Source organism: Mangrovicoccus ximenensis (genome assembly GCF_003056725.1).
In the GTDB taxonomy this organism is placed as follows: Bacteria; Pseudomonadota; Alphaproteobacteria; order Rhodobacterales; family Rhodobacteraceae; genus Mangrovicoccus; species Mangrovicoccus ximenensis.
Genome location: NZ_QBKZ01000015.1, coordinates 57672 through 112417, shown reverse-complemented (window position 1 = coordinate 112417; position 54746 = coordinate 57672). Strand labels below are relative to the sequence as shown.

The window sequence follows — 54746 nt, the reverse complement described above, 5'->3', positions numbered from 1 at the left end:
TGCGGTGCTGGTCGGCCATGCCACCGGCGCCTCGGTGCACAGCCTCTCGGCGGACTCGGCCGGATCGGGCGACCGCTTCCTGCTGAACCGGCTGGGACGCAACGCGCTGGCCAGCGCCGAGGGCGACGTCAATGACGCCACGATGCGCGTGCTGATGGAAATGGCGCGCGAACAGTCTCTCCAGGCCAGCGACGCGCTGGCCGCCGATCTGGTGGAGAGGATCGGCGCGGCTGGGATCGCCCTCTACAAGACGCCGCAGAAGCATTCGAATTTCGTCGTCCTGCGCGCCGCCGACGTGCCGTCGGTTCTGGTGGAGCTCGGCTACCTCTCCGAACCCGAGGACCGTGCGCGGCTGGTGGACCCCGAATGGCGCGCCGCGATGGCGAGGGCGCTGGCCGAAGGCGTCGCGGACTGGGCCGGGGCGCAATAGCCGCGAATCGTTCCACGTTAGGACGGCATTAGGCCTCGTCGTCCAGTCTCGGGGGGGCGCATGCGGCCGGGACGGGCGGTCGGGCGCGGCGTCCCGGGACCGGACGGGCGGCAGGCGGGGCGGCGGGACCCTGCCGACGGCAGGGAACCTGTGCGCTTCTGCCGGATTGTGATTTTGACCCCGGACGGGCTTGCGATTATAAGACCGCAACCCAAGGACAAGGATATCCCGGTGCTGCGCGCCTTTTTCAGCTTCTTCGGAGCGATTTTCAGCTTTCTCACGATCGGGGCCGTTCTCGGCTTCCTGATCATCGGTGCCGTGTTCTGGATGTACGGACGCGACCTGCCGAACCACGAGCAGCTGGCGCAATACGCGCCGCCGACCATCAGCCGGGTCTATTCCTCCGAGGGCGCGCTGATCGACGAATTCGCCGAGGAGCGGCGGCTGTTCGCGCCGTCCTCGGAGATCCCCGACCTGGTGAAGCTCGCGGCCAACATCCCCGAGATGTTCGAGGCGCATTTCGGCATTCCCATGGCGGGCGCGGTGCTGAACACGATCAACACCCGGCTCGATGCCGAGGCGATCGCCTTCATCCTCAACCACGGCGAAGCCAAGGCGGTGATCGTCGATCCGGAATTCTCCGAGGTGGTCGGCCGCGCGGTGCGGATGACCGGGCACTATGCCGACATCCTGGTGGTCGACATCGAGGACGCGACCTATGAGGGCGGCAGCCGGATCGGCAGCCTGACCTATGCGGAGTTGCTCGACGAGGGCGATCCCGATTTCGCCTGGCAGCTTCCCGCGGATGAATGGGACGCGATCAGCCTGAACTACACCTCGGGCACCACCGGCGATCCGAAGGGCGTGGTCTACCACCATCGCGGCGCGCATCTGAACGCCATGTCGAACATCGTCACCTGGGGCATGGCGCAGCATTCGCGCTATCTCTGGACGCTGCCGATGTTCCATTGCAACGGCTGGTGCTTCCCCTGGACGATCGCGGCGAATGCCGGGGTCTGCGTCTGTCTCCGTGCGGTGCGCGCCGACAAGATCTACCAGCTGATCCGCGACGAGAAGGTGACGCATTTCTGCGGCGCGCCGATCGTGCTGAACCTGCTGGCCAACGCCCCCGACGAACTGAAGGATTTCAGCCACGAGGTGAAGGTTATGACAGCCGGGGCCAGCCCGCCCGCCGCCGTGATCGAGAAGATGGAGGCGATGGGCGTCGAGGTCACCCACGTCTACGGCCTGACCGAGACCTATGGTCCTTCGGTGGTCTGCGCCTGGAAGGGCGACGAATGGGACGGGCTCGGCCCCGAGGCCAAGGCCAAGCTCAAGGCGCGGCAGGGCGTGCGCAACGTTGCGCTCGACGGGCTGATGGTCGCCGATCCCGACACGCTGGAGCCGGTCCCCTCGGACGGCCAGACGCTGGGCGAGATCTTCATGCGCGGCAACAACGTGATGAAGGGCTACCTGAAGAACCCGTCCTCGACCGCGAAAAGCTTCAAGGGCGGATGGTTCGCCTCGGGCGATCTCGGCGTGATGCATCCCGACGGCTATGTCGAGCTGAAGGACCGCTCCAAGGACATCATCATCTCGGGCGGCGAGAACATCTCCTCCGTCGAGGTCGAGGACGTGCTCTACAAGCACCCGATGATCCTCGAGGCGGCGGTGGTAGCGAAGCCGGACGAGAAATGGGGCGAGACGCCCTGCGCCTTCGTCACGCTGAAGCCGGGCNGCCAGCCTGACNCGCCGAAGAGGTCATCGCCTTCTGCCGGGACCACATGGCGCATTTCAAGGCGCCGCGCTCGGTCGTCTTCACCGAGCTGCCCAAGACCTCGACCGGCAAGATCCAGAAATTCGTGCTGCGCGACCAGGCGCGGGACAAGGCCAAGGCCTGAACCCGGCCGGGCGGCCCCCGGGCCGCCTCCCTGCAACGGCAAGAACGGATTTTCCATGAGCGACAACCATATTCTCGTCACCGACGGGCTGTCGAAGGATTTCCTCGGCTTCACCGCGGTCGACAATGTCACCCTGAAGGTGAAGACCGGCGACATCCACGCCCTGATCGGCCCGAACGGCGCGGGCAAGACCACGGTCTTCAACCTCCTGACCAAGGTCCACCAGCCGACCCGCGGGTCCATGACCTATGACGGCCGCGACATCACCCGCGCGAAACCGGCGCAGATCGCCCGCATGGGCATGGTGCGCAGCTTCCAGATCTCGGCGGTCTTCCCGCACATGACCGCGCTGGAAAACGTCCGGGTGTCGCTGCAGCGCGAGCTGGGCACGTCCTTCCATTTCTGGCGCTCGGAGAAATCTCTCAAGGTGCTCGACGAGCGGGCGATGGAGCTGCTGACCATGGTCGGGCTCGAACGCTATGCCGGAACCGAGGTCCACGAGATGGCCTATGGGCGCAAGCGCGCCTTGGAGATCGCCACGACCCTGGCGCAGGATCCGAAGCTGATGCTGCTCGACGAGCCGACCCAGGGCATGGGCCGCGAGGACGTGCAGCGCATCACCGAGCTGATCCGCGAGGTCGCGAAATCGCGCACCGTGCTGATGGTCGAGCACAACCTGGGCGTCGTCTCGGCGCTCTGCGACCGGATCACCGTGCTCCAGCGCGGCGCGATCCTGACCGAAGGCACCTATGAAGAAGTGTCCTCGGATCCGCGGGTCAAGGAAGCCTACATGGGGAGGGCGGCATGAACGCGGTCGCGGGCCATAACCACGAGATCGGCGGCGCCCATGCCGCCGAGCGGATCGCCGAGATCCACATCTCCGACCTGCATGCCTTCTATGGCGAGAGCCACGCGCTGCACGGCATCGACCTGACCGTACACCAAGGCGAGCTGGTCACGCTGCTGGGCCGCAACGGCGCCGGGCGGACGACGACGCTGCGCTCGATCGTCGGGCTGATCGGCAAGCGCACCGGCTCGATCCGGCTCAAGGGCGAGGAGATCATCAACCGTCCGCCCCATGCCATCGCCCATATGGGCGTCGGCTACTGCCCCGAGGAACGCGGCATCTTCGCCTCGCTCTCGGTCGAGGAGAACCTGCTCTTGCCCCCGGTCGTGGCGGGCGGCGGCATGTCGGTGGAGGAACTCTACGAGATGTTCCCCAACCTCGCCGAGCGCCGCCGCAGCCCCGGCACGCGGCTCTCGGGCGGCGAACAGCAGATGCTGGCCATGGCGCGGATCCTGCGCACCGGCGCCAATATCCTGCTGTTGGACGAGATCACCGAAGGCCTCGCCCCGGTGATCGTCGACAAGCTTGCCGACGTGCTGACCGTGCTCAAGGCGCGCGGCTACACGATCGTGCTGGTGGAGCAGAATTTCCGCTTCGCCGCGCCGCTCGCCGACCGGCATTTCATCATGGATCACGGCCATATCGCCGAGACCGTGGCGGCCGACGAGCTGGAGACGAAGGCGCATGTCTTCGAGGAATACCTGAGCGTCTGACCGGCGCTGCGAGAACGTCACTGGGAGGAGACACATGAAAACTTTGAAAATGCTTGCGCTTGGCGCATCGAGCCTGGCCATGGCCAGCGCGGCCTCTGCCGAAATTTCCGACGGCGTGGTCAAGATCGGCCTGCTGACCGACATGTCGGGCACCTATTCCGACCTCGCCGGTCCGGGCGCCGTGGCGGCGGCCGAGATGGCGATCGAGGACATGGGCGGCACCGTCGCCGGCGTGCCGGTCGAGCTGCTGACCGCCGACCACCAGAACAAGGCCGACATCGCCGCCAACAAGGCGCGCGAATGGGGCGAGAACGAGCAGGTCGATGCCTTTGCCGAGCTGGTGACCACCTCGGTCGCGCTGGCGGTCTACGAGATCGCCAAGCAGCAGAACAAGGTCACGCTGGTCTCGGGCGCGGCCTCCTCGCCCTTGACCAACGACGCCTGCATTCCCTCGGGCATCCACTACACCTACAACACCCGCGCGCTCGCCAACGGCACCGGCGCGGCGGTCGTCGCCGAGGGCGGCGACACCTGGTACTTCCTGACCGCCGACTATGCCTTCGGCCAGTCGCTGGAAGCCGATGTGACCAAGGTGGTCGAGGCTGCGGGCGGCCAGGTCCTGGGCTCGATCCGCCATCCCTTCCCGGCCTCGGACTTCTCCTCCTTCGTGCTGCAGGCGCAGGCCTCGGGCGCCAAGGTGATCGGGCTGGCCAATGCCGGCGCCGACACGACCAACGCGATCAAGGCGGCCAACGAATTCGGCCTCGTCGCCGCGGGCCAGTCGCTGGCGGCGCTCCTGATGTTCATCACCGACGTGCACGCGCTGGGGCTGGAGACCGCGCAGGGGATCCAGCTGACCACCGGCTTCTACTGGGACATGGATGACGAGACCCGCGCCTGGTCCGAGAAGTTCATGGAGCGCACCGGCAACATGCCTTCGATGGTGCAGGCCGGCGTCTATTCCTCGGTCACGCACTACCTGAAGGGCATCGAGGCGACCGGCTCGGACGATACCGACACGGTCATGGCCTGGATGCGCGAGACCCCGATCGACGACTTCTTCGCCAAGGGCGGCCGGATCCGCTCGGACGGGCGCATGGTGCATGACATGTACCTCGCGCGGGTGAAATCGCCGTCGGAATCGGAAGGCCCGTGGGATTACTACGACATCGTCCGCACCATCCCGGGCGAGGAAGCCTACGGCACGCTCGAGGAAAGTACCTGCCCGACCAAATGAGCCCGCCCGTCCCTCCGCAGGGTGCGGGGGGACGTCCTTGACCGTCACGGGATGATGCCATGCTGACAGACCTTCTGGGCTTTCCGCCGCAGGTGCTTTTCGGGCAGCTGCTTCTGGGCCTGATCAACGGAGCCTTCTACGCCGTCCTGTCGCTGGGCCTGGCGGTGATCTTCGGACTCCTCAACATCGTGAACTTCGCCCATGGGGCGCTCTACATGCTCGGCGCCTTCGCGGCCTGGGCGCTGGCGCATTTCCTCGGGCTGAACTACTGGGTGGCGCTCTTCGTGGCCCCCGTGCTGGTCGGCGGCTTCGGCATGCTGATCGAGCGTTTCCTGCTGCGCCGCCTCGCCGGGGTCGACCATCTCTACGGGCTCCTGCTGACCTTCGGCCTGGCGCTGGTGATCGAGGGCGTCTTCATCAAGCTCTTCGGCGCCTCCGGCCAGCCCTATCCGACGCCGGCCGCGCTGCAGGGCGGGGTGAATCTCGGCTTCATGTTCCTGCCCTGGTACCGCGGCTGGGTGGTCGTCGCCTCGCTGATCGCCTGCGGCGTGACTTGGTACCTCTTCGAGATGACCAAGATCGGCGCCTACCTGCGCGCCGGGACCGAGAATCCGAAGCTGCTGCAGGCTTTCGGCGTGAACGTGCCGCTCCTGACCACGCTGGCCTATGGCTACGGCGTCGGGCTGGCCGCCTTCGCCGGCGTGCTGGCCGCGCCGATCACCCAGGTCTCGCCGCTGATGGGCTCGAACCTCATCATCGTCGTTTTCGCCGTGGTGGTGATCGGCGGCATGGGCTCGATCATGGGCGCGGTGGTCACCGGGCTTGCCATGGGGCTGATCGAGGGGCTGACCAAGGTGTTCTGGCCCGAGGCTTCGGCCACCGTGATCTTCTTCGTCATGGCCATCGTGCTGGTTCTGAGACCTGCCGGCCTGTTCGGCCGGACCGCGTGAGGAGGACGCCATGACCACGAAACTCGGATATGCCGCCGCGCTGGCGCTTCTGCTGATCGCACCGTTCTTCCTCTACCCGGTGCTCCTGATGAAGTTCCTGTGCTTCGCGCTCTTCGCCTGCGCCTTCAACCTGATCCTCGGCTTCGGCGGGCTGCTGAGCTTCGGCCATGCCGCCTTCTTCGGCGGCGCGGCCTACATCACCGGCCATGCGATCAAGGTCTGGGGCCTGCCGACGGAGCTGGGCCTGATCGTCGGCGCCGCCGCTGCGGGCATCATGGGGCTCGGGGCAGGGATGCTCGCCATCCGCCGCCAGGGCATCTATTTCGCCATGATCACCCTGGCGCTGGCGCAGATGGCCTATTTCCTGTTCATCTCCGCGCCCTTCACCGGCGGCGAGAACGGGCTGCAGGGCGTTCCGCGCGGCACGCTCCTCGGCATCGTCGACCTGCAGGACAACATGGCGATGTACTATTTCACCCTCGCGATCTTCGTCGCGGCCTTCTGGCTGATCGCGCGCACCGTGCATTCGCCCTTCGGCCAGGTTCTGCGCGCGATCCGCGACAACGAGCCCCGCGCGGTCAGCCTCGGCTACGATGTCGAGCGCTACAAGCTGCAGGCCTTCGTCCTGTCGGCGACGCTTGCGGGCCTGGCCGGCGCGCTGAAGACCGTGGTCTTCCAGCTCGCCTCGCTGACCGATGCGCATTGGCACATGTCGGGCGAGGTGGTGCTGATGACGCTTCTGGGCGGGGTGGGCACCATCGCGGGTCCGGCCGTCGGCGCCGGCGTGATCGTCGCATTGCAGAATCTGCTGGCCTCCGGTCCGCTCTCGGCATGGGTCCCGGTGGTTCTGGGGGTGATCTTCGTGATCTGCGTGCTCAGCTTCCGCCGCGGCGTGATCGGCGAGCTGCGGGCGTTGCTCCAGAAATCGTTCTGACCCGGTCCCGAGTGAAAGGATCCTCCCATGACCTACTCAGCCCCCCTCCGCGACATGCAGTTCATCCTCGAGGAGCTCTGCGGTCTCGATGCGCTCGCGGCCCTGCCCGGGCTCGAGGATGCCACGCCTGACACGGTGGCGGCGATCCTCGAGGAGGCGGGCAAGTTCGCGGGCGAGGTGCTGGCGCCGCTGAACCGCTCGGGCGATCTCGAAGGCCTCAAGTTTGCCGACGGCAAGCTGACCACGCCGGCGGGCTGGAAGGAGGCCTATGGCCAGCTGGTCGAGATGGGCTGGAACAGCCCCTCGGCCAGCCCCGAACATGGCGGGATGGGCCTGCCGCAGGCGGTGAATACCTGCATCCAGGAGATGTTCCAGGGCGCCAACATGTCCTTCCAGCTCTGCCCGATGCTGACCCAGGGCGCGATCGAGGCGCTCGAAGGCTATGCCTCCGACGCGCTGAAGGAAGCCTATCTGCCGAAGCTGGTCTCGGGCGAGTGGACCGGGACGATGAACCTGACCGAGCCGCAGGCCGGCAGCGATTTGGCCGCGATCCGCTCGAAGGCCGAGCCCGAGGGCGACCACTTCCGGATCTCGGGGCAGAAGATCTTCATCACCTACGGCACCCATGACCTGACCGACAACATCATCCATCTTGTGCTGGCCCGGCTGCCTGATGCGCCTGCCGGGGTGAAGGGGATTTCCCTGTTCCTCGTGCCGCAATTCATGCCCGACGGGACCGAGAACGACGTGCGCTGCGTCTCGATCGAGCACAAGCTCGGCATCCACGCCTCGCCGACCTGCACGCTGGCTTTCGGCGACAAGGGCGGCGCGACCGGCTGGCTGATCGGCGAGCCGAACAAGGGCCTGCAATACATGTTCGCCATGATGAACAACGCCCGCCTGAACGTTGGCGTGCAGGGCATCGGCGTGGCGGAACATGCGTATCAATGGGCGCTGGCCTATGCGCAGGAACGCCGCCAGGGCACGCCGTCGGGCGGGCAGGCGGGCGATCCGATCCTCGGCCATGGCGACGTGCGCCGCATGGTCGGCGCGATGCGCGCCAAGACGCTGGCGGCCCGCGCTCTGGCCTGCCTCGCGGCGGCCTCGCTCGACCATGCCGCGCGCAACCCTGACCCGGAGGCGAAGGCCTATCACCAGCGCCGCGTCGACCTGATGATCCCGGTCGTGAAGGGCTGGGGCACCGAAATGGCGGTGGATGTCGCCAATATGGGCGTGCAGGTCCATGGCGGCATGGGCTTCGTCGAGGAGACCGGCGCGGCGCAGTTCTACCGCGACGCGCGGATCACCACGATCTACGAGGGCACAACCGGCATCCAGGCGCTGGACCTCGTGGGCCGCAAGATCACCCGCGACGGCGGCGCGGCGGCGGGCGAGATCGTCGCGCAGATGCGCGCCGATGCCGAGGCGGTGCGCGGCACCCAGGGCAACCAGACCGACTGGACCGCCATGGCGGAGATGATCGAAACGGGGGCAGAGATCGTCTCCGAGCTGGTCGACTGGCTGCTGGCGATGAAGGACGAACCCGCGCTGCAGAACGCGGCGGCGGTCAACGTGCTCCATGCCTTCGGCGTGGCGCTCGGCGGCTGGCAGATGGGCTATGGCGCGCATCGTGCAGCGCTGAAATCCGGCATGGACGAGGGCGAAACGCTGGGCCGGATCCGTCTGGCGGAGTTTTTCCGCGGCCAGATCTTCCCCGAGGCGATGGCCCGTCGCGACGCGGTGACCGGTGGTTCCGAGGCCGTGGCCGCGCTGCCGGAGGACTGTTTCGCCTGAGACGCGGGCAGGAGAGGGACACCCTCTCCCGCACCCTCTCCCGCACCCTCACCCGCGCCCGGAATTCGGAGCGCGCTCCCTCTCCCCTCGGGGGAGAGGGCCGGGGTGAGGGGGTCAGGCCGGAACGCCGGTTCCGGGAATGTCGATCTCCACGAGCGCGCCGCGCTTGGTCACCACCTGCGCCGAAACGCGGCAGCCCCGGTCGGCGGCCTCCGCGGCGCTTGCGCCGCTTGCCAGCGCCGTCAGGAAGCCCGCATTGAAGCTGTCGCCCGCAGCGGTCGTGTCGGTGATCTCGGCCACGATCTGCGGCGGCACCAGCGTCTCGGCGCCGTTCTCCAGGATCAGCACCGGCTCCGGCCCGTCCTTGGTGACGACCAGCGAGGCGCCCGCGGCGGCATAGCGCTCGGCCGTGGCGCGCTTCGAGGCATCGCCGAAGAAATCCGCTTCGTCCTCGTAGGAGGGCAGCGCGATGTCGGCGACCTTCGCGGCCTCGCTGACCCAGCGGCACATCTCCTCCGTCGAGGCCCAGAGCCGCGGCCTCAGGTTCGGATCGAAGCAGATCCGCACGCCCCGGCTCCGGGCCTCGGCCAGCACGTCCAGGAGGCGGCGGCGGCCGCTTTCGGGCAGGATCGCCATGGTGATTCCGGAAAACAGCGCCAGATCGCCCGGCGCCGCGGGCAGGCTGTCGAGATCGTCGGCCAGCGTCCGCGCCGCCGAGGCCGAGCGCCAGTAGGAGAAGCTGCGCTCGCCGTTCTTCAGCGAGATCATGTAGAGCCCGACCGTGCCGCCCTTGCGCACCGCCAATTCCGGGGTCACGCCGGCGGCGCGCATGAACTCGGCCATCTGCGCCGAGGGCGCGTCGTCGCCCATGGCCGAGAGATAGGCGACATCCAGATCCGGCCCGCCCAGCTTCCTTGCGTACCAGGCGGAGTTGAACGTGTCGCCGGCGAAGCCCATGGCATAGGTTCCGTCGGGGGTCGGCGACATTTCGATCATGCATTCGCCGATGGCGAGAAAGCGGGTCATTGCTCGGGGTCCTCGAAAAACTGGGGATTCTCCGCACGTACCACGGGAAGGATGTTGCGGATGCGGCTCAGATGGTCGCGCAGGCAGGCTTCGGCCGCGTCGGCATCGCCGGCCCTGAGCGCCTCGACGATGGTGACATGCTGGTCGAAGGCGTTCTGCTGGCCGAAGGAGAGCGACAGGAAGCGCACCCGGTCGATATGGGCCTTCTGCTCCTGGATCAGCGACCAGGCATAGCCATGGCCCGACATGTCGCAGATCCGCTTGTGCAGCAGGTCGTCGAGTTCGTGGAACACGCTGCGCGGCCCGGTCTCGATGGCGAGCTTCTGCCGCGCGATCAGCGTGTCGAGCTCGGCCAGGTCCGCTGCGGTCACGGTCTCGGCGGCGGCGCGGATGCAGGCCGATTCCAGCGCCGCGCGGATGAAGGCCGCCTGGTGCACGCCCTTTTCCGAGATCTTGGTGATCAATGTCGCCCGCTGCGGCCGGATCGACAGGAAGCCGAGCTGCGACAGGCGGAAGAAGGCGTCGCGCACCGGCTGCCGCGACACGCCGAGCTGCTTGGCGATCTCGGCTTCCGAGACCTTGGTGCCCGGCGGCAGGCCGAAGGTGATCAGCGCATGGTAGAGCGCGTCGAAAACCTGGTCCGTGGCCGTGGCCGTCTGAATGGCGGAAAGGGGGGAGATCGTGTCTGGCATGGCGGTCCGGCTGCATCCTGTCGCGGCGAGTATACCGCATTCGCGCTTTGACACAACTGTCAGACTAGCATATTAGCGACCTAGACGATCCGATTCAAAGGGGCAGAAGATGAGCCTGACCGATCCCGACCGCCTGTTTCCGGCAGAGCCCGGCCTCCGCGGCCTCGCCCGGAGCCTCTACGAGAGCGTGGCGGACATGCCGATCGTGTCGCCGCACGGCCATTGCGACCCGCGCTGGTTCGCCGAGAACGACCGCTTCCCGAACCCGGCGGAGCTGTTCGTCATTCCCGACCATTACGTGTTCCGCATGCTGGTCAGCCAGGGCGTGTCCCTGACCCATCTGGGCGTGCCGCGCGTCGATGGCGGCGAGACGGAAACCGATCCGCGCAAGATCTGGCGGCTCTTCGCCGAGAATTTCCACCTGTTCCGCGGCACGCCCTCGGCGATGTGGCTGAACCATTCCTTCCAGTTCGTCTTCGGCCTCGACATGCCGCTCACGGCGGCGACGGCGGATGAATACTACGACCATATCGACGCCAAGCTGGCGACGTCCGAGTTCACGCCGCGCGCGCTCTTCGAGCGGTTCAACATCGAGCTGCTCGCCACCACCGAGGGCGCGCTCGACGACCTGAAATGGCACAAGGCGATCACGGCCTCGGGCTGGGGCGGCAAGGTCGTCACCACCTACCGCCCGGATGCGGTGGTCGATCCGGAATTCGAGGGCTTCGCGGGCAATGTCGAGCAGTTCGGCGCGCTGACCGGCGAGGATACCTCGAGCTGGGAAGGCTATCTGAACGCCCACCGCAAGCGCCGCGCCTATTTCAAGGAATTCGGCGGCGCGACCGCCTCGGATCACGGCCACCCTTCGGCGCGGACCGAGGATCTGCCTGCGGCAGAGGCGGCGGCGCTGTTCCGGAAGGCCGTCGCAGGCACCTGCACCGCCGGGGAGGCCGACGCGTTCCGCGGCCAGATGCTGACCGAGATGGCGCGGATGAGCCTCGAGGACGGGCTGACCCTGCAGATCCACGCAGGCAGCCGCCGCAACCACCACAAGGGCGTCTTCGAAACCCATGGCCGCGACAAGGGCTTCGACATCCCGGGGCGCACCGATTACGTCGGCGATCTCTCGCCGCTGCTGAACGCCGTCGGCATGGAGCCGGAGCTGCGGGTGCTGCTCTTCACGCTCGACGAGACCGTCTACTCGCGCGAATGGGCGCCGCTGGCGGGCGTCTATCCCTGCCTGCGGCTCGGTCCGCCCTGGTGGTTCCATGACAGCTACGAGGGGATCAAGCGGTTCCGCGAGGCGACCACGGAGACCGCCGGCTTCTACAACACCGCGGGGTTCAACGACGACACCCGCGCCTTCTGCTCGATCCCGGCGCGCCACGACGTCGCCCGCCGCTCGGATTGCAGCTATCTCGCCGGACTGGTCGGCACCGGCCGCCTGGCCGAGGCGGATGCGTTCGAGGTGGCGAAGGACCTGACCTACAACCTGGCCAAGGATGCCTATGGCCTGACCTGATCCGCGCAGGCCGCAGGGGCAGGGAGCAAGGCGCCCCTGCGGCCGGTGCAATCCAGCAGTTTCACCAGGGGAGGAAGACCATGAAACTGACACTGACCGCCGCGCTTCTGGCCGGCTCCGCGCTCGCGACCGCAGCCACCGCCTGCGAGACCACGCTGCGCTCCTCGGACACCCATCCCGAGGGCTACCCGACCGTTCTCGCGGTGCAGGAGATGGGCAAGCTGCTCGAAGAGCGCACCGGCGGCCGCCTCTGCGTCGAGGTGTTCCACTCCGCCCAGCTCGGCGAGGAGAAGGACACGATCGAACAGACCCAGTTCGGCGTGATCGACATGAACCGCGTCTCGATGGGGCCGTTCAACAACATCATCGAAGAGACCCAGGTCGTCTCGCTGCCCTACATCTTCCGCTCGGTCGAGCACATGCACACCGTCATGGACGGTCCGATCGGCGAGGAGATCCTGGCGGCCTTCGGGGACCACGACCTGGTCGGCCTCGCCTTCTATGACGGCGGCTCGCGCAGCTTCTACAACTCCGAAAAGCCGATCACCTCGATGGCCGATCTCGAGGGCATGAAGTTCCGCGTGATGCAGTCCGACATCTTCGTCGACATGGTCTCGGCGCTCGGCGCCAACGCGACGCCGCTGCCCTATGGCGAGGTCTATTCCTCGATCCAGACCGGCGTGATCGACGGCGCCGAGAACAACTGGCCGTCCTATGAATCCTCCGGCCATTTCGAGGTCGCCAAGTACTACACGCTGGACCAGCACCTGATCGTGCCGGAAGTCCTGGTGATGTCGAAGATGGCCTGGGACAAGCTGAGCCCCGAGGATCAGGAGGCTGTCCGCCAGGCCGCGAAGGACAGCGTGCCGGTGATGCGCAAGCTCTGGGAAGAGCGCGAGGCCGCCTCCGAGCAGAAGGTCCGCGATGCCGGGGTCGAGATCGTCACCGACATCGACAAGACGCCGTTCATCGAAGCCATGGTCCCAGTCTACGAGAAGCATGTCACCTCCGACAAGCTCAAGGACCTGGTCGAGCGCATCCAGGCCACCGAGTGAGCCTTGACGGGCCGCCCCCCGCGGGCGGCCCAACGCCTTGAAGGGGCAGGGGATGGAAAAAATTGCCAAAATAACCGGGATCATCGCCCGGATCGGGCTGTGGATATCAGGCATCGGCCTGGTGCTGATGACCGCGATGATCGCCGCCCAGGTGTTCTTCCGCTACGTTCTGAACGACAGCCTGATCTGGACCGAGCCGGCCTCCATCCTGGTGATGGGCTGGTTCATCCTCCTGGGCGCGGCGGTCGGCATCCGCGAAGGGTACCACCTCAGCTTCGAGGTGCTGCTCTACCTTTTGCCCGACAAGGCCAAGCTTGTGCTCTATTCCATCTCGGACGCAGTGGTGACCGCCTTCGGCGCGGGCATGGTGATCTATGGCTGGCAGCTTGCCGCCAAGACCGCCGGGACCACGCTGCCCTCGCTCGGCGTCTCGGGGGCCGTCGCCTTCCTTCCGATCATCTCGGGCGGCGTGCTGGTCGTCCTCTTCTCGGTCGAGCGGCTTGCCCGCCGCGCGGCCGGCCTTCCCACCTCGCGCTTCGGCGACACGGCGGAGCACTGACATGGAACTCTGGATCCTCTTCGGAAGCTTCACCTTCCTCCTGCTGATCGGCACGCCGGTGGCCTTCTGCCTCGGCGTCTCCAGCTTCGCCACCGTGCTCTACATGGGCCTGCCGCCGGTGATCGTGTTCCAGCGGCTGAATTCCGGCGTCTCGGTCTTCGCGCTGATGGCGATCCCGTTCTTCATCTATGCCGGCGAGCTCATGGTGCGCGGCGACATCGCCCGCCGCCTCGTGGCGCTGGCGGGCGCACTTGTCGGACATCTCAGAGGCGGGCTCGGCCAGGTGAACATCCTCGCCTCCTGCCTCTTCGGCGGAATCTCCGGATCGGCCGCGGCGGATGCCTCGGCGATCGGCGGGCTGATGATCCCGCAGATGGAGAAGCGCGGCTACGACACCGACTATGCGGTCAACGTCACCGTGACCTCCTCGATCATCGCGCTGATGCTGCCGCCCTCGCACAACCTGATCATCTACTCGATCTCGGCGGGCGGACGCCTGTCGATCGCCGATCTCTTCACCGCCGGCATCGTCCCGGGGCTGCTGCTGGCGCTGAGCCTGATGACGGCGGCCTGGTTCGTGGCCAAGCGCCGCGGCTATCCGACCGAGGCCTTCCCCGGCCGCCGGATGCTCGGCGCGCTGTTCCTCTCGGCGGTTCCCGGCCTGATCCTGGTGGCGATCATCTTCGGCGGCGTCCGCTCCGGCATCTTCACCGCCTCGGAAAGTTCCTGCATCGCAGTGGTCTATGCGCTGGCCGTCACGCTCTTCGCCTACCGCTCGCTGAGCTGGCATGCCTTCGTCGAAGCGACGCTGGCGGCGGTGCGCACGACGGCGATGGTGCTGCTGGTGATCGGCTGCGCCGCGGCCTTCGGCTGGCTGCTGGCCTTCTCAAGGTCCCGGCCTCGATGGTCGAATTCCTTCAGGCCTTCTCCGACAACCCGATCGTGATCCTGCTCCTGATCAACGTCAGCCTGCTGGTGCTCGGCACCTTCATGGACATGAGCCCGCTGATCGTGATCACCACGCCGATCTTCCTGCCGGTGGCGCAGGCCTTCGGGGTCGATCCGGTGCAGTTCGGCATCATCCTGATCCTGAACCTCGGCATCGGCCTGTGCACGCCGCCGGTGGGCGCGGTGCTGTTCGTCGGCTGCGCGGTCGGCAATATCGGCATCGGCCAGGCGATGCGCACGATCTGGCCCTTCTACTTCGCCGCCTTCGCGACGCTGATCCTGGTCACGTATGTCCCGCAGCTTTCGCTTTGGCTTCCCGGCGTTTTCCGGTAAGGCTGTCATACAGATCAATGGAGATGTAAGATGACTAAAGCCTTCCCGCCCGTCGATCTTGACGGGGTAACCAGACAGGTTCTGGCGGATTCGCCGGAACTGATGGTGGTGTCCTTCCGCTTCTCCGAAGACGCGGAAGGCGCGCTGCACAGCCACCCGCATGTGCAGTCGACCTATGTGAAAACCGGCCGCTTCGCTTTCACCATCGGCGAAGAGACCACCGAGATCGGGCCGGGCGACAGTTTCGTGATTCCCTCGGGCGCGACGCATGGCTGCGTCTGCCTCGAAGCGGGCGAGCTGATCGACTGCTTCACCCCCCGACGTGACGATTTCCTGTAAGGAGGACAACTTCCCGATGACCCAAGTCGACATCCGCCACGCGATCGACCCCCGCACCACCAAGACGCTGGACACCACCGCGCTGCGCGAAGAGTTCCATGTCGACGGCCTGTTCGTGCCGGGCGAGGTCAAGCTGACCTATTCGCATTACGACCGCATGATCCTCGGCTCGGTGACCCCGGCAGGCGGCACGCTGACCGTGGACGAGGTGCAGAACACCGGCACCAAGACCGTGCTGGAGCGCCGCGAGATGGGCGTGCTGAACATCGGCCCCGAGGCCGGCACCGTCACCGTCGGAGGCGAGACCTACGAGATGGAGAAGGGCGACGTTCTCTATATCGGCATGGGCTCGGGCCCGATCGGCTTCTCGGGCGCGGGCCGGTTCTACCTGGTCTGCACCCCGGCGCACCGCGCCATCGCCACCCGCCTGATCAAGCCCGCCGATGCCAAGCGCGTCGAGCTCGGCTCCAAGGAGCAGGCCAACGAGCGCGTCATCATCCAGTTCCTGCACCCGGACGTCCAGGAAACCTGCCAGCTGACCATGGGCTACACCCAGTTCCTGCCGGGCAGCCTGTGGAACACCATGCCGGCCCACCTGCATGACCGCCGGATGGAGGCCTACCTGTATTTCGACCTCGACGAGGGCTCCCGCGTCTTCCACTTCATGGGCGAGCCGGACGAGACCCGCCACATCGTCATGTCGAACGAGGAAGCCGTGATCTCGCCGCCTTGGTCGATCCATTCCGGCGCAGGCACCGGCAGCTACACCTTCTGCTGGGCGATGGCCGGCGACAACACCGACTTCACCGACATGGACTTCGTCGCCATGGAGGACCTGCGCTGATGGCTTCCGATGCGCCCCTCCGGGGCGACCCGTTCCGCATCGACGGCAAGCGCGCCCTGGTGACGGGCGCGAATACCGGGATCGGCCAGGCCATCGCCGTGGGTCTCGCCGAGCGCGGGGCCCATGTCATCGCCGCGGGCCGTCGCGCCTGCGACGAGACGGTGGAGACCATCAAGGCGGCTGGCGGCAGCGCCGAGACGCTGCTGGTCGACCTGTCGGACCCGCATGCCGGGGTCGCCGCGCTGGAAGGCGCCGCGCCGCTCGACATCCTGGTGAACAATGCCGGCATCATCCGCCGCGAGGACTCGGTCAAGCATTCCGAACTCGACTGGGACGACGTGATGAACGTCAACCTCAAGGCGGTCTTCCTGCTCTGCCAGGCCTTCGCAAAGCAGGCGATCGCCAAGGGCGAGGGCGGGAGGATCGTCAACATCGCCTCGCTGCTCAGCTTCCAGGGCGGCATCCGGGTGCCGGGCTACACCGCGTCGAAGCACGGCGTGGCGGGCCTGACCAAGATCTTCGCCAATGAATGGGCGCCGGAGGGCATCACCGTGAACGCGGTGGCGCCGGGCTACATCGCGACCAACAACACCGAGGCGCTGCGCGCCGACGAGGACCGGTCGCGCCAGATCCTGGAGCGCATCCCGGCAGGCCGCTGGGGCGAGCCGGAGGACATCGCGGGCGCGGTCTGCTTCCTGGCCTCGCCGGCCGCGAAATACGTCACCGGCGCCGTGCTGAACGTCGACGGCGGCTGGCTGGCGCGCTGAGCATCCGGCGGGGCGCCAGCTCGTCGCGCTGCAGCGCCAGCAGCGTCTCGGCGGTGCCGCTGCCGATCCAGTCGGCCGCGATCTCGGCGATCAGCGGCGTCGCCATCCAGCCGACCGACAGATGCCTGCCCGCTGTGCAGTCCGCCATGGCTTCGGGCATGGCGAGAAAGCCGAGGCGAAGCCCGGGCGACAGGCATTTGGTCAGCCCGGTGATGTAGAAGGACCGCTCCGGCGCGAAGCGCGCCACCGGCAGCGGCCGGTCCGGGACCAGCGGCCCCGGCGGATCGCTCTCGATCACCGCCAGATCGGCGCGCCGTGCGGCCTCTGCGCGCCCGCAACCAGCTGCCGCAGCGCGGGCCGCTGCACGACCAGCAGGGCCATCAGCGCGGCGGCGCAGAGCACGCGCGGCACGCCGAGCGCCAGGGTCCGGCATTTCCATTCCGCCATAACCTCGCCGCAGACGAAGGTGCCGTAGAAAAAGCTGTAGCCGAGGCTGATCATGGCAAGCCCGCCGAGCAGGACGCCCACCAGGAGGCCCATGCCGCGGAACGCAGGCGCAGTCCCGGTGCCGAAATCCTTGATCGCCATGTGCCGGTTCCCCTTCCCCTGCGCCGGAGCGCCGCAAAAAAAGCAAAGGCCACTTATGCGGCCTTTGCGAATATCCGGTTTACGCTGACGGACAGATCAGCGCTTGAAGCGCTCGCGCAGCATGGCGACAGTCGCGCCGAGGGCTGCGAAACCGGCCAGGCCGGCTGCCGCGTCGATTTCGGGAACCTGCACGGCACCGCCGAAGGCAGTGCCTGCGAAGACGGGGTTTGCGGCGACCAGCGCGAGCGCTGCGAGGGCGAGTTTGGTTTTCATTCTGATACTCCAATGTCTCGAATGTCTCGCCGGGCTGCCACGGGCCCGGCAGGCAAGGTTCAGGGCGTGGCGACCCTGTCAGCCGGACGGCTGATCGAAGCCCGGGCAGCGGGGACTGCCCGGGACGCGGGGAGGCGAAATCAGCAGAGGCAGTCGAGATCGGAGAACGACATTGCGAGCACGAAGATCTGCTGGTTCCCTTCGGTCTGCTCGGCCGGGGCCAGGAAGACCGGAACGATCTCGCCGGTGGCCGGGTCGAACGCGTCTGCCTCGGCGCTGATCGCGAGGTTGTAGATTTCGAACACGTCTGCTGCTTCGCCCATCTGCGGCGCCGCCTTGAAGCCGTTCGTGATCGTCGAGTTCGCCACGTTGTCGGTCAGCAGCCAGATGGCGTACTGGATTTCGGAGTCGGTGTAGTCGGTGCCCGAGAAATCCTGGTTCAGCAGCCAGGCGATGTTGTTCATGTTCCCGAGCGCCGTGTGGCCGTTGCGGCCGACCTGGCTGGCGTCGAAGAAATCCGCCGGCAGGTTGTCGATCCCGACATAGAGCTTGCCGTCGAGCAGCGGCGCGTCTGCGAGCGTCGCGCGGCCGTCGACCGGATCGCCCTCGTCGATGCAGAACGCCTTGGTGATGACCGCCCCGTCGAAGCGCGCGTCGCCCGAGCCCGAAAGCGCGATGTCGAAGGCGAAATCGCCAACCTGGGCATTGGTCATGCCTTCGACATAGTATTCGGCGACCTGGTACTTGATGGCGGCCGGCAGGCTGTCATGGATTTGATCGAGCGTCTCGGCCACGCCGCAGAAGGTCAGCTCGATGCTGGCTTCGCCGGTGCCGCCTTCGCCGTCCGCGATGCCGTAGCTGACCGTGACCGTGGCCTTTTCGCCGTAGTTCAGGCCGAGCAGCGCGGTCTCCGCGTCGAAGACGATGCCCTTGTCGGTCAGCGTTGCCTCGAGCCCGGAATAGGCCAGCTTGGCGATCGAATTGTCGGCCAGCGTGACGGTTGCGGTGCCCGACAGGTAGACCGTGCCGGAAGCTGCCGACTGGCCACCGATCGTGGCGACGCTCAGGCTGCCGCCCTCGGCGACTTCGTCATTGGCCAGGACGTCGACCGTGACCTCTTCGTCGGCGCAGCCCTTGCCGGCGTCGTCGGCGGCGACGGTCGTCGCGTAATAGCCCGCGTCGATGCCGGTCTCGGTTTCGCCGATGGCCAGGTCGAACACGTCGGTCAGGCCGGTCAGGATGTCCGCGTCGCTGTCATTGTCGGCGGCGTCGGCGGCCTGAGCGCTTTCCAGGGTGAAGGCGAGCCCAGCCATCGCGGCGAAGCCGACCTGGTAGCTGCCCGCGGTCAGACCGGCGAAGCGGTAGCTGCCATCGGCGGCGGTGACGGTGGAGGCGACTTCGTTGCCTGCGCCGTCATAGAGCTTGACCGCGACCCCGGCCAGCGCCTGGTCGATGCCTGCGCTGTAGATGCCGTCCTTGTCGACATCGAGGAAGGCGAGGTTGCCGATCTCTGCCGTGCCTGCCGCGATCCCGGCATCCACGTTCCAGACACAGGCGCCCACGCCGACGGATACGATGGCGGTGGAGCCGTTGCCGTCGATGGTGACGACATCGCTGTCCTCGCCATCCGCGCCGACATTGGCAGCGATGAACTCGTAGCCGGCGCCCTTGGCGGTGGCCGGGTCCTGGAAGCTGACCGTGTAGTCGCCGGCCGCGAGGCAGGCGAAGTTGTAGGTGCCCCAGCCGTCGGTGGTGGTCGTCGCGACGACGGCGCCGTCCTTCAGCAGCCACACGGTCGCACCGGCAACGCCGTTCTCCCAGGTGCCGGTCTGGGCGTTCCACTCGGTGTCGTCGCCATCGGCGTCGATGTAGTAGCGGCCGCCGAGCGACGCGGTCATCGGGTCCTTGGCGCCTGCATCGACGTTCACCACGTGCTGGGATTCGCCGACCGTGACCGCCGAGGTGTAGCCGTAGCCCGACTTGAGGCCGATCACGTCGCTGTCTTCGCCGTCAGCGCCGACATTGGCCTTGTCGAAGACATAGCCTGCCGTGACTGCCACGCCCGGCTCCCGGAAGGCCACGTGGTAGTCGCCTGCCTCGAGGCCGCCGAAGCTGTAGCTGCCATCGGCCGCGGTGGTGGTGGTCGCGACGATCGCGCCGTCCTTGACCAGGACCACGGTCGCGTCGGCGACGCCCTTTTCCCAGGTGCCGGTCTTGGCGTTCCACTCGGTGTTGTCGCCGTCGGCATCGATGAAGTAGCGGCCGCTCAGCGAGGCATCCGCCGGATCGGTCTCGCAGGGGATTTCTGCGGTGATCACCACGTTGTCGAGGCCGAAGCTCTCGTTGGAACGCGCCTCGTCGAGGCTGGAGCCGAAGGTCAGGGTCATGTCGTTGCCCTGGATCTTCGCCGCCGGCACGTCGAGCGTCACATGGACGATCTGGTCCTTGTTGTAGTCGTAGCAGTCCTGGCCGGTCAGGTGCGTCGGGCCCTTGACGGTGTCGACGGCGAACTTGATCCCGCCGATCTCGCCCTCTCGGTGGCCCACGGCGAACCACCAGCCGAAGCTGCCCAGATCGACGACGGTGTCCTCGACCTTGACGTACATGTGCTCGCCGTCCCAGCTGTCGATCACGTAGAGATCGAAGGCGACCTTGACGGACTCGGCGTCGGCCGGGACCTCGAAGGTCTTGGACGGGTATTCGCAGCGGCCGAAATTGCCCAGGTACTTGCCCAGGTCGGGATCGTAGGAGGTGGTGCAGACGTTCCAGCCATAGGCGCCGGACTGGAAGGTCTCGGCGGCGATGGTCACGGTCTCGGTGCAGGCGTCATCGGCGACCGGTTCGAGGCAGATCTTGTCGATGCGGACATATTCGCCGCAATTGTTGTAGGCTTCGATGCGGATCTTGTCGCCGTTCTCGATGTCGAGGCCGCTGAGGTCGAATTTCGAGAAGGTGCCGTTGTCGCTGCCGCTGCCGTCGCTCTGGCGGTCCAGCTTGATCGTGCCGGCGAGCTTGCCGTCGACATAGATGCACAGCGTCGAGATGCCGTCATTCTCGTCCTGGGCGAAGAGCGACAGGTTGTACTTGCCGGAGTCGCCTTCGAAGGTGGTGGTCAGGCTGCCCGACGGGCAGGCCAGCCGGACGATCTCGCCGCCCGAAGCGGTCGAGGAGCAGGCGGTGGTGAAGCCGGTCGAAATGAAATCCTCGGCCTCGATCACGTAGCAGCCATTGGCGTCGGCGGCGTCCTGGACGTCCTTGACCTCGACCTGGATCGTGCGCAGCGAATAGGCGCCGTAGATGTCCATCACCTTGACGGTGACTTCATAGACATTGTCGCCGCTCTTCGAGAGCGGGTTTTCGTAATCCATCGCGGTCTTGAAGGACAGCTTGCCGGTTTTCGGGTCGATGCAGAAAAATCCGGCATCGTCTCCGCCGCAGATCGAGTAGGAAAAGGACTCCGTATCCTTGGCATTGATGTCATAGACGAAAGTGCTGTTCTCGTAGACCGAGAGCTTTGCCCCTTGTACGAGATTCGTGAATTGGGGCGCGTAATTGTAGAAGCAGCTGAAGTAGGTCATTTCTCTCACGTTTCAGGTATGGGGCATCGCCGCCCCGAAACGGGGCGTTCTCATTTGGATCCCGGGGATCCGGTTTGAATTTTCAGATTTCGGGGCATTTCCCCCGATTGGGGTATCAATTCCCCTTTGGCCACCGTTTCACGTCTCGATCCGCCCCTTGCACGGTTCATGTCCAAATTCCCGGAAAAACCGCCGGAAAGACCCGTATTGCCGCCGAAACCGCAACGCTCCAAGTCCTCCGGAAGTCCTTTTCCGGACGCAAACCCGGAGAAAAGACCGTCTGTTTCCGCCAAGGTCTGACAGGTCAAATATCTTTGAGATGACTTTGTGTAAACATTGAACGAGCGGAACTAGTTAATCTTTCCCCGGGATTCCGAAAAACATGGTGATCAGAAAGTAAAAGCATTGTTTTTCATATCATTGTTTCATTATGGATAACAAAAGCCAGATTAAAATTAACCAAGAAACCTCGATTGTTTCCGCTTCACGGCTGCTGCCATTTCAGAATCAGCCCCGATCCCCTGGGGCAATCCGAAAAAATGAGACGCATCGGTAACCGGCTACCCGCCTGCGTCAAAAAATACCGCGCGGCACTTTTTTCCGGACCGGCCCGGACACTGCATGGCGCCGCCCTGCCGGTTTTCCGGGCAGATGGAAGACGCCGGGAACCTCCCGCCCGGCCAGCCGTTGGCCCTCGGCTAGACGCGCGGGACGGCGCGGGCCTTGACGTTCCGCGGCACGGATGTACCCAGCATCCCGGACGTTCCACGCCGAAGGCCAGAAGGACCGAGATTGCATGACCGTTTCCGCCTACCGCGTCGAAGAGACCGGGCTGCGCTCCGTGGACCCCAAGGGGGATCTGTCCGAAGCGCTCTGGATCGATCTCTGCAACCCCGGCAAGGCGGATGCCGAGCGGATGGCCGAGCTCGGCTTCGAAATCCCGCGGCTGAAGGACATGGGCCAGATCGAGCCCTCGCAGCGGCTGACCCGCAAGGGCGAGGCCGACATGCTGACGGTGATGCTGACCGAGCCGTCCGGCGACGGCGATGACAGCTTCGCCCCGGTCACCTTCCTGCTGCGGGAGTCCCAGATCGTCACCGTGCGCTTCCATGGCCCGAACCTCTGGAACGGCTTTTCGCTGGCGCGGCGCTTCACCCCCGGCGACGTGGCGGTGGCGCTGATCGCGCTCGGGGTCGGCCATATCGCAGACGTCCTGGAGAACTGGGACCGCCAGCTCGACAAGACCGCGCAGCTGGTCTTCAAGGATGACGAAATCGAGGATGCCGACGAGCTGCGCGGGCTGATCCGCGCCACCGGGCGGATGGGCGAGGCGCTGTCGGACATCCGGCTGAACCTGCTGATCCTGCGCCGCACGCTGGTGCATCTCGAACAGCTGCGCGCCGAGAACCGGGTGAACTTCAGCCGAAAGCAGGGGCTGAAGAATGCCGACCGCGACGTCGAGGCGCTGACCGTGCATGCCGACGCGCTGAACGGCCGGGTCAGCCTCGCGATCGACGCGACGATGGGGCTGATCAGCCTCAGCCAGAACGACAACGCGCGCTACTATTCGATCGTCGCGACGATCTTCCTGCCCGCGACGCTGATCGCGTCGATCTTCGGGATGAATTTCCAGGACATGCCGATGCTCGACTGGCTGGCGGGGTTCGAGGTCTCGCTCGGGCTCATGGTGCTGTCCTCGCTGGCGATTTTCCTGTTCTTCGTGCTCCGCCGCTGGCTCTGACCGCCGGGCGGGGCGCGGCGCCTGCAAGGCCCTGCGGACCGTCCGAAGCGGCGCATCCGGCAGAGGCAGGTGCCGGATGCGGCAATCCGTGCTATCCTCGCGCCCAGGCGCCGCCGTTCCGGACGGCCGCCGAGGGGGAGGCGCGGAAATGGCGGGCTTTGCCGAACGCTACCAGTCGGTCCTGGTCCCGGTGATCTTCGAACCCTGGGCACGGGAGCTTGTCCGCCGGGCCGCGCCGCAGCCGGGGGAGGACATGCTGGATCTCGGCTGCGGGACCGGCGCCGTGACCCGGGAGCTGGCCGCCAGCGCAGAGGCGCCGGGGCGGCTGGCCCGCGGGATTCCTCGGTGACGGCCAGATCGAGGGCGGCGGCATCGGCCTGCAGCGTGGCCTCGGCCTGCCGGATCAGCGCGCCCTGCTGGACGATCTGCGCCGAAAGGGTCTGGAGCGCGGCCCGCGCAGAGGCAAGCGACGCCTCCGCGGCGGACACCGCGAGCCTGAGGTCGCGCTCGTCCAGCTCGGCGAGCAGGTCGCCTGCCTCGACATGCTGGTTTTCCGAGACCAGCACCCGGGTCACCCGTCCGGCGACTTCCGGCGAGACAGTCGTGTAGTCCGCCACAAGATAGGCATCCCCGGTCGACTGGGTCGCCGCCTCGGATTCATGGCGGTTGAAATACATGCCTGCCGCGCCGGCCAGGAGGACGGCACCGGCGAGGGCGGCTTTGGGAATGCGCGAAGACATCGGGTCAGGTCCTAGGGGTCAGGTCCGCGGGCCGATCGTCGGCGCCGGGATATGGGTGAAGAACGCGCAGAGCGGGACCAGCGCAAAGGCCGTCCAGCCGAGCACCAGATACGTGTCGGCCGTCACGAGGGCGGCGACCTGCGCGGCGATGGCGGGTTCGGCGCTGGCGGGGTCGACCCCGCCCGGCAGATGGTTGGCCATGGCCGCCGCCCGGCCGACGAGGCTGTCGGAGTGGAAATGCTCGCGCAGCGTCTCGAGACGGCCGACCGCGGCCACCCCGGCCAGCGTGCCGAGCGCGCGCAGCATGTTGACGAAGCCCGCCACGTAGGGCCCCTCCATCGGCTGGACCACGGAGGTCGCCAGGAACAGCATCGAAACGACGGCCATCGGCTGGCCGACGGCCTGCAGGATCTGCGCTGGCACGAATTGCCGCCAGGTCCAGCCGGCATCGACCTGGGCGGCCATCATGCAGGAGACGCCGATCAGGATCAGCCCCAAGGCCAGCATCGCCCGCGCATCGACCCAGCGCTGGTAGAGCAGAAGCGCCGCAGCGAAGCCCAGAAGCAGCTGCGGCAGCCCGATCAGCAGCCCGACCGGCGCGGATTGCAGGCTGCGGTAGCCCTGGACCGAGCCGAGAAAGGACGCGGGCAGCGACGCCCCGGAATAGAGCACGGCCAGCAGCACGAAAAAGACGGCGAACCCGGCATGGAGGTTCCGGCGGGCCAGCAGGTCGAGCTTGACGAAGGGCGAGGGGTGCGTCCATTCGGCCAGCAGGTAGACTGCCAGCAGCAGACCGCCCGCCGTCAGCAGCGTGCAGATCAGCGGCGAGTTCAGCCAGTCCAGCCGGTTGCCCTGTCCCAGCGCCAGCGCGATCAGGAACAGCCCTGGCGCGCCCGCGAGAAAGGCCGTCCAGTTGAAGCCGCGGAAGCGCTGCCAGATCACCGGCTCGGACGGAAGGCCCCAGCCGACCAGCCCGGCGCAGAGCGCCGCCGCGGGCAGGAACTGCCAGGAAATCCAGCGCAGGTCCGCGGCCGTGTCGGACCAGTGGCCGACGACCCAGAAGGCGACATTCGGCGTGAAGGTCGCCGTCATCGCATAGAGCGCCAGCCCGTGCAGCCGGATCGCGGGCGGCAGGAAGCGCAGGGCCATCATCATCAGGAGCGGGATCAGCGCGCCGGCCGAGATGCCTTGGATCACCCGCAGGACGAGGATCAGCCGCAGGTCGACGAGGAAGGGCAGCACGGCGGCGATCGCTGCCGTGACGGCGAGCATCGCCAGGTAGAACCGCCGCACCGTGAAGGTGATCGCGAACCAGCTGGCAAAGGGCATGATCAAGAGCTCGCCCGCGGCATAGCAGGCGCTGATCCACGATCCGTTGTCGATGCCCTGGCCGATCGCGCCTTCGATGTCGCGCAGCGCTAGGCTGCCGGCCCGGCTGTTCAGCCCGGACATCATCGCCGAGATCAGCACGCCGGACAGCGCCGCGACAATGCGGGCATTCAGGACGGGCGGGGCCGCGGGCTTCGGGGGCATGGCGGTCGCGTCGGCGGGGCTGGCTGCTGTCATGGGTCTCGGCGTCCTCGCCTGGCGGTCCGTGTGCCTCTGCGGCATGGTAATGGTTGTTACCGGTTTGGCGGCCAGATACGGTAACGGTCATTACCTTGTCAACCGAGACCCGGCGGAGCCTGCAATGACCGAGCCCACTTCCCCCGATCCGCGCCGCGCCGCGCTGATGGCCGCCGCCGAGGCGCTGTTCTTCGAGCGGGGCTTCGCGGCGACCAGCATCGACGCGATCATCGAGCGGGCAGGCGGGTCGAAGCGGACGATCTACGCGCTGTTCGGCTCGAAGGAGGGGCTGTTCGAGGCGCTGATCCGCGAGAACACGGAAAAGATGTTCGGCGCACCGTTCTTCGGCGCGCCGTCGCTCGGCCTCGAGGAGACGCTGACCGGCTTCGCCACGCATCTGCTGGAGCTTTTCACCCGGGAGCGGACAATCGGTCTGTACCGCGTGGTTGTCGCCGAGGCGCGGCGGATGCCCGAGCTTGCCGCCAGCTTCCACCGTCTCGGGCCGGAGCGGGGCCGCGACTGGATCGCAGGGGTGCTTGCCGCTGCGGCCGAACGCGGCGAGATCGGGCCAGTGGATCCGCACTCCGCTGCCAGCCAGTTCCTGGGGCTCGTCCGGTCGGATGTCTATTTCGAAATCGTCCTCGGGCTGCGCGGCCCCCTCGGCCGGACGGAAATCGCGCAGATCGCGGACTCGGCGGTGGCGACTTTCCTGAGAGGCATCCAGCCCAGGGGACGGTTGCGGCCCTGACATCGCCAGGGACCATGCCGTGCCAGACACGGCGCGCCCGAGCAGACGCCCAAGACACGAAAAAGCCCGGCGAAGCCTGAAGCTTGGCGGGATTTCGATCATGCGGATGGAAATCTCTCGCTTTGCTCTCCGTTGCCGGGAAGTGAGAGAAACCGCGCCAAGCTGTCCGGCCGGCGGCGGATGTCGTGCGGCAGCCGGAGCGGGCGATCCGGCGCAGGCGGAACGACCCGGTCCTGGCCGTCGACCGGACCCATGTTGACCTGCCCCCGAAGCATCGGACCGCCGCAGCGGCCTTGCCCGGGACGTATCGTCAGGCCGGAACGGGTCTGGCACCGTTGCGGATGTCGCGCAGGCCGCGTCGCGCTCGCGGGCGGCGGGGCAGGGCTTGGCCGCGAGTTGTTCGGACCGGGCCCGCTGCGTTTGCGGCCACGCCTTGCCGCGTGCAGTGGCAGTTTCAAACGCTCAGAAGACGAGCATGCCGCCTTCGCGCAGGGCAATTTGGCAGCATCGGCTGGCGTGAGTTGAAATTATTCAAAATTATCTTTCAGGTCGGGATACGAATTTAATAGTTCATCGCGGCGGCCGTCACGGAGCTCCCCGCAGCGCAGGGGATTCTGGAATGGCGGGTCGATCCTCTGCTCGCCGACCTTCTGGGCCGGAGAGCGCCGCAGGGACAGGGACGGAGCTGCGCGGTCCTGCGCGGCAGAAGGAGCAAGACATGACCCAGCCTGATCTGATGCTGGCCTGCATCGCCGATTACGGCGCGCGCGTGCGCGGCAAGGGCTATCGCACCGCGGACGCCGAGCGCTATGCCCGCAAGGGCATCGGGCTTGCGCCGACCAACTTGATGATCACCGTGTTCGGCGAGATCGCTCAGACCCCCTGGGGGCCGTCCGGCGACCTGCTGATGATGCCGCGCCCCGAGACCGACACCACGGTCACGCATGCCAACGGAGCGCCGGGCGAGCGCTTCGTTCTGTGCGACCTCGCCAATCTCGACGGCACGCCCTGGGCCTGCTGCCCGCGCCAGTGGCTGATCCGCGGCCTCGCCGTGCTGGAAGAGGAGTTCGGGCTGCGGCTGTTCTCCGCCTTCGAGCATGAATTCCACTATTCCGGCGTCCCGGCCGAAGGCGGCAATGCCTATGCGCTGGATGCGTTCCGCCAGCAGGGCAGCTTCCTGTCCGAGGTAATGGCGGCGCTTTCGGCCGCCGGCTGCGACCCCGAGATGGTGATGCCCGAATACGGCGCGGGCCAGTTCGAGGTGACGAACGGCGCCGCGCTCGGCGTGGCCTCGGCGGACCGCGCGGTGATCCTGCGCGAAGTGATCCGCTCGGTTGCCCGCGCCCGCGGCGAGAAGGCCTGTTTTGCGCCGGTCATGGCGCCGGGCAAGGTCGGCAACGGCGTGCATGTGCATTTCAGCCTGCAGGACCTGTCGGGCAGCCCAGTCTCCCATGACCCAGACGGCACCGGCGGCATGAGCGCGCGCTTCGAGCCGTTCGTCGCGGGCATCCAGGCGCACATGCCCGACATGCTGCCGCTGACCGCGGCATCGGCGATTTCCTATGAACGGCTGCAGCCGAACCGCTGGAGCGCGGCCTTCAACAATGTCAGCCCGCAGGATCGCGAGGCCGCGCTGCGCATCTGCCCGCTGTCTAAGGACGATGACGCGGCGAAGGCGTTCAACGTCGAATACCGGGCCTCCGACGCGTCGGCCAACCCCTATCTGCTGCTCGGCGCGCTGGTCTGGGCAGGCATCGACGGCCTGCGCCTCCAGTCCCGCGTCACTGCGCCCGAGCTGCGCGATCCCGCGAACCTGCCGCCCGCGGAGGTCGCGCAGGCGGGACTCGTGCGGCTGCCGCAATCTCTGGAGGAGGCGCTGGAGCGGATGAAGGCCTCGGCCGCGATCCGCGGCTGGATGGGGACGGAGTTCCTCGAGGCCTATCTCTGCCACAAGGAAGGCGAGCTGATGCTGCTGGCCGGGCTGGATCTGGACCAACAGGTTGGAAAATATGTCGACTGCCTCTGAAACCCCGCTGCTGGGCGCCGCGGATCCGTCCCCCGTGCTGTCGTTCCCGCGCACGGGCCGCAGCCCCTTCGTCTTCACCGTCGACCATGCCGGGGCCTTCGTGCCGCAGGCGCTCGGCGGGCTGGGCATCGACCCCGAGGCGCTGAACGACCATATCGGCATCGATATCGGTATCTTCCCGGTGGTGTCCTGGCTTTCGGCGCTCCTGGGCAGCCCGATGGTGGCGCAGCCGATCTCGCGGCTGGTGATCGACTGCAACCGCATCCCCGGGGCCGCGACCTCGATCCCGGAGGTCAGCGACAAGCGCGCGATCCCGGCCAATACCGGTCTGAGCCAGGACTGCAAGGATCGGCGCGCCCGGGAAATTCTCGCGCCCTACCAAGCCGAGATCGCCCGCATGGTCGCGGAGCGCCGGGCCGCGCTCGGCCATGCGCCTGTCCTGATGGCGATGCATTCCTTCACGCGCATGATGCAGGGCGGCGCACGCCGCGCCGTGGATATCGGGGTGATCTACCACGCGCCCGACGGCACCGCGAACCCGTTTGCCGAAGCGCTGATCGCGCAGCTCGAACCTTCGGGCCTGACGGTGTGCCGCAACGAACCCTACATCGTCGACATGGCGAATGACTACACGGTGCCGGAGCAATCGGTCGCGGCGGGCATCCCGCATGTCGAGATCGAGATCTGCCAGGACCTCATTTCCGATTGCCGGGGCCAGCGCCGCCTGGCCGAGCTGTTCTGGCGGTCGCTGCGCGCCGTCGAACCGCAGATCGCAACCCTTGTCCCGCAGGAGCCCCCCGCGAATGTCTGATCCGCTTGCCCAGGGGCGCAACCGTCCCTTCACCGCCGGCAAGACCGCCGTGCTCGTCGTCGACGTGCAGAACGAGACCTTCAACGACAGCCATGCGGCGCAGCGCCCGTGGTTCTATGAACAGGCGCGGGACCGTGCGATCCCGAACACCGCCCGGCTGATCGAGCGCGCCCGCGCCCACGGGATCGAGGTCATGTACACCGTGATCGAGAGCCTGACGCTCGACGGGCGCGACCAGAGCCTCGACTACAAGCTTTCGGGCTTCAACGTGCCCAAGGGCAGCTGGGAGGCGCAGGTCGTCGAGGCGCTCGCGCCCGAGGGCGACGAGATCGTGCTGCCGAAGAGTTCGTCGTCGCTGTTCAACTCCACGGTCTTCGAATATGTGCTGCGCAACATCGGCATCGAGCAGGTGATCGTCACCGGCTTTCTGACCGACCAATGCGTCGACCAGACGCTGCGCGACGGGGCCGACCGCGGCTTCCTGATGGTCTGCGCCACCGATGCCTGCGCCACCGAAAGCGCCGATCGCCATGACTGGGCGCTGCGCCTGAACGCGGGCTATTGCCGCCAGATGACCACCGCCGAGATCCTCGCCCAGATTCCGCCCGCCGCTTGAGACCGCCTGCCGAAAGGACACCGGAGATGGCCCTGACCCCGGAAAGCACCTGCCGGGACCGGATCCTGTCCGCGGATCCCGAGCTGACCAGGACCGACCGCAAGATCGTCGGCGTGCTGCTGTCTGACTATCCCTTCAGCTGCCTGCGCACCCTGAAGGAAATGGCGGCGGCCAGCGCCACCAGCACGGCCACGGTGCTGCGGCTGATCGCCAAGCTCGGCTACGACGGCTACCCGTCGTTCCAGCGCGGCATCCGCAACGAGATCCAGGGCCAGTTCCAGTCGCCGCTCAGCCGCTTCGGCCGTGCGGCGCAGCCGGCCGGAAGCGGGCAGGGCTCGTGCCTCGGCCGCGCCACGGACCTCTGGACCGAGGCGCTGCGCGAAACGGCCGAGGTCGTCTCGCCGGTGGAGTTCGAGCAGGTCGCGCAGAAGCTGTCCGACCCGAAGCGCGCGGTCTTCCTGATCGGCGGACGCTACTCGCGCAGCCTGGCCGACCTGTTCGACTACGGCCTCGCCTCGCTGCGCCCGCGGGTGACCGCCTGCGAGGGCACTGCGCGCAACTTCCTCCGCACGCTCGATGTGCTGAAGGGCCGGGACGTGGTCGTGCTGTTCGATTTCCAGCGCTACCAGCCCGAATTCGCGCGCTTTGCCGGAGAGGTCAGGGCGGCGGGGGCAACGCTGATCGTGATGACCGACACGTCCCGCAGTCCCAGCGCGCAACACGCCGACCACGTCCTCGCCGTGCCGACCGAGAGCCCGTCGCCCTTCATCTCCAGCGTCACGTCGCTGGCCTGTCTCGAGGCGCTGATCTCGCGCGTGGCCGAGGTTCTGGGCGAGGCCGGCAAGGACCGCCTGGCACAGGTCGACGCGCGCCTGTCCGGAGGGGCGGCCTAGCCGGAGCAGCCTCAGCGACCGGAAAAGCCTGGGCGCAGGAAGCGGCGGAGCGCACTGCCGCCACGCGGCACGAACCGAAAACCGCCGCCGATCGCGAAGGCCTGGACTTCCTGCGCACCGAGGGCGGCATGACCGTGCCGGAAATCGGCCCCGAGGCGCGGCCCGTGCTCGTCGCAGAGCTCGCTCCGGGACGCGACGGGTTAATGGCCGGCGAGACCCGTCCGCTCTGCGAAGACATGCGGAAAGCGCTGGCCGAGCAAGCCGCGCGCCCCGGGCTCCGCCGGACCCCCGCCCAGCGCTCGATCACCGGCGCCTCTGCGAGCATCGGGCAGAGCCTGCGCGCCGCCGCGATCAACCCGTCGCATTGCGCATCCGTCTCGTCCGGCGCGTCGAACTCGCGTTCCGCACGATATGCAAGCTGTCGGCGAAAAGCTGCGGCAGCGCCCGCGCCTCCGCCCGGAACAGCGCCGCCTGCCCCTTGATGCCGGCCCCCACCGCCTGGCCCAGCTCCGCGTTCAGGTCGATCAGCCCGCGCCAGCCGGTCGCCAGCACCAGCCGGGGCGCGCCCGCCACATGGCCGAGATCCGAGCGCAGCACGCGCCGCTCGGCCCCCGGCACCAGGTCGGTCTCGATCGCGTTCTCTGCCGCGGTGAAGTAGCGGTCGGTATCGCAGGGCATGGCGATGACGCGGGCGGCGATGNCATGCGCGTCCCAGGCCAGGTGGTCGTCCTCCCACCAGCCGAGCAGCGCCTCTTCGGAGGCAAAGCCGAGCCCGCGCCAGAGCCTGTCGCGCCAGAAGGCCGGGGAATAGGCCCAGCCGGCATAGATCCGGGCAAAGGCGCGCAGCCCGGCCTCGGAGCGCCTGCCGCGCCCGGGGGCGCAGGGCAGGGGCCGGGTCCGCGCGCCGGTCAGTGGTTGTCGCGCGGCAGGTCGTTGCGGACCTTCTGGTAGGCGGTGGCGAGTTCGAGGCAGCCGCCATCGGCAAGCTGGCCGACATGGCGGCGGTAGATCTCCTGCCAGGGGGTCTGGCTGCGGATCTCGGGCGCTTCCCAGGCGTCGATGCGTGCCTGCCATTCCGCCGGGTCGACCAGCGCGTCCATCCGGCTGGCATTGAGGTCGAGCCGCACCGTGTCGCCGGTCCTGAGATGCGCGAGCCCGCCGCCGACCACCGCCTCGGGCGAGGCGTTGAGGATCGAGGGGCTTTCCGAGGTGCCCGACTGCCGTCCGTCGCCGACCGTCGGCAGGTGGTGGATGCCCTGCTTCAGCACGGAATCCGGCGGCTGCATGTTGACCACCTCGGCCGAGCCGGGATAGCCGACGCAGCCGACGCCGCGGATGAACAGGATCGTCCGGTCGTCGATGCCCAGGCCGGGATCGTTGATCCGGTCGTGATAGTCCTCGGGCCCCTCGAACACGACGGCGCGGGCCTCGTAGACGCCTTCGCGCCCGGGCTCCGACAGGAAGCGCTTGCGGAAGTCCTCGGAGATCACCGAGGTCTTCATCAGCGCCGAGTCGAAGAGATTGCCCGAGAGCACCTTGAACCCGGCATGGGCGCGCAGCGGCGCCGCGACGGTGCGGATCACGTCCGCGTCCTGGCTTTCCCAGCCCGAGAGCGCCTCGGCCACGGTCTTGCCCGACGCCGTCATCGCGCCCTCGTGCAGAAGCCCGGCCTTGCGCATCTCGCCCATCACCGCCGGCACGCCGCCCGCGCGGAAGAAGCTTTCGCCCAGATATGTCCCGGCGGGCTGCATGTTCACGAGAAGCGGCACGTCATAGCCGACGGTCTGCCAGTCGGTGACATGCAGATCGACGCCGACATGGCGGGCGATCGCCTGCAGATGCGGCGGCGCGTTGGTGGACCCGCCGATGGCGGAATTGACCTTGATGGCGTTCTCGAAGGCCTCGCGGGTCATGATGTCCGAGGGCTTCAGATCCTCGAGCACCATGCCGACGATCCGCTTGCCGGTCTCGTAGGCCATGTTCATCCGTTCGCGGAACGGCGCCGGGATCGCCGAGCTGCCGGTCAGCGTCATCCCCAGCGCCTCGGCCATCGCGTTCATCGTCGAGGCGGTGCCCATCGTGTTGCAGTGGCCCAGGGACGGCGCCGAGGCGCAGACCCGGCTCATGAATTCGTCATAGTCGATCTCGCCCTCGGCCAGCAGGCGGCGGCTTTCCCAGATGATCGTGCCCGAGCCCGCGCGCTTGCCCTTCCACCAGCCGTCGAGCATCGGCCCGCCATTGAGCGCGATCGCCGGGATGTCGACGGTGGCGGCGCCCATCAGCATCGCGGGCGTGGTCTTGTCGCAGCCGGTGGTCAGCACGACGCCGTCGATCGGATAGCCGTGCAGCACCTCGACGAGGCCCAGATAGGACAGGTTGCGGTCGAGCGCCGCGGTCGGCCGCTTGCCGGTTTCCTGGATCGGGTGGACCGGGAATTCCATCGGGATGCCGCCCGCGTCGCGGACGCCGGCCTTGATCCGGTCCATCAGGAAGATGTGGATCTTGTTGCAGGGCGCGAGGTCGCTGCCGGTCTGGGCGATGCCGATGACCGGGCGGTCGCCCTGCAGCTCGTCCCGGGTGTAGCCCTGGTTCTGGTATCGCTCGACATAGAGCGCCGTCATGCCGGGATTGTTGGGGTTGTCGAACCATTCCTGCGAGCGGAATCGCTTGTTGGCGCGGGTGTCGCCCATGTCGCTGTCTCCTCCGGACCGGCGGGGCCGGCGCATTTTCCGCGCTCCGGCAACTCTCCGCCTTTGACAGTCATGCGAAATGGTATACCAAAAAGCAAGGGACAAATTTGGCCTTTGGGAGGAGCGTCGTGTCCGAGACCCAATCCGCTGCCGGCGGGCAGCCCGGCCGTGCCTTCTGGCGCGGCTACCGCGACTGCGCGCCCTTCATCCTGATCGTCGTGCCGTTCTCGATGCTGTTCGGCGTGGTCGCGCGCGATGCCGGGCTGGACGTGGTGCAGACCATGACGATGGCCGTGCTGGTCATTGCCGGCGCCTCGCAGTTCACCGCGGTCGCGCTTCTGCAGGACCAGGCGCCGGTCTTCGTCGCGCTTGCCGCCGCGCTTGTGGTGAACCTGCGCATGGCGATGTATTCCGCCGCGCTGGTGCCGCATCTGGGCCATGCGCCCTTGGGGATGCGCGCGCTGATGGCCTATCTGATGGTCGACCAGGCCTTCGCCGTGGCGGTGCGGACCTATGAGGACGAGCCGGCCATGGCCCGGTCCGAGAAGGTCGCCTATTACATGGGCTGCATGATGCTGATCTGCCCGATGTGGTACCTGTTCACCCTGGTCGGCGCGCTGGCGGGCAACCTGGTCCCGCCGGTGCTGGAGCTCGATTTCGCCGCCCCCGTCTGCTTCATCGCGCTCTCCGCGCCCTTGCTGCGCAGTGCCGCGCATGTGGTGGCGGCGGGCGTGTCGGTCGCCGCGGCGATCCTGTTCCACGGCCTGCCCTGGAATCTCGGCCTCTTCGCCGCCGCGCTGGCCGCGATGGTCGCCGGGGCGCAGACCGAGCTCTGGCTGAAGCGCCGGAGGGCCGCGGCATGATCGATACCGGCGATTTCTGGCTGCTGACCATCCTCCTGGGGATCGGCACCTTCCTGATCCGCTTTTCCTTCCTCGGCTTCCTCGGCGGCCGCGAGCTGCCGGACTGGCTGCTGCTGCACCTGCGCTATGTCGGCATCTCGGTTTTCCCGGCGCTGGTGACGCCGATGCTGCTCTGGCCCGCCGCGACCGGCGGCCAGACCGACTGGATCCGCGTCGCGGCCGGGGCTATCGCCTTCGCTGCCGGGATGAAGATCAGCGTGATCGGCGCCATCCTGGCCGGGATGGGCGCCTTCTACGGCCTGCGCCTGCTCGAAACACTGCTCTAGGAGACCCGGAATGCTCGAGACACCGCCGCTTCTGACCATCCGCCGCCCCGTGCGGCGCCCCACGCAAGCCCAGATCGACGCCTTCCGCGACGTGCCCGCCAGCTTCGTCGCCGATGCGATGGGCGGTTCCGGAACGCTCGACACGGCGATCTCGCCGCCCGGGCTCGGCCGCGACATTCCCGCCCATGCGGTCGGTCCGGCGCTGACCGCCGACAACTGGGCGGGCGACCTGCTGGCCACGTCGGCGGCGGCGGCGCAGGCGGAGTGGGCGGCGCTGACCGGGACCGAGCGCGGCCGGGTGCTGCGCCGGGCGGCGGAGATCATCCGCGGGAGGAACCGCGAGCTGTCGGTGCTGGAGAGCTTCGACACCGGCAAGCCGCTGCAGGAGACGCTGGTCGCGGATGCCACCTCGGGCGCGGATGCGCTGGAATATTTCGGCGGGCTGGCGGGCAGCCTGACCGGCGAGCATATCCCGCTATCGGGAGGCGATTTCGTCTATACCGTGCGCGAGCCGCTGGGCGTCTGCCTCGGCATAGGTGCCTGGAACTACCCGACTCAGATCGCCTGCTGGAAGGCCGCGCCGGCGCTGGCCTGCGGCAATGCGATGATCTTCAAGCCTTCGGAGACCACGCCGCTCTGCGCGCTGAAGATCGCCGAGATCCTGATCGAAGCCGGCGCGCCGGCAGGCCTGTTCAACGTGGTGCAGGGTTTCGGCGAGACCGGCGCGATGCTGAGCGGGCATCCCGGCATCGCCAAGGTGTCGCTGACCGGGTCGGTGCCGACGGGCCGCAAGGTCGCCGCGCAGGCGGCCGGGGCGATGAAGCATGTCACGATGGAGCTGGGCGGCAAGTCGCCGCTGATCATCTTCGACGATGCCGACCTGGAAAGCGCGATCTCGGCGGCGATCAACGGCAATTTCTATTCCTCCGGCCAGATCTGCTCGAACGGCACGCGGGTCTTCGTGCATCGCGCGATCAAGGAGGCCTTCCTCGCGCGGCTCGCCGAACGGCTGGGCAATGCGGTGATCGGCGACCCGATGGACGAGGCGACGAATTTCGGGCCGATGACCTCGGCCGCGCAGCTGGACATCGCCCTCAGCTATGTCGCGAAGGGTGTCGCGGAGGGCGCGCGGCTGGTCATGGGCGGCGACCGGATCGACCGCCCCGGTTTCTGGATGACCCCGGCGATCTTCGCCGATGTCACCGACAGCATGGCGATCGCCCGGGAGGAGATCTTCGGCCCGGTGATGTCGGTGCTTGATTTCGAGGACGAGGCGGATGTGATCGCGCGCGCCAACGACACCGAGTTCGGCCTGGCGGGCGGGGTGTTCACCCGCGATCTGGCCCGCGCGCACCGCGTGATCGGGCAGATCCGGGCGGGCTCCTGCTACATCAACACCTACAACCTGACGCCGGTCGAGGCGCCCTTCGGCGGGGTGAAGGCCTCGGGCGTCGGGCGCGAGAACTCGAAGGAAGCGATCAACCATTATTCCGAGGTGAAGTCTGTCTATGTCTGCCTCGGCGAGACGGAGGCGGCATTCTGATGGAAGCGGATTACGTCATTGTCGGCGCGGGCAGCGCCGGTTGCGCCATGGCCTACCGGCTGGCCGAAGCCGGGAAATCCGTGCTGGTGATCGAGCATGGCGGCACCGATGCAGGCCCGTTCATCCAGATGCCGGCCGCGCTGAGCTATCCGATGAACATGGGGCTCTATGACTGGGGCTATGCCTCGGAACCGGAACCTCATCTCGGCGGGCGGTCGCTGGTCACGCCGCGCGGCAAGGTGATCGGCGGGTCCTCCTCGATCAACGGCATGGTCTATGTGCGCGGCCATGCCAAGGATTACGACCATTGGGCCGAGAGCGGCGCCGACGGCTGGTCCTATGCGGATGTCCTGCCGTATTTCAAGCGGATGGAAAGCTGGCACGACAGCGGGCAGGGCGGCGATCCGGACTGGCGCGGCAAGGATGGCCCGCTGCACGTGACCCGCGGTCCGCGGGACAACCCGCTGCATGCGGCCTTCGTCGAAGCGGGCCGCCAGGCGGGCTATCCGGTGACCGCCGACTACAACGGCGCGCAGCAGGAAGGCTTCGGCCCGATGGAGCAGACGGTCTGGAAGGGCCAGCGCTGGTCGGCGGCGAATGCCTATCTGAAGCCGGCGCTGAAGCGCGACAATTGCGGCCTGACCCGCGGCCTCGCCCGCCGGATCGTCATCGAGGAGGGCCGCGCGACCGGCGTCGAGATCGAGCGCCCGAACGGGCAGATCGAGGTGATCCGCGCCCGCGCCGAGGTGATCGTGGCCGCCAGCTCGCTCAATTCGCCGAAGCTCCTGATGCTCTCGGGGATCGGCCCGGCGGCGCATCTGGCGGAGCACGGCATCGATGTCGTGGCCGACCGGCCGGGCGTCGGACAGAACCTGCAGGACCACCTGGAGGTCTACATGCAGATGGCGGCCTCGCAGCCGGTGACGCTCTACAAATATTGGAACCTGCTGGGAAAAGCGGCGATCGGGGCGCAGTGGCTCTTCACCCGCAAGGGGCTGGGCGCCTCGAACCAGTTCGAGAGCGCGGCCTTCATCCGCTCTCGGGCGGGCGTCGAATATCCCGACATCCAGTATCATTTCCTGCCCATCGCGGTGCGCTATGACGGCCAGGCGGCGGCGGAGGGGCACGGCTTCCAGGTCCATGTCGGGCCGATGCGCTCGCCGTCGCGCGGCTCGGTCACGCTGCGCTCCGCCGAGGCACGGGCGAAGCCGGTGATCCGCTTCAACTACATGAGCACCGAGCAGGACTGGGCGGATTTCCGGGCCTGCATCCGGCTGACGCGCGAGATTTTCTCGCAGGCGGCGATCAAGCCCTTCATCCGCCACGAGATCCAGCCCGGCGCAAGCTTGCAGGGCGATGACGAGATCGACGGGTTCATCCGCGAGCATGCCGAGAGCGCCTATCATCCCTGCGGCACCTGCCGGATGGGCCGGGCCGACGATCCGATGGCGGTGGTCGATCCGCAGGTGCGGGTGATCGGCGTCGAGGGGCTGCGGCTGGCGGACAGCTCGATCTTCCCGCGGGTGACCAACGGCAACCTGAACGGCCCCTCGATCATGACCGGCGAGAAGGCGGCGGACCACATCCTCGGCCGCACGCCGCTGGCGCCTGCGAATGACGCGCCCTGGATCCATCCCGACTGGCAGGCCGCGCAGCGCTGACCAGGGCGGGGAGGGGGCATGCCCCCTCCCCGGACCCCTCCCCGTCCCCAGCCGTTCCGGGGGCTTGACCTTGCATCGGGCCGCGCGCATGGCTCCGGCATCCGACCGGAGTGCCGCCATGCCCAGAGTTCCCTACGAAGCCGCCGCCTACGGAGCCGGGTCGCTCGAGGGCTGCTATTGGGCCACGACCTGCGATGCGCCGGACTGTCCGCCGCTGGAAGGCGATGCGACGGCCGAGGTTGCCGTGATCGGCGCGGGATTCACCGGGCTTTCGGCGGCGCTGCATCTGGCGCGGGCGGGCATGGAGGTGGCGGTTTTCGACCGGCACGGCCCGGGCTGGGGCGCGTCGGGGCGCAATGGCGGCTTCGCCTGCATCGGCGGCCGGCATGGTACGGGCCGGGCAGGACCGAGACACCGCTGAACCTGGCGCTGATGAAGCTGATCGACGCCCAGTTCATGGAAACGCCGTTCTACGGCAGCCGCCAGATGGCAAGGCACCTGCGCAAACAGGGCTATTGCGTCGGGCGCAAGCGTGTCCGGCGGCTGATGGCAAAGATGGGGCTGCGGGCGGTCTACCAGAAGCCGAAGACGACGGTGCCTCATCCCGAGCACCGCAAGTTCCCGTATTTGCTGCGGAACATGGTCATCGACCGCCCGGACCAGGTCTGGTGTGCAGACATTACCGTTCGGCATCTCTCTCGGACGGATCGCGTTCGATGCCTCACTCCCCATGCGGCGCGGGTTCCTGTATCTTGGGGCTATCATGGAACGCGTCATTGTCCGCCATCGGTCCGAGGACGATGGCGCGTGCGACGCGCCGGGTGCTGTCCTGGCGGCTGTCGAGCCACCGCGGAGGGCACCAGCGGCACCATGTCGATGCGGTGCGCCGCGATCAGCGGGAAGCAGATCTGCGGGTCGGGCGCGGCGGCCAGAACGACGGTGCCGCCGGCCTCGAAGACGCCGAGCGCTCCGGGCGAGCTCATCNGCGTGACGCCGCAGATCGGCACGCTTGCGCGCACCGAATAGGCATAGTCGTCATGGGTGCGCGGGATCAGTTTCGGCGTGCCGGTGCTGCCGCCGGACAGCTGGAAGAACGCCACCTCGCCGGCCGGCGTCGGACGGAAGGCGGCGGCCGGCCCGCCGCAGGCCGCGTTCCGCGCGGGCGTCGCGGAGCTCGCGCCAGGCCTCGATCCGGGCGAGAAGCCCGGCGCTCTCCTCGCCGAGATAGCGCTTGGTCGAGGCCCCGCCGAGGCGGTAGGCGTCGTACCAGTAGGCGCGCGTGCCGCGCACGACCCGCTGCGGCGTGCCGATGATCTCGCCGATCGCATCATCGCGCAGGAGGCGCAGCAAATCGGCATAAGCGGCGGTGGCCCGGTTGCTGAGGGGACGGGAGTCGGGGGACATGGATATGTGCTCAACGGCAGATTCTGGCGTTGAGCATGGCATCGGGAGGCCGCGTGTTCAACACGAAATGCTGGCGTTGACCATTCCCTTTCAGGCAGAACTCCCGGCGCAGAGCCATTTTCAATCCGGACGAAGCATCAGCAGGTCTGCACCCGAAACTCCCCTCCATCCGGGAGAGCAACCGCGAAACCTCCTGCATCGCGTCATTCGCCGGGGCCTCGATCCGCTATATCCGCGCCTCCGGGCAGGAGTGCGGCGCGCGGCCGGAATTCCCGATCGAGTACTACCGTTCCAGCGCCGGCATCATCGCGGCGGCGAATGCGGTAGTTGCCCTGGCCGGGGAGCGGATGAAGGCCGGGCAGGACATCGCCCAAGGCGCGGCCGCGCACAAGGAGCTGGAGCGCCTCTCCCGGCTCGACCCGGACAGGAGCTGGCCCCGCGCCGCCGTCATCGCCCGCTGCATCCTCTGCCAAGGCGGCTGAACACCGCCAGGAAGTTGCGGCGGAGATGCTGTTCATGGCTGCCATTAACCGCCGCCTCTTTCCCTCCGATACATGTCCGGTAATCTGCCATTATCAGTCATATATGAAGGCCAAGGATTCCGGCATCATGCAAGATGGCGGCCGAGCAGGATGCGCAGAACCAGGATGCTTCCGGCCGTTGACCGACAGTCGACAGCGGGAGACATGCCTAGTTTCCTTTGAACCTCCTCGTCTCGGAATGTCGCACCTTCACGCCGCGGACGCAGGGACAAAGAGGCAGGCCAGTTCCTGCTCCCGCTCGGCACGCTCCAGAAATGCACGCCCTTGCGCGCCCTGCTGCCCGAGGCAGGACGCCAGCGACGCTTGCCCGGCGAGAGCGACGGCTCCGGACCGCACGCCAGACGATATCCGAACTGCGGCTTCCTGGGCTGACCCTCGCGATGACTTCCAGGCTTCCCAGCCCTCCTCGGCATGGGCGCTCCGGCTCAGCAGATCGGGCGAGATGCGGCCAAAGAGGCCGATCATCCGCTGGGCCTCGTCTGCGGCCACATGGGCGGCGATGGCGAGCCGGTCGCCCAGAAACAGCGCGCGCAGCGCCGTGTCCTGGCAAAGCCGCAGCGCGGCTGACAGGGTCCAGAGCTCGTCAAGGAACGCCGTCCGGGCATCGGCCGTCGCCATCCGGCCGTCGAGCCTCGCGATCAGCATCGCCTCCAGCCGCCGCGCCGCGCGCAGCAGGTCGTGGTGCAACGCGTCCGCCCGCGCCCCCGGGTCGGGGTGGTCGGACAGATAGCGAACACCGTCGACATCCGCCTCGATGGTGGCGAACAGCGTCTCCAGCTCGTCCTGCCGCCGGTCGGCCGTCACCTGCCGGATCGCCTCGCCGAGGGTGCCAAGGTGGTCACGGATCGCCCGGAGCTGCCGCAGCACCCTCTCGAAGCCCACTACCGAGACCCCGAGGCCGAGGCCCGACACCACCAGATTGCCGATGTCGAGCACCTGCAGCAGGTGCATGCCCTGCTGCAGTTCGCCCAGAGCCTGCTGTATCCGGAAGCTCTGCGCCGCGTGCAGGACGCCGAGCGGCGAGAAGCCGCCCGTGGCTGCGGTGCCGAGCCCCTGCAGGCCGTGCCGCGCCACTTGGTCTACCAAGCCGGTCTGCTGGACATGGCCGAGGATTTGGCCAGTCGCGCTGTCCTTGATGATCGCCCCGAAGAGCTGCGCCTTGCCGGAGGCCATCGCACCGGCGAGCTCCAGAGGGATTTCGTAGGGGATCGGCATCAGGGCATGTTCCCGAGCTTCTGCGCGGCGCAAGCGAGGATCACGGTCTGCAGGTTGTCGAGCACGCTCGTCGTTTCCGGCCGCGCCGGGTCGCCGAAGACCATGCGATGTGCCTCGGGATGCAGCCGCTTGCGCAGCCGCTCGCGCAGCTTCCTGTTGGCGCCTGAGAGCACCTTAACCCCCGCGACATTGGCACCGGCCAGCACGGCCCCTCCGACCGCAAGCAGCGGCAGGCTCACGGAGGAGGTCGTCACCACCAGCCATGTCGTCGAGGTCACCGTCGCGAAGGTCAGAATGGCGGGCAGCGCAAGCGCCGACGCTGCAAGCATCGCGGGTGGTGCGAGAAGCGCCGCCCCGGCCTTCATCGCCTCGCCGCGGGAGGCACCGGCCGGGATCGAGTCCAGCAGGGCGCCAAGGGACGTCTCCGCATGCTCGGCAGACGCCACCTGCTGTTCCGTCGCCCAGTCCGAAATTGCTTCCTGAAGCGTGCGCTTCAACCGGAGATGCGCGTCCGCGAGACGGTACGCAGGCAAGGCGTCGACCTGCCGGTCCAGCTCGGCCAGAAGCGCGGGAAAAGCCGCCTCTAGCCGGGCGGTCACCGCGTCGGTTTCCCGGTTTCGCCAGTCGATGAGGGCCAGCTGCGCCTCGATTTCATTCGGGTCGATCACCATCCCGTCTTTCGTGGCAAGTCACGAAACGGGAGACAAGAGGATTTGACCTTGCCCCCGGATCCTGGACTGGGCCGATATTCACTATGCGGCCATCTTGGTGGCCATGTCGATCCTTGCCTGCTCGGGCGTACGGTAGCCGATGCTCGAGTGACGGCGCTGGCGGTTGTAGAAAATCGCGATATATTCGAACAGCGCGGCCTTTGCCTCTTGGCGCGACCGGAATCTGGTTCGATGGACCAGTTCGTTCTTCAGCGATCCGAAGAAGCTCTCCATAGGGGAGTTGAAGCTCCTATTTCTGTCAAGTGCGCGTGGCATGCTGCTTCGGCATGCATAGGTGGCGGAAGATTTCCCGGATGATGTACCGCTTGATGCAGCGCACGATCTCGCGCCGGGTTTTGCCCTCTGCCGTGCGTCGTTCCGCATAGGCTTTCGTTCTCCCGCCTTCGCGATCACGTCGTGTACGTGAACAACTCGCCCCGTCCAGGGGTGCCAAGGGTAGAGCACCTCGCGCTCCTCGGTCCCGTGGGTGTTCTGTGATTGAGTTGTACAACGAGAGACGTCCGCACTCATCGCATGGGCTGCTGACGCCGGACGAGGCCTATGGTAGCCGGACCCCGAACCTGAGCTGAGGCGCGCGCCGGTGCTGGTCTGCCTGTTTCCCATGGCGGTGCTGCTGCTGCGGTGCCTGCTGTTGGCGGCGCTTCTCTGGGCGCTCTGGCTCTTGGCCGGGCTCTGGGCGCTGCCGCTCGCGGNTATGTCTCCTATCTTCTGTCGGACATCCATTACTGGTGCCGTTTCGGCGGCGCGCCCGGTCCCGCGCTGGAAGACCGCCTCGACTGTTTCGCCGGCGCGATCCGCGCAGCCCGTGACGGCGCGGACGAAGTGCTGCTGGTCGGCCATTCCTCCGCCGGGGCAGCGGGCGCGGCGACGGCGTCGGTCTCGGCGAGGGCCGGGACGCGGTCACGGATGCAGGGCGCGCGGGAGGCGGCATTGGCCACCTCGAAGACCAGGCGGCTGGCTTCCTCGCCGGCCTGGTGCAGGCTGATCAGGATGGCATCGCCGAAATTGCGGTTCACCCAGGTGCCGAAGAAGCTGGTCGGCACGGAGAGCCGTACCACGCCGTCTTCGCAGGAGCGGAACGAGATGGGCTGGATCCAGGTCTGGTAGTTGTTCTCTCCGACTTGCTGACGGAGTGCGCCTTGAACCTTGCCCCAAGTCTCTTCGGTCATCTGCTCCAAAACCCGTATCCTTGCCTGCTGCTACGTGCAGCTTGACTGCTTCACTCATATGACGCCGCCCGTTCCTCCCTGCCCGGAGGACAGAACGGCCGTTCCCGCGCAGGGCGCGGGGTGGCAGCCTCCGAAAGGCCGCACGGAAGCACCCGGGCCCGAGAGGCCCGGCACACTTCCGGTATCTGTCTGGACATTCCCTCCGGCTGGCCTGGCAGGGCCGATGAGCCGGGGCCGGCGTGCAGGTTCCCCTGCTTGTGCCGACGGTTGATACGTTGGTCAAACCGGAGCTGCCCTGTTCTGCCTGCGACAGGGCGAGACCCTCCGGTCCGATCAGCGTATCCATGTCCCCCAAGTACGACGCGAGTCGCCTAGGAAATTTATCAACCCTGCCAGAGGAGTCGCAACAGAACTTCTAAGTTGACAGGTTTTTAAGGAAATCCGAATCCGACGGCCGTGTTGAATTAGCATTTCCTAACAAAAAGAACGCGGCAGACGATTCACATCGTCAGCCGCGCTGGAATCCGGAGATCCGGGGCGCCCGGCCGGGCCGGGTGCACGAAATGGGTCTTCAGTCTCGAAGCCGCCGCCCGCGGACCGGGCAGGGGCGTGAGCGCAGGATCAGGCGATCGCCTTCACGCGTGCTGCGAGACGGGACATCTTCCGCGATGCGGTGTTCTTGTGCAGGATGCCCTTGGTCACGCCGCGCATCAGCTCGGGCTGTGCGGACTGCAGGGCGGTCGCTGCGGCGGATTTGTCGCCGGAGGAGATTGCTTCTTCCACCTTGCGCAGGAAGGTGCGGATCCGCGACTTGCGGGCTTTGTTGACGGCGGCGCGGCGCTCGTTCTGACGGGCGCGCTTCTTGGATTGTGGCGTGTTTGCCATGTGACAGCTTCCCAACGATTGCAGGGTGAATTTGTGAAGCGCGTCGTTAGACCCGACTCGGCCATAAGTCAAGCGCCTGTGGACAAGTCCGGGCGCTATTTGTCCCGGAACTGGGCTTCGCGCTTCTCCAGATAGGCGGCCATGCCTTCCTTCTGGTCGTTCGTCCCGAACAGGGCATGGAACAGCCGGCGCTCGTAGAGCAGCCCTTCGCGCAGCGGCGTCTCGAAGGCGCGGTTCACCGCTTCCTTCACCGCACGGGTGCTGACGGTCGATTTCTCGCCGATCCGCGAGGCGGCGGTGCGGGCCTCCTCGGCCAGTTTCTTGACCGGCACGACGCGGCTGACCAGCCCGGCGCGCTCGGCTTCCTCGGCCGACATGAAGCGCCCGGTCATCAGCATGTCCATCGCCTTGGCCTTGCCGATGGCGCGGACCAGCCGCTGGGTGCCGCCGAGCGCGGGAATCACCCCCAGGTTGACGTCGGGCATGCCGAACTTGGCGCTGTCCCCGGCAATCACCAGGTCGCACATCATCGCCAGCTCGCAGCCTGCGCCCACCGCGTAGCCCGAGACCGAGGCCACCACCGGCTTGCGGCAGCGGATCAGCGGATCGGCATCGGACCCCAGGTAGCTGCCGCAGAACAGGTCGGCAAAGCTGGCCTCGGCCAGCTCCGAAACGTCGATCCCCGCCGAGAAGACTTTCTCGTTGCCGCACAGCAGGATGCAGCGCACCTTGTCGTTGCGGTCCGCCGATTGCAGCGCATCGGTCAGCTCGGCGATCATCAGCTTGTTGAGGGAGTTCTTCGCGTCCGGACGGTTCAGCTTGATCTGGGCGATATGGTCATCGACCTCTACGATCAGCGTCTCATAGGCCATGGGGACTGCCCTGATTGTTTCAACAGCCCCCAGCCTTAACAGCCTGCGCCGTGCGTTCAAGCTATCTTTGGCATTTCGGACAGTAGAAGGACGACCGCGAAGACTGGACGATTCGCGTTACGGTGCCGGTGCAGCCGTCGGTGGGGCAGGGCTTGCCTTCGCGATCATAGACACGGAATCCGTGCTGGAAATAGCCCAGATCGCCGGAAGCCTGACGAAAGTCGCGCAGCGAGGATCCGCCGGCCGCGATCGCCTCTTCCAGCACCTGCCGGATCGCGGCATGCAGCACGGCGATCCGCGCCGCCGAGATTTTTCCGGCCAGCCGCAGCGGCGAGATGCCCGAGCGGTGCAGCGCCTCGCAGACATAGATGTTGCCCAGCCCCGCGACGATCCGCTGGTCGAGCAGCGCCGATTTCACCGCGCTGGTCCTTCCGCGGAAGGCCTCGGCCAGATGCGCCGCGCTGAAGGCGTTGCCCAGCGGTTCCGGCCCGAGCTTGTCCAGCAGCTTGTGGCCCGCCTCGGTCGGGTAGAGGTCCATCGCCCCGAAGCGGCGGGGGTCGTTGAAGGTCACCCGCATGCCGTTGTCGAAATCGAGGATCACGTGGTCATGCTTCTCGGGGGCGGCATGGCCATGGACGTAAGTGCCGATCTGGACGGCATTTTCGTCCTTCGTCACCAGCATCCGACCGGACATGCCGAGATGGATCAGCAGGGTCTCGCTGCCGTCGAGATCGGCGAGCAGGTATTTCGAGCGGCGCCGGAGCGCGGCGACATGGCGGCCGGTCAGCCGCTCGGCCATCCGCTCGGGGAAGGGCCAGCGCAGGTCGGGGCGGTTCACCTGCGCGCGGGTGATGACGGCTTGCGCCATCACGGGTTCCAGGCCGCGGCGGACGGTTTCGACCTCGGGCAGTTCGGGCATCGGGACCTCGGGCTTGTTCACGGACTTGCCGCAGGAGCGTGAGCCGCTATCGCGTTGCTCCCCCGGCGGGGCGTCCTATAAGGAAGGGTGAAACGACCGAGGCGGCAAGACCCATGAGTGACGCGGAAAGCAAGACCACCCATTTCGGCGCCAAGACAGTGCGCGAGGACGAGAAGGCCGGGCTGGTCCACGGCGTCTTCTCCTCGGTGGCGAACAAGTACGACATCATGAACGATGTCATGTCGATGGGCATCCACCGCATCTGGAAGGATGCGATGATGGACTGGCTGACGCCGCGCGACGGCATGAAGTCGCTCGACGTGGCCGGCGGCACCGGCGACATCGCCTTCCGCATCCTCAAGCGCGCGCCGATGGCCGAGGTCACCGTGCTCGACCTGACCGAAGACATGCTGATCGAGGGCCAGCGCCGCGCCGAGGCGCAGAGCCTCGCCGACCGGCTGACCTGGGTGGTGGGCGACGCGATGGCGCTGCCGTTCGAGGACAACACCTTCGACACCTACACGATCAGCTTCGGCATCCGGAACGTGACCCGGGTGCAGGACGCGCTGGACGAGGCCTACCGCGTGCTCAAGCCCGGCGGGCGGATCATGGTGCTGGAATTCTCGCAGCTGCCTTCGAAGCCGCTGCAGAAGGCCTATGACCTCTATTCGTTCAACATCATCCCGCGGATGGGCCAGGCGATCGCAAATGACCGCGACAGCTACCAGTACCTGGTGGAATCGATCCGCAACTTCCCCGACCAGGACACGTTCGCCGGCATGATCCGCAAGGCGGGGTTCAGCCAGGTGAAGTACCGCAACCTGTCGATGGGCATCGCGGCGCTGCATTCGGGGTGGAAGATCTAGGTGCGCGGACCTCACAACATCTGGCGGCTGATCCGGACCGGGGCGACCTTCGAACGGACCGGCGCGATGAAGCTGGTGCTCGATGCGATGGATGCGCCGAAGCCCCTGCGCATCGCCGCCCGCGTGCTCGGCTGGCCGTTCAAGTGGCTCGGCATAGAGGGCGACCCCGCCATGCCGCCCGCGACCCGCGCCCTGACTGCGCTGGGGCCCGCCTACATCAAGTTCGGCCAGGTACTCTCGACCCGTCCCGACGTGGTCGGCGACGACCTCGCGCGGCAGCTCCGGGTTCTGCAGGACCGTCTTCCGCCCTTCTCGCTGGAAGAGGCGCGCAGGCAGATCGAGCGCGAGCTGGAAAAGCCGGTGGACGAGGTCTTCTCGGAGCTCAGCGAGCCGATCGCCGCCGCCTCGATCGCCCAGGTGCATCAGGCGCGGCTGGCCGAGACCGGCGAGAAGGTCGCGGTCAAGGTGCTGCGCCCGGGAATCGAGCGCGCCTTCCGCAAGGATGTCGACGCCTTCTACCTGGCGGCGCGGCTGGTGGAGCTGCTGTCGCCTTCGTCGCGGCGGCTGCGCCCGATGGACGTGATCCGGCATTTCGACGGCGTCGTGCGCGGCGAGCTGGACCTGCGGCTCGAATCCTCGGCGGCAGCGGAATACGCGGCGACCACGGCGAAGGACGATGGCTTCCGCGTGCCGGCCGTGCACTGGGCCCATTCCTCGCGGCGGGTGATGACGCTGGAATGGGCCAACGGCATCAACGCCAATGACCTCGAGGCGCTCGACGCGGCGGGCGTGGACCGCCGGGCCGCGGGCGAGCGCGTGCTGCAGATGTTCCTGAACCATGCCTGCGCGACGGCTATTTCCATGCCGACATGCATCAGGGCAACCTGAAGATCACCGCCGCGGGCGAGATCGTCGCGATGGATTTCGGCATCATGGGCCGGATCGACGAATACACTCGCCGGGTCTATGCCGAGATCCTGTTCGGCTTCATCCGCAAGGATTACCGCCGCGTCGCCGAGGTGCATTTCGAGGCGGGCTACGTTCCCGCCGACCAGGATATCGACGAATTCGCCCGCGCGCTGCGCGTGATCGGCGAGCCGATCTTCGGCATGGATGCCTCGCGCATCTCGATGGCGCGGCTGCTGGCCTATCTCTTCGAGGTGACGGAACGCTTCGGGATGGAGACGCGGACCGAGCTGATCCTCTTGCAGCGCACCATGGTGGTGGTCGAAGGCGTCGCGCGCTCGCTGAACCCGCATATCAACATCTGGGACGTCGCCCGTCCGGTCGTCGAAAGCTACATCGCCAAGAACGTGGGCGTGCATGCGCTGGCGCGGGACCTGGCGATGACGGCGCGGGTGCTGACCCGGATCGGGCCGCGGCTGCCGGGGCTTGCCGAGGCGGCGCTGGTCGCCCAGTCCCAGCCCAAGCCGCAGCCCAAGGGCGCCGCGCTGCTGATGTGGTTCCTCGCGGGGGCGGGCACGGCGACGGCCTGCATCGCGATCGGCGTCCAGATCGCCTCCTGAGCGAAGGCCGCTGGGCGGAAACCCGCCGGCGGCGACAGGAATTTCTCGCGCGGCCGGACCTTTTCGGGCATTTTCGGGTTCTCCGGAAGAAAGGAGATCTTCCAATGCCCAAGAAAACCATCGCCGCCACGCTCTGCCTTGCCATGCTGGCCGCGCCTGCGCTGGCGGATCCGCACAAGACGCCGGGCCATGGCTGGAACAAGCACAACGGCGCCCATCACGACCGCGCGCGGGACGACCACCGCGACGGCCGCTACTGGCTGGCCCAGGGCCGCGGCAACGGCCATGGCAACGGCGTGCCGCCGGGGCTCGACAAGAAGCCGGGCAACATGCCGCCCGGCCAGTACAAGAAAATCCACGGCGACCGCATCGACTGGCATGACTACCGCCTGCCGCGTCCGCCGGACGGGCAGATCTATGTCCGCCGCGGCGACGAGCTCTACCGCGTCATGCGCGACACGATGATCCTGGTCAGCGCCCTCGGCGTGATCTCGCAATACGTCAAGTAAGGCTCAGCGCCGCCGCTTCGGGGAACTCTTCCCCGAAGCCCAGGGCATCCACATGTCCATCCAGGCCTCGGTTCCGGTATTCACCGCTTCGCTCCATTGCGCCTGCCAAGTCTTCATCATGGCCTGCTGATGGCGCGACATTTCCTTCGCCCAGTCCTCCTGCGCGGTGCGGGCGGTCTTGTGGTACTCGCTGAGCCAGGCGCTCATGAACGGGTTCTTCTTCACCTTCCGGTCCTTCCTGCTGCTGGCTTCCCCCAGGGTAGCACAGAATGACCCGCTCTGCAGACCGCGCCTTTCGGGCAGGTCAGTAGCCGGCCGCGCGGTCCACCAGATTGAGCAGCGGCTCGCCCGCTTCGCCGCGCCGGATGTTCTCGGCGATCACCCGCGAGGCGGGGCCGGGCCGGGTCTCGGCGGCGACATGCGGCGTGACGGTGACGCGCGGATGCGCCCAGAACGGATGGTCCGCGGGCAGCGGCTCGGTGCGGAACACGTCGAGCGTCGCATGGCCGACCCGCCCGGACTCGAGCGCCGCCAAGNTCTCCGCGTTCAGGATGTCTTCGGTCTGCGGCGTGTGCGGCAGCAGCAGGACGAGGATCTCGGCCCGCGCCAGCGCCTCTGCCAGCCCGTCCTCGCCGGAAAGGCATGTGATTCCCTCGATTTCCTTCGGACGGCGGCTCCAGCCTGCCACGCGGGCGGCGCGCACCATCGAGGGGCTGGCGGCGGCCGCGCCGCATGCCCGCGCGCAGGGGGTGACGCTGGCGGTCGAGGCGCTGAACCGGTTCGAGACCGATATCCTGTCGACGACCCGGCAGGCGGTGGAGCTGGTCGATGCCGTGAATGACAAGGGCGTGCAGCTGATGCTCGATACCTTCCACATGAACATGGAGGACCGCTCGATCCCGGACGCGATCCGGCTGGCGGGATCCCGCATCGCGCATTTCCAGGCCAACGAGAACCATCGCGGCCATCCCGGCACCGGGCATCTCGACTGGACCGCGATCATGCGGGCGCTGGCGCAAGCGGAGTACCGCGGGCCGATCTCGCTGGAGCCGTTCCGCCGCGCCGACGACCGCATCGCGCTGCCCATCGCGCATTGGCGCGCGCCGCGCGAGGACGAAAGCGCCAAGCTCCGCGCCGGGCTCGGCGTGATCCGCAATGCCCTGGCCCTTGCAGAGGTGGACCAATGATCAACATCGGATGGATCGGCTGCGGCCGCCATGCCCGCCAAATGCTGCTGCCCCAGCTCGGCCGCAACGGCATCCGCATCGCCGCGCTCTGCGACCGCGACCCCGAGATGCTGTCGCGCACCGCTGCCGAATACGGGGTGGCGGCGCTGCATTCCGATTTCCGCGACCTGATCGCCACGCCGGGCCTCGATGCCATCGGCATGGCGGTCGGTCCGGAGCTGCACCGGGCGGCCACGATCGCCGCGCTGGAAAAGGGCCTGCCGGTCTTCATGGAAAAGCCTCCAGCCGCGACCGCCGAGGGCGCGCGCGAGGTGGCGGCGGCTGCAGAAAAGGCGGGCAAGCCGGTGATCGTCGGCTTCATGAAGCGCTATTCCACCGGCAACCGCATCGCGAAGAACGTGCTCGACGACGGCAGCTTCGGGCCTGTCCTGGGCATCACCGGCGCCTACATGACCGCGCCCACCTATTTCGAGGGCGAGCCGGATTACACCGGCTTCTACCTGCATCACTGCGTGCACTACATGGACTTGATCCCGTGGTTCGCGGGCGGCGATTTCGGCGACATGACGGTGCGCAGTATCTCGCCAGCGCCGGGACGGCTGCTGCTGCACCTGAACTTCACCACCGGTGCGGGGGTGATCGGCAATGTCGTGATGGGCACGGTGCAGTCGCGCGGCACCCCGATGGAGGAGATCCGCATCATGGGCGACCATGCGCGCATCCATGTCGACAACATCATCGACGTGGCGCTCTACCGCGATCCGCCCTTCAAGGCCGAGGATCCGGGCGCAACGCTCGATCCGGCCTGCGACACGCTGAGCTGGCGGCCGAATTTCACGGCGGCTGCGAACGAGGACCACAAGGGCTATGCCGCGCTGCTTGCAGATGCGGCCGCCGTGCTGCGCGGCGGCGCCCGCCCGGTTCCCGACATCGGCGACGGCGTCCGGGCGATGGAGCGGCTGGAACGCATGGTCGCGCAGATCGGCATCTGAGGGCGCATCCCGTCCGTGCGGCCGGGGCCAGTGCAGGCGGAGAGCGCGGGCAGCCCGCAGCGCGGTCCGTTGCGGATCGGGGCCGTGTCGGCTTCGCGCCCCTGGCGCGCAGGCCGGACCCGGCCTGCGGCGCGCCGTCAGGACAGGCGGTCTTTCAGCCCGAACCACATCCCTACCAGCGGCAGGAACCACGGCTCGCCGACATGCAGCGGGATCGGCTTCCAGTCGAGCCCCTGCAGCGGGTTGGTGTCGGTGCGGCCCATCGCCAGATCGGCCAGGCTCTGGCCGATCAGCGTCGACATCTGCGCGCCGTGCCCGGAATAGCCCATGCCGTAGATCATGCCATCGGCCTCGCCCGCGCGCGGATAGCGGTCCTGGGTCATGCCGACGAGCCCGCCCCAGCAATAGTCGATCCCGACATCCGCCAGATGCGGGAAGGTCCGCGCCAGCGAAGCGCGCAGGATCTCGCCGGATTTCGCGTCGGATTTCTGGTCGGAGACCGCCGAGAACCGCGCCCGCCCGCCGAAGATCAGCCTGTTGTCGGGCGTCAGGCGGAAATAGTTGCCGATGTTCAGCGAGGTCACATAGGTGCGGTTGCCCGGCACGGTCGCAGCGATCTCGGCCTCGTTCAGCGGCCGCGTCGCGATGATGAAGGAGCCGACCGAGATGATCCGGCGGCGGAAATAGCCGAAGGGCGCGCCTTTCACCGACCCGCCATAGGCGCCGGTCGCGGCGATCACCCGGTCGGCCTCGATGCTGCCCTTGGGCGTCGTGACCTTCCAGCCCGATCCGGTTTTCTCGCGCGCGGTGACCGGCGCGTCCTCCCAGATCTTCGCGCCGTGCCGCGCGGCGGCCTCGGCCAGGCCGTGCACGTAGCGGCCCATATGCATCATAGCGGTCTTGCGGTAGAGCGCGCCGCCGTGGAAGCCGCCGCCGCCGACCTCGGCCTCCAGCCCCTCGCGCGGGATCCAGCCGGTCTCGGGATCGACCTCGCGCGCGATCAGCTCGATATTCGCCTTCAGCCCGTCGGCATGCGAGGCCTTGGAGGCGAGCTTCAGCTTGCCGCAGCGGCGGAAATTGCAGTCGATGCCTTCCTCGGCGACCAGCGCCTCGATCATGTCGATCGAGCGGTCATAGGCCCGGTAGAGCGCATGCGCCCTTTCCGCGCCCAGATGCGCCTTGGCCGAGGCATAGCCATGCGCCACGCCGTTGTTGAGGTGCCCGCCGTTCCGGCCCGAGCCGCCGGCGCCGACATGGGCGGCCTCGAGCAGCGCGACCGACACGCCTTCCTTCGCCAGCTTGCGCGCCGCGTTCAGTCCGGTGAAGCCGCCGCCAATGACCACGACATCGAAACGCCCCGAGACCGGAGCGGTTTGCGCAGCCCCGAAACGGGGCGCGGTATCATGCCAGTAGGATGTGAATTTCACTTCCGTCTTCCTTCCGGGACCCGAGCGGCGGTCCTGTCGATTGCGCTCGGACCGACCCTAGCAGGCAGAGCGCTGCGCCGGATTCCGGCTTTGCCGCCGCGATGGCAGGAAATGCCGTATCGGCGCGGCGAAGCGGCAAGTCCTGCCGCGCCGCGCCGGGATTCAGCGGCCATTTCCGCGTCCGCCGGCGCATCGTTGCGTTGACAGACCGCCCCCGACCAGGAGTCCCCGATGACGCTTCTCATTCCCGTCGATACCGCCCCCGCCTCAGAGCCGCGCTGCACCGAGGCCGCCGAGGACCGCCTGATCGAGGGCAAGCCCTCCTACAAGACCTGGGATCTCGACGCCGCGCTGGCCGAGGCCGCGCCCTGGGGCAAGATCCGCACCGGCATCTGGGAAGCCACGCCGGGCACCACCGTGTCGCTGAAGGGCGAGACCTTCGAATTCTGCCACATCCTGTCGGGCCTGTGCCGGATCAGCGAGGACGGCGGCGAGAGCCACGAGTTCGGTCCCGGCGACAGCTTCGTCATGAAGCCCGGCTTCAAGGGCAGCTGGCAGACCATCGAGACGGTGAAGAAGATCTTCGTCATCGCCTCCTGACCCCATTTTCCAACGCGACAACCGGAGCATATCATGCTGTCCAATTCCCTGGTCGAGCTCGACCGCCGCCACCTGATCCACCCCGTCTCCTCGTTCCGCGGCCACGAGGCCCGCGGCGTGCGCCTGCTGAATTCCGCCAAGGGCGCGCAGGTCACCGACAGCGAGGGCCGCACCCTGATCGACGGCTTCGCGGGCCTGTGGTGCGTGAATGCGGGCTATGGCCATGAAAGCGTGGTCGAGGCCGCGGCCGAGCAGATGCGCCGCCTGCCCTATGCGACCGGCTATTTCGATCTCGGCACCGAAGCGCCGATCCGGCTGGCCGCCGCGCTGGCGGAACTCGCGCCGGGCGACCTGAACCACCTCTATTTCTCGCTCGGCGGCTCGGACGCGGTCGACAGCACGATCCGCTTCGTGCGCTACTACTGGCACGCCAAGGGCGAGGCGCAGCGCGACCAGTTCATCTCGGTCGAGCAGGGCTATCACGGCTCCACCTCGCAGGGCGCGGGCCTTACCGCGCTGCCGGCCTTCCACGAGGGCTTCGGCCTGCCCTTCGCCTGGCAGCACAAGATTTCGTCGCACTACGTCTACCGCAACCCGCTGGGCCAGGATCCGCAGACGATCATCGACGGCTCCGTGGCCGAGCTGAAGGCCAAGGTCGAGGCCATCGGCGCCGACCGCGTCGCCGCCTTCTATGTCGAGCCGATCCAAGGCTCGGGCGGCGTGCTGGTTCCGCCGAAGGGCTGGATCAAAGCGATGCGCGACACCTGCCGCGAGCTCGGCATCCTGTTCATCGCAGACGAGGTCATCACCGGCTTCGGCCGCACCGGCCCGGCCTTCGCCTGCGAGGAAGAGGGCATCGTGCCGGACATGATGACCACCGCCAAGGGCCTGACCTCGGGCTACGTGCCGATGGGCGCCGTGTTCATGTCGGACCATGTCTACGAAACCATCGCCGAGGGCGCGGGCGCCAAGGCGGTCGGCCACGGCTTCACCTATTCGGCGCACCCGGTCTCGGCCGCCGTGGCGCTGGAAGTGCTGGCGCTCTACCAGGGCGGGCTGTTCGAGAACGGCCGGAAGATGGGCGAGCGGCTGATGGCAGGCCTTGCCACGCTGGCGGACCATCCGCTGGTCGGCGATGTCCGCGGCCGCGGCATGCTGGCCGCCGTCGAGCTGGTCACCGACAAGGAGAAGAAGACGCCGCTGCCCGCCGCCGTGCAGCCCGCGACGCGTCTCTTCGACCGCGCCTGGGAGAAGGGGCTGATCATCCGCTCCTTCGCGCAGGGCATCTTCGGCTACGCGCCGCCGCTCTGCTGCACCCCGGAGGAGATCGACGCCATCGTCGAACGCACCCGCGCCGTGCTGGACGAGACGCTGGAAGATCCGGAAATCCGGGCGGTCATGGCCTGATGGCGCTTCTCTATCTCGAGCCGGACGACCGCATGGCCGTCTGGGCGGAGATCTTCGCAGGGGCCGGGGAGCAGTTGCTTCCCGGCCCCGATGCCGTCGGGGATCCCGCCCTTGTCACGCACATGGCCTGCTGGGTGCCGCCTGCCGACCTGTCGGCCTATCCAAACCTGCGCGTGGTGATCAGCAAGGTGGCGGGCGTCGACCGCATGCCCGTCCTCCCCGAGGGCATCCGGCTCTGCCGCATGGTGGCGCCGGGGATCGAGGCGATGGTGCGCGACTACGTGCTGATGGCGGTGCTGATGCTGCATCGCGACATGCCGCGCTATCTCGGCCAGGCTGCCCGCGGCCAGTGGGAGGCCGTGGCCACCACCCAGGCGAAGGACCGCCGCATCGGCATCCTCGGGATGGGCCGCACCGGCCGATTGGTCGCCGAGACCCTGCGCGATCTCGGCTTCCGGGTTTCCGGCTGGAGCCGCTCGGGTACCGGGCCCGAGGGCGTCGCGTGCCATGCCGAAGACGGGCTCGGCGCCTTCCTCGCGCAGAGCGACATCCTCGTCTGCCTGCTGCCGCTGACCCCGCAGACCCGCGGCATGCTCGAGGCCCAGCTCTTCGCGCAGCTGCCGCAGGGCGCCGGGCTGGTCCATGCCGGGCGCGGCGAGCAGCTTGTCATGGACGATCTGCGCGCGGCCCTCGACAGCGGCCGGATCGGCAGCGCGATGCTCGACGTCACCGATCCCGAGCCCCGGCATGCTGCTGGTCCCGGTGCCCATCCATCGCGGGCGGCTGCTGAAGCGGCGCTACAACCAGGCGGCAGTCCTCAGCCGGCTCCTGTGCCGCCATCTCGGACTGTCCCATCTGCCGGACGCGCTGCTCCGGACCCGCGCCACCCCGCCGATGGCAGGCGGGGACCATGCCGCGCGCAAGACAGCTCTGGCGGGCGC

At 67.5% G+C, this 54746-nt stretch carries 52 protein-coding genes and 8 pseudogenes (2 of these 60 cut by a window edge); 38 read left to right on the top strand and 22 right to left on the bottom strand.

Annotated elements, in window-relative coordinates; all coding sequences use genetic code 11:
- From C7T91_RS16515 to C7T91_RS16480, 8 genes and pseudogenes are all read left to right on the top strand, one after another.
- On the top strand, positions 1-430 hold the 3' portion of the coding sequence (locus C7T91_RS16515) for an N-acetylmuramoyl-L-alanine amidase family protein (protein ID WP_108260202.1). It extends 224 nt beyond the left edge of the window; only the last 430 of its 654 coding nucleotides appear in the window; its start codon lies off the left edge, out of view; the stop codon is at positions 428-430.
- Positions 431-913: 483 nt separating this feature from the next.
- Positions 914-2331, top strand: a pseudogene (locus C7T91_RS16510) (acyl-CoA synthetase); the annotation flags it as partial.
- Positions 2332-2386: 55 nt separating this feature from the next.
- Positions 2387-3139, top strand: coding sequence for an ABC transporter ATP-binding protein (locus C7T91_RS16505; RefSeq protein WP_108260783.1), 753 nt, complete (start codon positions 2387-2389; stop codon positions 3137-3139).
- A gap of 53 nt (positions 3140-3192) precedes the next feature.
- Positions 3193-3891, top strand: a complete 699-nt coding sequence (locus C7T91_RS16500) for an ABC transporter ATP-binding protein (protein ID WP_201742158.1) — start codon at positions 3193-3195, stop codon at positions 3889-3891.
- Between the two features lie 34 nt (positions 3892-3925).
- Positions 3926-5128 (top strand): ABC transporter substrate-binding protein, encoded by a 1203-nt coding sequence (locus C7T91_RS16495; RefSeq protein ID WP_108260200.1) that lies wholly within the window; start codon positions 3926-3928, stop codon positions 5126-5128.
- 59 nt (positions 5129-5187) lie between these two features.
- A complete protein-coding gene (locus C7T91_RS16490; protein WP_407943305.1) occupies positions 5188-6078 on the top strand; it encodes a branched-chain amino acid ABC transporter permease in 891 nt (296 codons plus the stop codon).
- Between the two features lie 10 nt (positions 6079-6088).
- Positions 6089-7012, top strand: coding sequence for a branched-chain amino acid ABC transporter permease (locus tag C7T91_RS16485; protein WP_108260199.1), 924 nt, complete (start codon positions 6089-6091; stop codon positions 7010-7012).
- 27 nt (positions 7013-7039) lie between these two features.
- Entirely contained in the window at positions 7040-8806 is a 1767-nt protein-coding gene (locus C7T91_RS16480) for an acyl-CoA dehydrogenase (protein ID WP_108260198.1), read from the top strand.
- A 114-nt stretch (positions 8807-8920) separates the two neighbouring features.
- Here the strand turns inward: C7T91_RS16480 and C7T91_RS16475 are convergent, their stop codons facing one another.
- The gene (locus tag C7T91_RS16475; protein ID WP_108260197.1) at positions 8921-9832 is read right to left on the bottom strand and encodes a sugar kinase; all 912 of its coding nucleotides are present in this window, start codon (positions 9830-9832) and stop codon (positions 8921-8923) included.
- Positions 9829-10524 (bottom strand): GntR family transcriptional regulator, encoded by a 696-nt coding sequence (locus tag C7T91_RS16470; protein WP_108260196.1) that lies wholly within the window; start codon positions 10522-10524, stop codon positions 9829-9831. The genes C7T91_RS16475 and C7T91_RS16470 overlap by 4 nt, the downstream gene beginning before the upstream one ends.
- 109 nt (positions 10525-10633) lie before the next feature.
- On the opposite strand from C7T91_RS16470, the gene uxaC reads away from it, so the two are divergent.
- From uxaC to kduD, 7 genes and pseudogenes are all read left to right on the top strand, one after another.
- Positions 10634-12046 (top strand): glucuronate isomerase, encoded by a 1413-nt coding sequence (gene uxaC, locus C7T91_RS16465; RefSeq protein ID WP_108260195.1) that lies wholly within the window; start codon positions 10634-10636, stop codon positions 12044-12046.
- 80 nt (positions 12047-12126) lie between these two features.
- A complete protein-coding gene (locus C7T91_RS16460; RefSeq protein ID WP_108260194.1) occupies positions 12127-13101 on the top strand; it encodes a TRAP transporter substrate-binding protein in 975 nt (324 codons plus the stop codon).
- A 52-nt stretch (positions 13102-13153) separates the two neighbouring features.
- Positions 13154-13660: a TRAP transporter small permease gene (locus C7T91_RS16455; RefSeq protein ID WP_108260193.1), complete on the top strand. Its 507-nt coding sequence runs from the start codon at positions 13154-13156 to the stop codon at positions 13658-13660.
- A 1-nt stretch (position 13661) separates the two neighbouring features.
- Positions 13662-14941 (top strand): annotated as a pseudogene (locus C7T91_RS16450) (TRAP transporter large permease).
- 30 nt (positions 14942-14971) lie between these two features.
- Positions 14972-15280 carry a cupin domain-containing protein gene (locus C7T91_RS16445; protein WP_108260192.1) on the top strand — a complete coding sequence of 103 codons (309 nt, stop codon included), beginning with the start codon at positions 14972-14974 and terminating at the stop codon, positions 15278-15280.
- Positions 15281-15296: 16 nt separating this feature from the next.
- On the top strand, positions 15297-16124 hold the full coding sequence (gene kduI, locus C7T91_RS16440; RefSeq protein WP_108260191.1) for a 5-dehydro-4-deoxy-D-glucuronate isomerase: 828 nt from the start codon (positions 15297-15299) through the stop codon (positions 16122-16124).
- Positions 16124-16891, top strand: a complete 768-nt coding sequence (kduD, locus tag C7T91_RS16435; protein ID WP_108260190.1) for a 2-dehydro-3-deoxy-D-gluconate 5-dehydrogenase KduD — start codon at positions 16124-16126, stop codon at positions 16889-16891. The genes kduI and kduD overlap by 1 nt, the downstream gene beginning before the upstream one ends.
- Here the strand turns inward: kduD and C7T91_RS16430 are convergent.
- From C7T91_RS16430 to C7T91_RS16420, 4 genes are all read right to left on the bottom strand, one after another.
- Positions 16845-17189, bottom strand: a complete 345-nt coding sequence (locus tag C7T91_RS16430) for a hypothetical protein (RefSeq protein WP_108260189.1) — start codon at positions 17187-17189, stop codon at positions 16845-16847. The two genes, kduD and C7T91_RS16430, sit on opposite strands and share 47 nt — an antisense overlap.
- Positions 17186-17479: a hypothetical protein gene (locus tag C7T91_RS16425; RefSeq protein ID WP_108260188.1), complete on the bottom strand. Its 294-nt coding sequence runs from the start codon at positions 17477-17479 to the stop codon at positions 17186-17188. The genes C7T91_RS16430 and C7T91_RS16425 overlap by 4 nt, the downstream gene beginning before the upstream one ends.
- Before the next feature lie 96 nt (positions 17480-17575).
- Positions 17576-17752, bottom strand: a complete 177-nt coding sequence (locus tag C7T91_RS32655) for a hypothetical protein (RefSeq protein WP_161555940.1) — start codon at positions 17750-17752, stop codon at positions 17576-17578.
- A gap of 140 nt (positions 17753-17892) precedes the next feature.
- A complete protein-coding gene (locus C7T91_RS16420; RefSeq protein ID WP_108260187.1) occupies positions 17893-21330 on the bottom strand; it encodes an SdrD B-like domain-containing protein in 3438 nt (1145 codons plus the stop codon).
- A gap of 796 nt (positions 21331-22126) precedes the next feature.
- Here C7T91_RS16420 and C7T91_RS16415 point away from each other — a divergent pair.
- The gene (locus C7T91_RS16415; protein ID WP_161555939.1) at positions 22127-23071 is read left to right on the top strand and encodes a CorA family divalent cation transporter; all 945 of its coding nucleotides are present in this window, start codon (positions 22127-22129) and stop codon (positions 23069-23071) included.
- 148 nt (positions 23072-23219) lie between these two features.
- On the top strand, positions 23220-23420 hold the full coding sequence (locus C7T91_RS33620; RefSeq protein ID WP_201742172.1) for a class I SAM-dependent methyltransferase: 201 nt from the start codon (positions 23220-23222) through the stop codon (positions 23418-23420).
- A gap of 172 nt (positions 23421-23592) precedes the next feature.
- Here C7T91_RS33620 and C7T91_RS39600 read toward each other — a convergent pair.
- Together C7T91_RS39600 and C7T91_RS16405 are read right to left on the bottom strand one after the other, a co-directional pair.
- Positions 23593-23748: pseudogene (locus C7T91_RS39600) on the bottom strand (biotin/lipoyl-binding protein); the annotation flags it as partial.
- A gap of 81 nt (positions 23749-23829) precedes the next feature.
- A complete protein-coding gene (locus C7T91_RS16405) occupies positions 23830-25377 on the bottom strand; it encodes an MFS transporter (protein ID WP_108260184.1) in 1548 nt (515 codons plus the stop codon).
- A gap of 124 nt (positions 25378-25501) precedes the next feature.
- Between C7T91_RS16405 and C7T91_RS16400 the strand changes: the two genes are divergently transcribed.
- From C7T91_RS16400 to C7T91_RS16380, 5 genes are all read left to right on the top strand, one after another.
- Entirely contained in the window at positions 25502-26125 is a 624-nt protein-coding gene (locus tag C7T91_RS16400) for a TetR/AcrR family transcriptional regulator (protein ID WP_161555938.1), read from the top strand.
- Positions 26126-26843: 718 nt separating this feature from the next.
- A complete protein-coding gene (locus tag C7T91_RS16395) occupies positions 26844-28151 on the top strand; it encodes a type I glutamate--ammonia ligase (RefSeq protein WP_161555937.1) in 1308 nt (435 codons plus the stop codon).
- The gene (locus C7T91_RS16390; protein ID WP_108260181.1) at positions 28135-28962 is read left to right on the top strand and encodes an N-formylglutamate amidohydrolase; all 828 of its coding nucleotides are present in this window, start codon (positions 28135-28137) and stop codon (positions 28960-28962) included. The genes C7T91_RS16395 and C7T91_RS16390 overlap by 17 nt, the downstream gene beginning before the upstream one ends.
- Positions 28955-29578, top strand: coding sequence for an isochorismatase family cysteine hydrolase (locus C7T91_RS16385; RefSeq protein ID WP_108260180.1), 624 nt, complete (start codon positions 28955-28957; stop codon positions 29576-29578). The genes C7T91_RS16390 and C7T91_RS16385 overlap by 8 nt, the downstream gene beginning before the upstream one ends.
- Before the next feature lie 26 nt (positions 29579-29604).
- Positions 29605-30471 (top strand): MurR/RpiR family transcriptional regulator, encoded by an 867-nt coding sequence (locus C7T91_RS16380; protein ID WP_108260179.1) that lies wholly within the window; start codon positions 29605-29607, stop codon positions 30469-30471.
- Positions 30472-30822: 351 nt separating this feature from the next.
- On the opposite strand, the gene C7T91_RS16375 is transcribed toward C7T91_RS16380, so the two are convergent.
- Together C7T91_RS16375 and C7T91_RS16370 are read right to left on the bottom strand one after the other, a co-directional pair.
- Positions 30823-31149, bottom strand: a complete 327-nt coding sequence (locus C7T91_RS16375; RefSeq protein WP_108260178.1) for a hypothetical protein — start codon at positions 31147-31149, stop codon at positions 30823-30825.
- A gap of 230 nt (positions 31150-31379) precedes the next feature.
- Complete coding sequence (locus tag C7T91_RS16370; protein WP_108260177.1) at positions 31380-33161, bottom strand: IlvD/Edd family dehydratase; 1782 nt, start codon at positions 33159-33161, stop codon at positions 31380-31382.
- Between the two features lie 128 nt (positions 33162-33289).
- Between C7T91_RS16370 and C7T91_RS16365 the strand changes: the two genes are divergently transcribed.
- The 6 genes and pseudogenes from C7T91_RS16365 to C7T91_RS16340 form a co-directional block, all read left to right on the top strand.
- Positions 33290-34024, top strand: a complete 735-nt coding sequence (locus C7T91_RS16365) for an AzlC family ABC transporter permease (protein ID WP_236638292.1) — start codon at positions 33290-33292, stop codon at positions 34022-34024.
- Positions 34021-34350, top strand: coding sequence for an AzlD domain-containing protein (locus C7T91_RS16360; RefSeq protein WP_108260176.1), 330 nt, complete (start codon positions 34021-34023; stop codon positions 34348-34350). The genes C7T91_RS16365 and C7T91_RS16360 overlap by 4 nt, the downstream gene beginning before the upstream one ends.
- 118 nt (positions 34351-34468) lie before the next feature.
- Complete coding sequence (gene betB / locus C7T91_RS16355; protein WP_108260780.1) at positions 34469-35893, top strand: betaine-aldehyde dehydrogenase; 1425 nt, start codon at positions 34469-34471, stop codon at positions 35891-35893.
- Positions 35893-37554, top strand: coding sequence for a choline dehydrogenase (gene betA, locus C7T91_RS16350; protein WP_108260175.1), 1662 nt, complete (start codon positions 35893-35895; stop codon positions 37552-37554). Before betB ends, betA begins: the two co-directional genes overlap by 1 nt.
- The gene (locus C7T91_RS38530) at positions 37508-37975 is read left to right on the top strand and encodes an NAD(P)/FAD-dependent oxidoreductase (RefSeq protein ID WP_330848852.1); all 468 of its coding nucleotides are present in this window, start codon (positions 37508-37510) and stop codon (positions 37973-37975) included. Before betA ends, C7T91_RS38530 begins: the two co-directional genes overlap by 47 nt.
- Positions 37918-38399 (top strand): annotated as a pseudogene (locus C7T91_RS16340) (IS3 family transposase); the annotation flags it as partial. The gene C7T91_RS38530 and the pseudogene C7T91_RS16340, both read left to right, overlap by 58 nt.
- Here the strand turns inward: C7T91_RS16340 and C7T91_RS33615 are convergent.
- Together C7T91_RS33615 and C7T91_RS33610 are read right to left on the bottom strand one after the other, a co-directional pair.
- On the bottom strand, positions 38328-38654 hold the full coding sequence (locus tag C7T91_RS33615; protein WP_330848851.1) for an AMP-binding protein: 327 nt from the start codon (positions 38652-38654) through the stop codon (positions 38328-38330). The pseudogene C7T91_RS16340 and the gene C7T91_RS33615 overlap by 72 nt on opposite strands.
- Entirely contained in the window at positions 38590-38958 is a 369-nt protein-coding gene (locus C7T91_RS33610) for a nucleotidyltransferase family protein (protein ID WP_201742171.1), read from the bottom strand. The genes C7T91_RS33615 and C7T91_RS33610 overlap by 65 nt, the downstream gene beginning before the upstream one ends.
- A gap of 347 nt (positions 38959-39305) precedes the next feature.
- Between C7T91_RS33610 and C7T91_RS37930 the strand changes: the two genes are divergently transcribed.
- Positions 39306-39440: a hypothetical protein gene (locus tag C7T91_RS37930; RefSeq protein WP_269101795.1), complete on the top strand. Its 135-nt coding sequence runs from the start codon at positions 39306-39308 to the stop codon at positions 39438-39440.
- Between the two features lie 249 nt (positions 39441-39689).
- Here C7T91_RS37930 and C7T91_RS16330 read toward each other — a convergent pair whose 3' ends face one another.
- From C7T91_RS16330 to mutM, 7 genes and pseudogenes are all read right to left on the bottom strand, one after another.
- Positions 39690-40715 carry a hypothetical protein gene (locus C7T91_RS16330; protein ID WP_108260172.1) on the bottom strand — a complete coding sequence of 342 codons (1026 nt, stop codon included), beginning with the start codon at positions 40713-40715 and terminating at the stop codon, positions 39690-39692.
- Positions 40715-41386, bottom strand: a complete 672-nt coding sequence (locus C7T91_RS16325) for a hypothetical protein (protein ID WP_108260171.1) — start codon at positions 41384-41386, stop codon at positions 40715-40717. The genes C7T91_RS16330 and C7T91_RS16325 overlap by 1 nt, the downstream gene beginning before the upstream one ends.
- A gap of 81 nt (positions 41387-41467) precedes the next feature.
- Positions 41468-41668 (bottom strand): annotated as a pseudogene (locus C7T91_RS16320) (IS3 family transposase); the annotation flags it as partial.
- Positions 41669-42168: 500 nt separating this feature from the next.
- Positions 42169-42615: a DnaA N-terminal domain-containing protein gene (locus C7T91_RS16310; protein WP_145962914.1), complete on the bottom strand. Its 447-nt coding sequence runs from the start codon at positions 42613-42615 to the stop codon at positions 42169-42171.
- Positions 42616-43236: 621 nt separating this feature from the next.
- A complete protein-coding gene (gene rpsT / locus C7T91_RS16305; RefSeq protein ID WP_108260169.1) occupies positions 43237-43500 on the bottom strand; it encodes a 30S ribosomal protein S20 in 264 nt (87 codons plus the stop codon).
- A 95-nt stretch (positions 43501-43595) separates the two neighbouring features.
- Positions 43596-44372 carry an enoyl-CoA hydratase-related protein gene (locus C7T91_RS16300; RefSeq protein WP_108260168.1) on the bottom strand — a complete coding sequence of 259 codons (777 nt, stop codon included), beginning with the start codon at positions 44370-44372 and terminating at the stop codon, positions 43596-43598.
- A gap of 61 nt (positions 44373-44433) precedes the next feature.
- Entirely contained in the window at positions 44434-45291 is an 858-nt protein-coding gene (gene mutM, locus C7T91_RS16295) for a bifunctional DNA-formamidopyrimidine glycosylase/DNA-(apurinic or apyrimidinic site) lyase (protein WP_108260779.1), read from the bottom strand.
- A 113-nt stretch (positions 45292-45404) separates the two neighbouring features.
- Between mutM and ubiE the strand changes: the two genes are divergently transcribed.
- The 3 genes and pseudogenes from ubiE to C7T91_RS16280 all read left to right on the top strand — a co-directional run bounded on the left by ubiE (position 45405) and on the right by C7T91_RS16280 (position 48192).
- Positions 45405-46157 carry a bifunctional demethylmenaquinone methyltransferase/2-methoxy-6-polyprenyl-1,4-benzoquinol methylase UbiE gene (gene ubiE, locus C7T91_RS16290; protein WP_108260167.1) on the top strand — a complete coding sequence of 251 codons (753 nt, stop codon included), beginning with the start codon at positions 45405-45407 and terminating at the stop codon, positions 46155-46157.
- Positions 46158-47683: pseudogene (gene ubiB / locus C7T91_RS16285) on the top strand (2-polyprenylphenol 6-hydroxylase).
- Between the two features lie 104 nt (positions 47684-47787).
- Positions 47788-48192 carry an RcnB family protein gene (locus tag C7T91_RS16280; protein WP_108260166.1) on the top strand — a complete coding sequence of 135 codons (405 nt, stop codon included), beginning with the start codon at positions 47788-47790 and terminating at the stop codon, positions 48190-48192.
- Positions 48193-48195: 3 nt separating this feature from the next.
- Here the strand turns inward: C7T91_RS16280 and C7T91_RS16275 are convergent, their stop codons facing one another.
- Positions 48196-48417: a hypothetical protein gene (locus tag C7T91_RS16275; RefSeq protein WP_108260165.1), complete on the bottom strand. Its 222-nt coding sequence runs from the start codon at positions 48415-48417 to the stop codon at positions 48196-48198.
- 79 nt (positions 48418-48496) lie between these two features.
- Positions 48497-48880: pseudogene (locus tag C7T91_RS16270) on the bottom strand (NAD(P)-dependent oxidoreductase); the annotation flags it as partial.
- On the opposite strand from C7T91_RS16270, the gene C7T91_RS16265 reads away from it, so the two are divergent.
- Together C7T91_RS16265 and C7T91_RS16260 are read left to right on the top strand one after the other, a co-directional pair.
- Positions 48762-49379, top strand: a complete 618-nt coding sequence (locus C7T91_RS16265; protein WP_236638290.1) for a sugar phosphate isomerase/epimerase family protein — start codon at positions 48762-48764, stop codon at positions 49377-49379. The pseudogene C7T91_RS16270 and the gene C7T91_RS16265 sit on opposite strands and share 119 nt — an antisense overlap.
- Positions 49376-50371, top strand: a complete 996-nt coding sequence (locus C7T91_RS16260; RefSeq protein WP_108260163.1) for a Gfo/Idh/MocA family protein — start codon at positions 49376-49378, stop codon at positions 50369-50371. Before C7T91_RS16265 ends, C7T91_RS16260 begins: the two co-directional genes overlap by 4 nt.
- Positions 50372-50508: 137 nt before the next feature.
- Here C7T91_RS16260 and C7T91_RS16255 read toward each other — a convergent pair whose 3' ends face one another.
- Positions 50509-51798 carry an NAD(P)/FAD-dependent oxidoreductase gene (locus C7T91_RS16255; protein WP_108260162.1) on the bottom strand — a complete coding sequence of 430 codons (1290 nt, stop codon included), beginning with the start codon at positions 51796-51798 and terminating at the stop codon, positions 50509-50511.
- A gap of 231 nt (positions 51799-52029) precedes the next feature.
- Here C7T91_RS16255 and C7T91_RS16250 point away from each other — a divergent pair, with 231 nt between their 5' ends.
- The 4 genes and pseudogenes from C7T91_RS16250 to C7T91_RS39595 form a co-directional block, all read left to right on the top strand.
- The gene (locus C7T91_RS16250; protein WP_108260161.1) at positions 52030-52398 is read left to right on the top strand and encodes a cupin domain-containing protein; all 369 of its coding nucleotides are present in this window, start codon (positions 52030-52032) and stop codon (positions 52396-52398) included.
- A 33-nt stretch (positions 52399-52431) separates the two neighbouring features.
- Positions 52432-53805 (top strand): aspartate aminotransferase family protein, encoded by a 1374-nt coding sequence (locus C7T91_RS16245; protein WP_108260160.1) that lies wholly within the window; start codon positions 52432-52434, stop codon positions 53803-53805.
- Positions 53805-54548, top strand: a pseudogene (locus C7T91_RS38525) (NAD(P)-dependent oxidoreductase); the annotation flags it as partial. The gene C7T91_RS16245 and the pseudogene C7T91_RS38525, both read left to right, overlap by 1 nt.
- Positions 54448-54746, top strand: partial view of a ComF family protein gene (locus tag C7T91_RS39595; RefSeq protein ID WP_407943313.1) — the 5' portion only. Its footprint extends 172 nt past the window's final position; only the first 299 of its 471 coding nucleotides appear in the window; its start codon is at positions 54448-54450; the stop codon falls past the right edge of the window. The pseudogene C7T91_RS38525 and the gene C7T91_RS39595, both read left to right, overlap by 101 nt.

Bases quoted from the DNA above. Each gene is read 5' to 3' on its own strand.
- C7T91_RS16380 (WP_108260179.1), top strand. From the start codon at position 29,605: ATGGCCCTGACCCCGGAAAGCACCTGCCGGGACCGGATCCTGTCCGCG.
- C7T91_RS16405 (WP_108260184.1), bottom strand. From the start codon at position 25,377: ATGACAGCAGCCAGCCCCGCCGACGCGACCGCCATGCCCCCGAAGCCC.
- C7T91_RS16400 (WP_161555938.1), top strand. From the start codon at position 25,502: ATGACCGAGCCCACTTCCCCCGATCCGCGCCGCGCCGCGCTGATGGCC.
- C7T91_RS16455 (WP_108260193.1), top strand. From the start codon at position 13,154: ATGGAAAAAATTGCCAAAATAACCGGGATCATCGCCCGGATCGGGCTG.
- C7T91_RS16360 (WP_108260176.1), top strand. From the start codon at position 34,021: ATGATCGATACCGGCGATTTCTGGCTGCTGACCATCCTCCTGGGGATC.
- C7T91_RS16300 (WP_108260168.1), bottom strand. From the start codon at position 44,372: ATGGCCTATGAGACGCTGATCGTAGAGGTCGATGACCATATCGCCCAG.
- C7T91_RS16480 (WP_108260198.1), top strand. From the start codon at position 7,040: ATGACCTACTCAGCCCCCCTCCGCGACATGCAGTTCATCCTCGAGGAG.
- C7T91_RS32655 (WP_161555940.1), bottom strand. From the start codon at position 17,752: ATGAAAACCAAACTCGCCCTCGCAGCGCTCGCGCTGGTCGCCGCAAAC.
- C7T91_RS16250 (WP_108260161.1), top strand. From the start codon at position 52,030: ATGACGCTTCTCATTCCCGTCGATACCGCCCCCGCCTCAGAGCCGCGC.
- C7T91_RS16445 (WP_108260192.1), top strand. From the start codon at position 14,972: ATGACTAAAGCCTTCCCGCCCGTCGATCTTGACGGGGTAACCAGACAG.
- C7T91_RS33620 (WP_201742172.1), top strand. From the start codon at position 23,220: ATGGCGGGCTTTGCCGAACGCTACCAGTCGGTCCTGGTCCCGGTGATC.
- C7T91_RS16475 (WP_108260197.1), bottom strand. From the start codon at position 9,832: ATGACCCGCTTTCTCGCCATCGGCGAATGCATGATCGAAATGTCGCCG.
- C7T91_RS16485 (WP_108260199.1), top strand. From the start codon at position 6,089: ATGACCACGAAACTCGGATATGCCGCCGCGCTGGCGCTTCTGCTGATC.
- uxaC (WP_108260195.1), top strand. From the start codon at position 10,634: ATGAGCCTGACCGATCCCGACCGCCTGTTTCCGGCAGAGCCCGGCCTC.
- kduI (WP_108260191.1), top strand. From the start codon at position 15,297: ATGACCCAAGTCGACATCCGCCACGCGATCGACCCCCGCACCACCAAG.
- C7T91_RS16390 (WP_108260181.1), top strand. From the start codon at position 28,135: ATGTCGACTGCCTCTGAAACCCCGCTGCTGGGCGCCGCGGATCCGTCC.
- C7T91_RS16395 (WP_161555937.1), top strand. From the start codon at position 26,844: ATGACCCAGCCTGATCTGATGCTGGCCTGCATCGCCGATTACGGCGCG.
- ubiE (WP_108260167.1), top strand. From the start codon at position 45,405: ATGAGTGACGCGGAAAGCAAGACCACCCATTTCGGCGCCAAGACAGTG.
- betA (WP_108260175.1), top strand. From the start codon at position 35,893: ATGGAAGCGGATTACGTCATTGTCGGCGCGGGCAGCGCCGGTTGCGCC.
- rpsT (WP_108260169.1), bottom strand. From the start codon at position 43,500: ATGGCAAACACGCCACAATCCAAGAAGCGCGCCCGTCAGAACGAGCGC.
- kduD (WP_108260190.1), top strand. From the start codon at position 16,124: ATGGCTTCCGATGCGCCCCTCCGGGGCGACCCGTTCCGCATCGACGGC.
- C7T91_RS16375 (WP_108260178.1), bottom strand. From the start codon at position 31,149: ATGCCCTGCGATACCGACCGCTACTTCACCGCGGCAGAGAACGCGATC.
- C7T91_RS16325 (WP_108260171.1), bottom strand. From the start codon at position 41,386: ATGGTGATCGACCCGAATGAAATCGAGGCGCAGCTGGCCCTCATCGAC.
- C7T91_RS16280 (WP_108260166.1), top strand. From the start codon at position 47,788: ATGCCCAAGAAAACCATCGCCGCCACGCTCTGCCTTGCCATGCTGGCC.
- C7T91_RS16425 (WP_108260188.1), bottom strand. From the start codon at position 17,479: ATGGCGATCAAGGATTTCGGCACCGGGACTGCGCCTGCGTTCCGCGGC.
- C7T91_RS16330 (WP_108260172.1), bottom strand. From the start codon at position 40,715: ATGCCGATCCCCTACGAAATCCCTCTGGAGCTCGCCGGTGCGATGGCC.
- C7T91_RS16495 (WP_108260200.1), top strand. From the start codon at position 3,926: ATGAAAACTTTGAAAATGCTTGCGCTTGGCGCATCGAGCCTGGCCATG.
- C7T91_RS16260 (WP_108260163.1), top strand. From the start codon at position 49,376: ATGATCAACATCGGATGGATCGGCTGCGGCCGCCATGCCCGCCAAATG.
- C7T91_RS37930 (WP_269101795.1), top strand. From the start codon at position 39,306: ATGAAGGCCGGGCAGGACATCGCCCAAGGCGCGGCCGCGCACAAGGAG.
- C7T91_RS16505 (WP_108260783.1), top strand. From the start codon at position 2,387: ATGAGCGACAACCATATTCTCGTCACCGACGGGCTGTCGAAGGATTTC.
- C7T91_RS33610 (WP_201742171.1), bottom strand. From the start codon at position 38,958: ATGTCCCCCGACTCCCGTCCCCTCAGCAACCGGGCCACCGCCGCTTAT.
- C7T91_RS16420 (WP_108260187.1), bottom strand. From the start codon at position 21,330: ATGACCTACTTCAGCTGCTTCTACAATTACGCGCCCCAATTCACGAAT.
- C7T91_RS16490 (WP_407943305.1), top strand. From the start codon at position 5,188: ATGCTGACAGACCTTCTGGGCTTTCCGCCGCAGGTGCTTTTCGGGCAG.
- C7T91_RS16310 (WP_145962914.1), bottom strand. From the start codon at position 42,615: ATGACCGAAGAGACTTGGGGCAAGGTTCAAGGCGCACTCCGTCAGCAA.
- C7T91_RS38530 (WP_330848852.1), top strand. From the start codon at position 37,508: ATGACGCGCCCTGGATCCATCCCGACTGGCAGGCCGCGCAGCGCTGAC.
- C7T91_RS16370 (WP_108260177.1), bottom strand. From the start codon at position 33,161: ATGGGCGACACCCGCGCCAACAAGCGATTCCGCTCGCAGGAATGGTTC.
- C7T91_RS16470 (WP_108260196.1), bottom strand. From the start codon at position 10,524: ATGCCAGACACGATCTCCCCCCTTTCCGCCATTCAGACGGCCACGGCC.
- mutM (WP_108260779.1), bottom strand. From the start codon at position 45,291: ATGCCCGAACTGCCCGAGGTCGAAACCGTCCGCCGCGGCCTGGAACCC.
- C7T91_RS16385 (WP_108260180.1), top strand. From the start codon at position 28,955: ATGTCTGATCCGCTTGCCCAGGGGCGCAACCGTCCCTTCACCGCCGGC.
- betB (WP_108260780.1), top strand. From the start codon at position 34,469: ATGGGCGGTTCCGGAACGCTCGACACGGCGATCTCGCCGCCCGGGCTC.
- C7T91_RS16460 (WP_108260194.1), top strand. From the start codon at position 12,127: ATGAAACTGACACTGACCGCCGCGCTTCTGGCCGGCTCCGCGCTCGCG.
- C7T91_RS16245 (WP_108260160.1), top strand. From the start codon at position 52,432: ATGCTGTCCAATTCCCTGGTCGAGCTCGACCGCCGCCACCTGATCCAC.
- C7T91_RS16415 (WP_161555939.1), top strand. From the start codon at position 22,127: ATGACCGTTTCCGCCTACCGCGTCGAAGAGACCGGGCTGCGCTCCGTG.